The sequence below is a fragment of the Streptomyces sp. AC555_RSS877 genome, from assembly GCF_019049245.1.
Taxonomy (GTDB): Bacteria; Actinomycetota; Actinomycetes; order Streptomycetales; family Streptomycetaceae; genus Streptomyces.
The window spans coordinates 1-55,198 of sequence record NZ_JAGMUK010000088.1; the positions used below are offsets into that span (position 1 = coordinate 1).

Consider the following 55,198-nt stretch of genomic DNA (forward strand, 5'->3'; position numbering starts at 1 on the left):
CAGGCCACGACCCTCGCAACCGACCAACTCAACTCTCGCGCACGCCCCTGGGTTTGGGGCCGAACCGCACCACCAACCCGCTCTCTACGACGCCGATACGTGTACCTCCTTTGAGGAATCCAGCACTAAGTAGGCCTGATCAACGGCCGCTCTGTTTCAAGGCATCTCGGTCCCACAATCGAACAACCCACTCCGGCTACGGCCACCGGCCTGAGCTGTTGAACTTCCGGCGTCCGGTGGGGTCGTGGCAACGGTGACCTGAGCTGTCCAAGACCCGGGTTCCCGGGGCGGATCCCAGGTCACTTCGACGTCAGCTTCGTGGAAGTCGCGTGCAAGTCCCACCACCATGGCGGCCACGGCGGCCTGTGCCTCGGCTGGGTCGGTGTTGGCCGCCACGTCGGCAAGGCGTCCACAGAGCATCCCGCCTTCCCTGGTGAGAACACTGTGGCGCCAGCCTTCCGGCGTCGCCAGCAGGACGATGCTTCTCGGCATGCCGAAGGGAGGCCGTCTCTTCGTCACGCGCTCTCGTCGCACCACGGAGCTATCCAACCTCGTGGGGTTCCTGGAGGTCCGCGCGGGCGGAAGTTCAGGCGCCGCGGCGGTGATTTGATACATGAGAACGGGTTCTGGCTCACTTCCGTGAGGACACACGGTGAGTGACCGGGGCCCATGGCGCGGTCAGATTCGATTTCTTGGGTGCCGAGCGTTCCAGTAGCTGACAACTGATATGCGCTGGTCCTCGAGACTCACGACATCGCCGGGGAGCGCAGGGGCGAAGATATCGACTGTCGCAGGAGCTTCGTTCTGGGCGTCCGAGGGGAGCGCATAAGCCTGCCGCCCGTTAGTGAATTGCCGCAATTGCCCGGAAGGGTGGACATCGGGACGAGCCCCCTGGCAGCAGAGCAAACGGCCCTCACGTTCCATTTGCCTCCGGACCTGGATGAGGCAGTCGAGGTAGTCAGTCCCTCTGATTACGGTCCGGAAGTGATCGTCAAGAAGCTCGATCAGCGCTGCGGAGGGGTCGCTGATCTGGATGATGACGTCTTGCATGCCGCCGTCCCCGTCAACAGTCCGAAGGCACACCCTCTCAGCCCATTCCGGTTGAGGATCACTGCTACTGGGTGTCTTCCTTTGGGGCCGACTGCTCATAGCAGTCATGATCACTGCCGATCGTGATTCTGGGCAAGGTCTCATCACGCCAGCACGCGTTTGCGGAGAAAAGCGAAGCCGGCGCGGCCGAACATCTGACGTTTGAGCATCTTGATCCGGTTTACGTGTCCTTCGACGACGCCGGAGCCCAAGGGCAGGGTGAGGCCGGCGAAGGCGCTGACAATGCCGTAGCTGCCCTGGTAGCCGAGCAGGATGATCTCCTCCCAGAGCTGGTTGTAGTACACCGGCCGCACCACCACGCTGCCGCAGGCGACCGGGCGCGCCGTCGCCGGAATGCTGGCCCCTGCCGCGGATGAGCATCCGTGGACGGGCTGGACGTTCTCCGCCGGGTGGGGCACCAAGGGACACCTTGACCGTCACCCTGGTGCGCCCCGAGTTGGTGGTGGAAGTCGGCGTCGACGTCGCACGGGACAGCACCGGGCGAATGGCGCCATCCCGTCCGCTGGTACCGGGCCCGCCCGGATCTCTCCCCCGGCGACCTTGCCCACTTCGGCAACTCTGCGCAGTACGGGGCCAGTTTCCGTGGATGCGGCCGGAGAGTCTCCTGTGCGGCGACCGTCCGATACCGCGGTAGGCCGTGGAGCAGACGCGGGCCGAGGCCGGCGAGGACCCGGCCGCTCGCTCAAGGGCCGACGGGCTGGGCGCTCACGCCAGTCGCCATGCAGAACTTCCAGGCACCACGCAGTGTGGTGCTCAGTTTCCGCTGGGTCGCCCGGCTGTCGAGGCGCACGTCGAGGGCGCCTGGCAGTGTGCTGTGTGCCCGCAACCCCTCGGGCACCCGGGAGGCGTCGAGACCGTCACGCTCAGCGATGAGGGTGCCGAGCTCGTGACGGCGTCGGGCCCTGCGAGTTGGTGGATCCCGGACGCGTCGCACTCGGCCAGTTCCAGAAGAGCGGCGGCTAGGAGCGTGTCCCAGTAATCAACGCCGGGCCTGTCACTGTCATTGGGTGATCGCTCCACTCGTCCGGAACGCGATGTCGTATCTCCGCCAGCGTCCGCGTCTCACTCACGAGAGAGTCAGCGACGGTTCGTGTTCCTGATCGCGGACCTGTCCGTCTGGCACTCCGCGAAAGGCACAGCGCATGCACGTCGTCCCCGGGCTCAAGGTCCTGTACTTCGGAACTCCGGTGGTGCTGGTCAGCTCACTCAACGAGGACGGCACGGCGAACCTCGCGCCGATGTCCTCGGCGTGGTGGCTGGACCAGTCCTGCATGCTCGGTCTCGGCAACAACGCCCAAACCACCGCGAACCTGCTGCGTGAGGGCGAGTGCGTGCTCAACCTGCCCTCGTCAGCGATGGTCGATGCAGTCGACCGGATCGCGCTCACCACCGGAAAGTTGGCCATGCCGGACTACAAGGCAAAGCAGGGCTACCGGCACGAGCCGGACAAGTTCTCGGTCGCACGGCTGACCGAGCAGGCATCGGATCTGGTCCGGGCCCCCAGGGTTGTGGAATGTCCGGTCCAGCTGGAATGCCGGGTCGTCTCGGCCCATCCCTTCGGCGGTCCCGAACCGCATGCTACTGCCTTCGAGGTCGAGGTCCTTCGCGCTCATGTCGAGGAAGACCTGGTCATCCCGGGGACGCACTATGTGGACCCGCTCGGCTGGGATCCGCTGATCATGAAGTTCTGCGAGTTCTTCGGCGGGGGAGGCAACGTTCACCCGTCGAGACTCGCCGAGGGCTGGAACATGCCGCACCAGCTCCAGTCGACGACCGTCTGAGCAGGCAACCGGCGGCCCTCGCCTGCATCCCGTGACCATTCATACGAGATGATCACGGGATGCGTGATGGGGAGGGCCTGTTCGAGGTCGAGCCGATCGAGAAGAGTCGGCCGCAGACGCGTACGGCGGCAGCGGACAAGCGGTTCAGGGCGTTCGACCCGCATCAGGCCCTGCTGCTGCCGCCGTCTCTGGACGACTGGTTGCCCGAGGGACACCTGGCCCGGTTCGTCGCGGACCTGGTCGACGAGGTACTCGACCTGGGACCGGTCCTGGCCGACTACACCGAGAAGCGGGGCTACCCGCTCTACGACCCCAGACTGATGGTACGTCTGCTGATCTACGGCTACACCACCGGCGTCCGCTCCTCCCGGGCGATCCAGCGCAAGTGCGCCGACGACGTCGCGTTCCGGTTCCTGGCCGCCGACCAGGCACCGGACTTCCGCTCGATCGCCCGGTTCCGCCGCCGCCACCTGGAAGCTCTCGCAGACCTGTTCACCCAGTCCCTGCACCTCGCGCAGAAGCTGGGCATGGTCAAGATGGGCCGCGTAGCCCTGGACGGCACCAAACTCGAAGCGAACGCCTCCAAGCACAAGGCGATGAGCTACGGCCGCCTCATCGACAAGGAAGAGCACATCGAGGCCGAGATCGCCGCGCTGGAGGCGAAGGCCGCCGCCCTGCTCGCCGACGCCGAGGCCACCGACGAGGCCGAGGACGCCACGTTCGGCGTCGATGGCAAGGACACCGACCTGCCCGCCGAACTCGACCGCCGCGAGAAACGCCTCGCCAGGTTGCAGGCCGCCCGCGCCCAGATCGAGGCCGAAGCCGCCGACAAGGCCCGCCGCCACGCCGGGGACAAGGAGCGACGCCGCCGAACACGTGCGGGCAGCAGCGACGAGCAGGCCGTCACCGCCGCCGGCGAGGCCGCCGCCGCCAAGGCCCGGCCAAAGCCCAAGGCCCAGGCCAACTTCACCGACCCCGACTCGCGGATCATGAAGAACAGCGACGGCGCCTACATCCAGGCCTACAACGCTCAGGCCGTCGTGGACGAGGCCCACCAGGTCATCACTGCCGCCGACGTGACGACCAATGCCTCCGACGCGCTGAACTACACCACGATGCTCGACCAGTCCGCCGCCAACACCGCAACCCATCCCAAGCAGGCCCTCGTCGACGCCGGTACTGCTCCGAGACGAACCTTGAGGCCGCGCGAGATCGCCAACTCGCCTGCAGCACCGACACGTTAATGGCTACCGGCCGACTCGGACACGACGAACAGGTCCCGCCCACACCACGCGGACGTATCCCCAAGGACGCGACCCTGAAGGAGCGCATGGCCCGCAAGCTGCGGACCAAGCCCGGCAAGGCCGCCTACGCCCGCCGGAAAGCCATCGTCGAACCCGTCTTCGGACAGATCATGACCTGCCAGAACGGCCGCCAACTCCTCCTGCGCGGTGAGGAAGGCGCCCGAGGAGAGTGGCACCTGCTCGCCGCCTGCCACAACCTCCGCAAGATCTTCCGTCACGCCGGGACAGCAGGGATCGCCGCCCTGGCCGACTGACCAGCCGGGCCTCCCCGGCCACGTCGCGAGCCCTGCCGACCGAACACCCAGCGGGCAGACCCCACCGGAGCCCCAACAGGCCCCGACAGGGCCGCCGCGACCGATCCGCCGGCCACAGGAAGCCGAGCCGCCTGCTCGTTACTGACCCACGCTCCTAGGTCGGCGACGTGCACGGGGCAGCGGACGTCGTCGGTGAACAGGACGCCATCGCAGGTGTCGGCGACGAGTTCGTGCACGGCGCGCTCATGCACGGAGCGCCCGCCGCCGACGATCAGTGACCTGCGGGCGACAACGGCCTCCGGATACACCGCGAGGATCCCGGTCTCCGCCGCCGCCTTGACTGCTCCGTAGGGGGTGATGGGATCGGGGAGGCAGGTCTCGTCATAGGTGACTCGGGCGCCGGAGAACACCGCATCGCTGGACACCTGGACCAGGCGGCTTCCGTACTTCGCCGCCGCCATCGCGAGCCGGACGGGGCCCAGAACTGTGACCGCCCAGTCGTCCTTGACGCTCGATGTGTGGATGACGAGACGAGGGCGCACCTCGGCCATGACGGCGTCCACGCACCCCGCATCCCGCACCCCGCATCCCGCATCCCGCATCCCGCAAGTCGACGGGCTACCAAACGGTTTGGGAGGTGTCGTGGGGCTCGGTCGCGTAGTACGTCGCGGCCGTGGTGTGCCCGGCTGCTCTCGCCTGCCGGGTCAGCTTGACGCCCAGGAAGCCGCTGCCGCCGATGCTCAACGTTGTCATGGTGCGACACGGTAGACCGTGCCTCCGCTAGCACCAGCGGAGGCACGGTCGTCGTTATCTGCCTGAAGACACACGCCACGGCCCGTCCACTTCCGCAGGAAGTGGACGGGCCGTGGCGTGTGTGCGGGCGTCGGATCGACTCAGCACTCCTGCCAGATTCCGTCGGCGAATGTCGCGAACGCGTCCTTGGTCTTCGGTCCGGCGATCCCGGTGATGTCAAGGTCGATCCCGTTGCGGCCGTCCAGGAAGCGCTGCAGCGCCCTGATCGTGTTGGGTCCGACGACTCCGTCGACGGCGAGTGCGACATCGCCGTTATGGCCGTAATAGTTGAAAAACCTCTGGGCGGCCTTCCAGCTGTCGGTACCCAGCTGCCCGTCGATCGTGCCGGGGTTGAAATTCCAATAGCGCAGGTAGCACTGCCAGTTCTTCGCCTGCCGGGTGTTCAGCCCCAGGTTGTTCACCGCGAGCGTGCCGACCTCACCGGCCACCGCCTGCTGCTGGGCCGACGCGGGGGCCGCCATGGCCGTGCCCGCGGTGGCCAGGCCGCCGGCTGCGATCCCGACCGCGGTGGTGGCACTGACGAGTGCCTTCGTGAGAGCTCGCATGCTGTTTTTCCCTCCGTTGACGTGCGATGAACCGAACCGACCGCACCGGCCGGCTCCGCAACGAGACTGCGGCTTCGGCGCGATGTCCGGCCACAGTTGACGCAGAAGTGGCCTCATCCCGGGACGTCCCAGACGCTGACCTGCTGAAACGTTGCCTGCCGAGTCCCTACGGCGGGACGACCGCGAGCGGGCGGACGGCTGATTCTGCAGGAGGCCGGGACCCCCGTTCGCCGTGACGGCCGATGCAGAATGAGGCCGGGACATGGGGGTCCGGGCGGAACCTGCAGCCTGCGCGAAATGGCCCACATGTGACTCCGTCTTCTCTGGCCTCGCCCATTGACCTTTTCCGTAGGAGCATCGTGGGCTTCGGACTTCGTCATCCCTGCAGGGAACTTTGTCAGTAGTGCACCGCCTCAAGGTGACGCCGCATCAGGCGAGAGCGGTCCCTGCGGGTGCCCGCCGAAGCCGTGGTACAGCGAGATTGAATCCCGCCCCACTGATGTCGGGAACCGTCCGTGTCGAGGGGGACTTGTGGGGCAAGGGAGAAGTACATCTTTCGCAGCCGCTCGAGCAGGGGGACGGCGGCGTCGCGGTCCTGCACGCTCGCAGCGGTCACAGCCACGGCCAGGACCAGGCCGAGGCAGTCCACCACCAGGTGCCGCTTGCGGCCGCCCACCTTCTTCCCGCCGTCCTAGCCGGAGGTGGCGCGGGATGTTCGCCGCTGCCCGCACCGACTGCGAGTCCACGATGGCAGCCGTCGGATCCACCGCGCGGCCTTCCTTCTGACGGACCTTGTCGCGCAGCCGGTCGTGGAGCTCAGCGAGCAGACCCGTGACCTGCCAGCGGCGGGCGAACGCGTGCACCGCTGGTACGGCGGGAAGTCACAGGGCAGGTTGACTTCCACTTGACGCCGTTGTCGACGACATAGCGGACTGCGTCCAGCATCACGCGGTGGCAATTGCCCTCCGGCCGCCCGCCCCGTCCCTGAAGCCACGCGGGGACTGGCAGCAGCGGCCGGAGGACCGGCCACTCCGCCTCCGTCAGGTCGGAGCCGTAACACCGCACGCGGACGGGCCCGTCCGCCGCGTTGCCGAACCTGTGCGCGAGACAGTCATACGCAGGAGACGGCCCGTTGGACTCCACGGACGCAGGCGCGACAGACTGCGACAACAGGGCCTCCTGGTACTGCTCGGTTGGGATCGCAACCCCGAGCTACCAAGAGGCCCTGCCGCTATGCCCCGACCACCGAGAGATCACCCGAACAGGAACCCTGTTCGACTGATCAAGCCTGCCGAACGGTAAGCGGATGGCGTCTAAGGCGTGCTTGTCCTCCATGGACCAGCTTGAGATGAGGGCGGCCTGCGCCTGGAGGTCCTTCTCCGAGCCCTCCGCCGACTGCACTAGTTGATCTTTCGACGTCTCTAATTGGTAGTAGCCCGTCCAAGCGTGGCGAACAGCGCGCCGGCAACAGCGAAGGCAGCGATCACCGATGCGCGTGTCGCCCAGTCACGCCCCCTGGGGGCTGGAGTGGCAGATCGAACGGGCCCCACGGGCGGCTGCTGTGTCGTATCGCCTGGCTGCGCCGGAATGGCGGTTTGTCCCGACCCTTGACCTTGTCGCAATCGGGTTCTCCGTCAGTTGAGTTGTTCTCGACGAGGCGGGATCTTCCGAGAAACGTCAGCAGCCGATGGGCCCTTCACGGCATCTCCAACCCACACGGCATCCTCTGCCCGTCGGCGCGGCGGCCTGCGTACAGGGTGGCACCGGCCATGCCGTTGGCCATGTATGTGACGGCGAACCGGACTTCGGGGATGGCGTGGTACAGCTGCCAGGCCCGGGTCTGCCATCCGCTGTCGGTGGTGCCCTTGACGGATCGGACCTTCCGGTTGACGTACCGGGAGGCCGAGGCGGTCAGGTGTGGGAGTACCACCGGCGCGTGCTGATCGAGGCCCCGGCCGTGCTGCTGGACGGTCATGTCGAGCGGTCGCACGGGGCTTTCAACGTCGTCGTGCACCGGACGGAAGTCGTATCGGTGCCGGCAGCCGCCAGTCGGCACCGCAGGCGATGACCGTCATCAGCGGGCCTGGGTACGCCGCCTCGCCCTGCGGCCGAGGCGCTCCGTCCTGCGGCCGACGCCGTCAGACAACACGCGCATCAACACGGCCGGACCTGTCCAGGGCACCCCGCCTATCGACGCCTACGCCAACCACACCGTCGAACTGCAGGTCCGAGTGTTGGACGCCCTTGGGATCTTCACCGCTGAGCGGCTCTACCGCATCCACGAGCGCTTCGTACCCGACGAGGCCGACAATCACCGCCCTGGCCCACGACACTGTGCTGCCCAACCCTCGCGCCCGATCCCTCGCCTCTGCCTTCAGGTACTTCTGGTTGGGGGAGTTGGACGCGGCAGCGTGCGTCGCCCTGCCCCAGGTCGAGCAGATCCTCAGACAGCTCCTGCGCCCTCGAGTCCCGATCGTGTCCGTGGCCAAGGGCCAGACACCCGACACCGTCGACCAACTGGGCGGACTCATCCGCAGCATGCCGGCCGCCGGGTATCCCACGGATTGGAGCCGGGCCCTGGAGCTTCTCCTCGTCGACCCCGACCGCGTCCTGAACCTGCGCAACGACATCTGCCACGTCTTGATCGGCACACGACCCAGGCACCGCGTCGCGCTCATCCTCCAGGCCGGGCTGTACCTGCTCAGCTACGCCCACGGACATCGAACGCTCGCACCCCTCACCCAGCCCCCCTAAGTTCCAGCACGGCTGAACCTCTCGTGACAGCCTCCCCCAGATGGGACGACGCCCCCGAGACCCCGCCGCCGGGACACGGCGGCGAGGGGCGGGGGGGCGTCTTAGGTGAGGGGTGGAGAGTGGCCGGTGGGTGCCGGTGGGCGGGCGTGTTACTCGGTCTGCGCGGCGGCGGTCGTCACGTCCGTCACCTTCCAGCGCTGGTTGGTGCCGGAGTTCGCCAGCCATACGCCCACGCCGGCGCCCTCGTTCGTGGACTGGCCGTTGACGTCCGCGAGTCGGCCGGTGGCGGCATTGACGAGGGTCCAGGTGCCGTCGCCGGTGGTGGACATGATCCACTGGGCGGCGCTGTCGGGGCGGCCTTCGGCGGGCTCTGCCACCAGGGCGCCGTCCCGGACGGCGAGCCGCTTGTCCTCGGCGGCCTCGCTGAAGGTGTACCGCTTGCGGTTGTCGGTGCCGGTGATCCGCTCCAGGCGCCACTGCTGACCGCTGGGGTCGGTGGAGTCGGCGCTCTTGATGACGAGGCCGGTGCCGTTGTCGGCGATGGTGAGGTCCTTGCCGCTCTGGACGCCGGTCAGCCGGTAGGTGTGGCCCTTGCGCAGCTCGGCCGCGTCCTTGGCGACGCCGGAGACTCCCTTGACGAGGAAGGACGTCACCGACTGGGCGGGCACGGTGAGGGTCGCCTGCTTGCCGGTGACCCGGACGGGCCTCTGCTTCTCCAGCTTGCCGCCGGCGCTGGTCACCACCGGGGTAACGGTGGCGTGGGAGGAGATCCGGCCGAACTTCGACAGGTCGAGCGTGACATCGCGCGCCTCGGTGGTGCTGTTGACGTGGACGACCGTCGCCGCGTTGCCCTTCTTGGAGATGGCCGCGGTGCTGGAGGTGTCGTCCGTCTTGATCAGCCGGTCGCCGGGCTTGATGTAGTGGGTGAAGTTGCGGGCCGTGTCGAACTTCGTGTTCGTGTAGATCGGGCAGGTCTTGAGGGTGTCCGCGGACGTGCAGCTGAACGGGAGCTGGATCTCGCCCCAGTTGCCGCCCTTCGCGGACTCGCCCCCGGGCTTCATGTTGTCGTAGTCCTCGACGGGCTGCCAGAACACCCAGGCGCTGGGCTCCAGTTCACGCAGGTCGTCGACCATGCGCTGGGCCAGGCCCAGGCCGGGCCGCATGTCCGTGAAGCTCTGGCCGTCGCCCCAGTCGCCCTCGACCTCGCTCATCCACAGCGGCTTGTCCGCGGCCTTGGCCAGGTCGCGCACGGTGGTGCGCTGGCCGGTGCCGTAGGTGTGGACGTTCATCTGGCCGACGAGGTCGCGGACCTCCTGAGGGTAGGAGTTCCAGTTGGTGGCGAACAGGCCCGGGTTGGTCTCGTCCATCGCGGAGATCTCCGCTTTCGTCCTGGACGCCTCCAGGGTCGGGGCCAGCGCGCGGATCACCTTCTGCTGGAGCTCGGGGCCGATGTGGGCGCCCTCCTGCCGGCCGCCGACGGGCTCGCCGTCCGCACCGAGCTTGGTGCCCCAGTAGCTGGTGTTCGGCTCGTTGAACGGGTCGAGCGTGTCGACCTTGATGCCGTGCGCCTTCTCCAGGCGCTCGGTGGCCCCCACCAGGTACTTGGCGAAGTCCTCCACGGACTCGGTCTTCAGCTGGTCCTTGCCCGCGTCGAAGTTGCCGGAGACGTACCCGCTCTCGGTCATGAACCACGGCGGCGAGTTGCTGAACGTCTCCCAGTGGGTGATGTCCTTCTTGATGCGGTCGATCCACCAACGCTGCGTCTTGTCGGCCTTGTTGTTCCAGTCGGCGGGGTCGTCGGCGTCCCACCAGTCGACGTCCTCGCGGGTGGTGCCGGCCGGGGCCTTCCACCAGCCCTCGACCGCGCCGCCGGCGCGCAGGTAGTCCTTGACGTCCGGGGCGTTGCCGCCGCCGATGTTGTAGCGGGCGATGTTGAGGGCGAGGCCGTCGTCCCCGAAGAGGAGCTGGGCCAGCTTCTCGCGTACCGCGGGCGGGTAGTCGCCGGTGGCGTTGGCGAACCAGACCAGGCTCGTGCCCCAGCCCTCGAACCTCTCCTGTTGGTAGGAGGGGTCGGGCCGGACGGTGACCGAGGCGGTGGCGGTCGGCTCCGCGGGCGCGGCCGGCACCGAGGTGGCGGCCAGGACGGTCCCGGTGGCGAGGGCCGTGATGCCGATGCCCAGGAGCCTTCTCCTACGGGTGGGGTGTGCCATCTCGAGTACTCCAGCTCTTCTGTGCGCCGCGCGTCCCGGCGGGACACAGAGATCGGGGCCTGCGTGGTGGGGGTCGGGGAGGCGGTATGTTTACGTAAACATTCAGTAGGAGTGATGTCTACACGGTGCGGATCTCGGCGGTCAAGGCGTCTGCCGGGACCGAAAGTTGCTTAGACGGTGTTCTATGTGGTGATCGCTCGCTGGTCCGTCTATGGGGCGGGGTACGTGGAGTTGGATTGTTCCGGACGGCTTGTGGGAGCTTGCCAGGCCGTTGATTCCGCAGGACCGGGTGCGGGCGCAGGGCGGCGGGACCCAGAACACGCCTGATGAGACGCTGTTCGCGGCAGGCGGCGGACTCGCCGCCGCCCTCGCGCTGCTCGCCCATGACCGGGCCGAGATCCGCCCGGTCTTCCGGCTGCTCCTCTACCCCATGCTGGACGACCGCACGACCACGAGAGGCGACCTGGACACCCTCAAGGTGCGTGTCTGGACGCCCAAGAGCAACCGCTACGGCTGGTCGTCCTACCTCGGCGACGCCGTCGCCGGCCCAGGCGTCTCCCCCTACGCCGCCGCAGCCCGCCGCGAGGACCTCACCGGCCTGCCGCCGGCCTGGATCGGCGTCGGCACCCTCGACCTCTTCCACGACGAAGACGTCGAGTACGCGCGCCGGCTGAATGCCAGCGGCGTCCCCTGCCACCTCGACGTCATCCCCGGCGCCTTCCACGGCTTCGACCTCGTGTCCCCCAAGGCACGAGCGCTGAAGGCCGCACTGTGACACCGACCGAAACTGAAGGCAGCCGACGCCCAGATCGCGGGGAGGTGTTCGTCCTCACGGCGGCGGCAAGGGGACCGGGCGGCAAATGGTGCCCGGACGACGTCTGCGGAGTCGTCGAGGCCGTCGGCACGAAAGTCACCCCGTTCATTCCGGGTGACGAGCTCTTCGGCATGCTGTCACGAGCCTGAAGAGACCGGTCCTGCCCGTGGTCGTACGGCAGTTGTGCGCCGTCCGGCCCCGGTACCGCGGCCAAACATCAGTCGGCCCGGCGGGCGGTGACCAGCAGGTACTCCCACTCCATGACCGTCCCGTCCTGCCCCGCCGCCAGGTTCCCGTCGCGGGCCAGGGCCGCCAGGTCCCGGTCCAGGGCGGCGGCCCGGTCGGGCTCGCCCGCGATGTTCTTGTAGACGGAGATGGTCGGGCCGTAGCGCTCCTTGAAATAGTCGCGGAACGCCTCGGGCGTGGGGAAGAGGTCGATCCGGACCGTCCGGCGCTCGGCGCGCACGTCCGTGACCCGGTCGCCGAGGAGGCCGCGCACATGGTCCTCGTCACCCCACAGCGGGGGCGGCTGCGCACCCGGCGGGGGCGGCGGCGCGTAGGGCTTCATCGCGGCGAACATCCGGCCGATGAACCCCTGGGGCGTCCAGCTCAGCAGGCCGATAGTGCCGCCGGGGCGGCAGACCCGGACCATTTCAGCTGCGGCCTGCTGGTGGTGCGGGGCGAACATCACGCCGACGCAGGACAGCACGGTGTCGAAGTCCGCGTCGCCGAACGGCAGGGCCTCGGCGTCGGCCTCCTGCCAGGTGAGCTGCGCGCCCTGCTCGGCAGCCACGAGCCGGCCGGCCTCGAACAGTTCGGGGGTCAGGTCGGAGGCGACGACATCCGCGCCGGCGAGGGCCGCCGGGATCGCGGCGTTGCCGGAGCCGGCCCCGACGTCCAGGACCCGCTGGCCGGGGCGCACGTCGCACGCCTCGACCAGGACCGCCCCCAGTTCGGGGATGACCTCGGAGGCCACGGACGGGTAGTCCCCCTGGGCCCACATCGCGCGGTGCTTGGCCTTCAGGGCACGGTCGGCGTCGGCCGTGCTGTTCTGCGTCGTCATGGCTGCGCTCCTCACCGGTCGGACGGCGGTTTCGCGCCGACGGTCTCGAGCGAGCTCCGCCGCCTCCTTAAGAGCGTAGTGACGAGCCGGGGGAGTGTCTCGCCGTCTGATGCTGGGATTCGGCGTGCAGGGCGAGCGCGCTGAGGGCGTCACCGGTCAGAGTGAGTACCTGCACGAACTGCTCAGCGGGTCTCAGTCCGTCCAGGCCAGCGCGTGTCAGGGTGGCGTGCCAGTCCCTGTCGTCTGTGGCTGGCCACTCACGCGGAGCACTGGTGGCGGTGGCTCATCGGCGACCGGGCCCGGCCAGGTGAAGGCGAAACGGTGGGAGGGCCGGTCGTACGCCACACCCCCTGCTCAGGGGTGTCCCCACACCTGCTCGCGATTCCCCAGATGTGGAATGACCTGCCTGGGGCAGGGGCCTGTTTGTCCTCATCCGACTCGGGACTCCGAAACAGTGCCGCTCCGCCGACCTGATCTGCTGCAGCGTCATGGGTTTTCTCGTTACTCCACCGCGCGGCCGATGAGTTTGTGGCTCCCGGACAGTCCAAGCTCGTGACACGCTAGGAAAGGACACCGACATGTCGGAGCTTCTCGTCGACTTCATCACCTCCCTCGACGGCCACGCATCGGGCGAGGGATGGCCCGGGTTCTGGGGCCTTGAGGGCCCGGAGTACCTCGCATGGCTCGGCGCGCAGCCCGAGGCCACCTACCTCATGGGAGCGAACACCTACCGCCTGATGTCGGGCTTCGCCGCAGGCGAGGTCCCGAAGGGCCAAGACGAGTTCAGGCCCGAAGAAGAGGCGTCCGTCGACGAGCTCACGCAAGCGTCCAAGGTGGTGTTCTCCTCCTCACTCGAGGAACCACTGACGTGGGCCAACTCCACGCTTGTCCGCGACGATGCCGTCGAGGCGGTCCGCGCCATGAAGTCGAGTGGCTCGGGGCTCCTCAGCACGATCGGCAGCCTCAGCCTGTGCCGGTCCCTGCTGCGAGCCGGACTCGTCGACCGCTTCCGGGTCGTGATGTTCCCGGTGATCACCGGGGCCACGGGCGAAGAACGTATCTACGACGGCTATCCGGACGTTGCCCTCGAGATGATCGAGCACCTCACCTTCGACGGCCGCATCCAGCTGGTCGAGTACAAGCCCCGCGTGCTTGAGCACCCGCCGCTCGGCGTCCCTGCGTGACGTCGCCCCGTCCGCCGGTCTGGACGGCCGCCAGGCCGGCGTCGGCGGGTTCGGTCGCTGGGCCCTTACACGCGCTCTTCACTCCCCACTTCCGGCGATCCGGCAGACCGCCGAACGCGGGCCCACCGCCGACATCGTGGAACTGCCTGAGTGCGGACACTTCGACACGTTCTTGCGGACAGACCTCACCTGCCGGCCGTCCGGGTCGCGTTTCGCACGGTGGGGGAAGGACCACCGTTGGTGTGTCTGGCCGGTGGGCCGGGAGAGGACGTGCGAAGCCTGGGGAATCTGGCGGGGCTCGACCGTCATCGGACGCTCATCCTGATGGAGGCGCGGGCCGCAGGCGCTTCCGAGGTGCCGGCGAACCCAGCCAGCTGCGCGTACACCGAGCAGGCACACGACCTGGGGTACCTTCGCAGCCACCTGGGCGCCGACCGGATCGACGTGCTGGCGCACTCGGCCGGTGCCCTGACAGCACAGCACTACGCCGCTTCCCATCCGGACCGGGTCCGTCGACTGGTGCTGGTCACGCCCGCCGGGCGCATCGGTCGGGAGGTGGACCCGGACGAGGTCGCATCCTTGCGGTCCCTTCGCGCCGGTGAGCCGTGGTACCGCTCGGCCGCCGAGGCGGCTGAACGGCTCGCCGCGGGGGCCTCGGGCGACGACATCGAGCAGTGCTTGGCACGCTTCCGCTACGCCACATGGAACGACGAGACCCGCACGCACCACGGCGCCGACCGTGTTCGCCCTCCGGCGTGGCCGTTCGAAGCTTTTTACCGCGGAAACCCGGCCCCGAACGAAGTGGCGGAGCGGCTGCGGCTCCTGCGGTCGGTCTCCGTCCCGGCCTCGGTGCTAGCGGGCGCCGCTGACTGCGTCGCTGGCACCCGGGCGCCCGCGCTGGCGGCGTCGCTCTACCTGGCACGGTCGGTTGGAAGTCGTGCCCGGCGCGAGCCACTACCTGTGGCTGGACGCACCGAAGCGCTTCCGCGGACTCGTTGAGGGTTTCCTCGCGGACTGAGCTCGGCCTTCCTGGTGTCAGCTTCCTTCCTGACCCTGGCACCGGACGTTGCCGAGGTGCTGGACGAGCTTCAACGATCCGCAGGCCAGCAGTCCCTGTTCGCCCCCTTCGTAGCCGTATCCGCTCAACCCGCGTCCGCCCAGCGGCGCGTCGGGCGCCGCTCCGGGAGAGCAGTTGACGCTGACACTGCCCGCGTCGGGCCGGTGGCCCAGTTCGAGCGTATGAGGCGTCTCACCGTAGACGTATGCGGATAATCCGTACGCGGTGGGATCGGCATGGACAAGGCGTCCCGTCGGGGTGAGCTCGGCGTGGTCAGCGGCAGTGGTGACACAGCCGCTGAGGTGGTCGATGAGTTCGATGCCGCGCTGATGGGAGTTGGTGTCAGCGTCGGGACGAAGGAAGTAGCGGGCGAAGGAAGTAGCGGGCGGCCGCAGCCGCGAAATGCCGGCCAGCAGTACGCCCCTCACGACTTCCCTGACGTGCCGGACGGCAGGGTGAACTGTGTCAGCGAGCCGTCTACTTGAAGATCGCACAGTTCGGAGACGAAGGTCAGCCACACGTGGGCGTGCTCAAGGATGAGGGCTTCTTCCAACAGGCGGTCGTGGGCGAAAGCCCGGGTCCCTTGGCCCCTGCGGATACGACTGCTCGGCAAGCCTCAGGGACTCGGCGCGGTCAGGTACCGGTGGATCGTCGGTGCCAGCCATGCCACGATCTCCGCCCGTGCCAGTTCCACCGCCGGCGGCATCCGCAGCACGTACCGCGTGAGTGCCAGCCCCAGCAGTTGCGACGCCATGAGTGCGGCCCGTGCCGGGACCTGGTCGGGGTCGGGGCACACCTGTCGGGCGACCGGCATGAGCTGGTCCCGAAGGATGCCCTGCATGCGCTCCGCCCCGGCCTGGTTGGTCACGCCGACCCGCAGCAGGGCGGTGAGGACCTCGTTCTTTTCCCACATGTCGAGGAAGTGCTCGACGAGGATCCGCCCCGCGTCCTGCCGGCGGTCCGCCCCGCTCACGTCCGGCAGCCGCAGGTCGATGTCGACGGCCGCCGCGAAGAGGCCCTCCTTGTTGCGGTAGTACCGCATCACCATCGACGGATCGATGTTCGCGTCCTTGGCGATGGCGCGGATGGTGGCTCGCTCGTAGCCGTCGGTCGCGAAGCGCTCGCGGGCCGCCGCGAGGATCGCGCCGCGAGTGGCGTCGGAGCGGCGAGTGGCGCCGGACCCGGGAACCGTGGGGGTGCTGTCGCTGCCATGCATGCCGACAAGCGTAGGCCAACGGGCGTAGGTCAACAAATGTTCGCCAACAACCGTTGACACCCGCCTCAGCGCCTCACTACCGTGGTCAACGAGCGTTGGCCAACATATGTTGGCAACAGGCGAGGGCAAGCAAGCGTTGGCATCAGGAGGCCACCATGAACGGCACCGCCACCCACCGCACCGTGATCATCGTCGGCTCCGGCCCCACCGGCCTCCTCCTCGCCGGTGACCTCGCCACAGCCGGCGTTGCCGTGACCCTTGTCGAGAAGCGGCCGCGCAAGATCAGCAACCTCTCCCGCGCCTTCGGGGTGCACGCCCGCACCCTGGAGCAGCTCGACGCCCGCGGCCTCGCCGACGAACTCCTCACCACCGGCGAAACCATCACCGGCCTGCGGCTCTTCCGCCGCCTCTCCCTCAATCTGAGCACGCTGCCCTCGCGTTTCCCGTTCCTGCTCATCACCCCGCAGTACGAGGTCGAGCGGCTCCTGGAGCGGCGGGCCCGGGAGGCTGGGGTCGAATTCGCGTACGAGAGCGAGGTCGTGGGGCTGCGGCAGGACGACGAGGGGGTCGACCTCGACGTGCGCGGCGCGGACGGGGCGGTCGTCATCCGCCGGGCGGCCTATGTCGTCGGCGCCGACGGTCACCGGAGCGCCGTGCGGGAGGCGATCGGCCTGGACTTCCCCGGTGTCTCCATCATCAAGTCGCTGATCCTGGCCGATGTCCGGCTGGCCGAGAAGCCCGAGGGCGTCCTCACCGTCAACGGCCGCGGCGACGCCTTCGCGATGATCGCCTCCTTCGGCGACGGCTGGTACCGGGTCATGGGCTGGAACCGCCGCAACGAGGTCTCCGACGACGCCCCGCTCGACCTCGACGAGGTCAAGGAGATCACCCGCCGTGCCCTGGGCGCCGACTATGGCATGCACGACGCCCGCTGGCTCTCCCGTTTCCACAGTGACGAGCGCCAGGCACCGCACTACCGGGTCGGGCGGGTCTTCCTCGCCGGGGACGCCGCGCACATCCACTCCCCGGCCGGCGGGCAGGGCATGAACACCGGCCTCCAGGACGCCGCCAACCTGAGCTGGAAGCTGGCCGCGGCCGTCCAGGGCCGGGCCCCCGAAGGGCTCCTCGACAGCTACGAGGCCGAGCGCCACCCGGTCGGCAGGGCGGTGCTGCGCAGCAGTGGCGGACTGGTCCGGCTGGCCCGTGCGCGGAATCCGCTGCTGCGTGCCACCCGCGCCCTTGTCTCCGTGCTCGTCGACATGGCCCCGCCCGTCCAGCGCAAGGCCCTCGGTCAGATCACCGGGATCGGCTACGCCTACCCCGCCCCCCGCGGCGCCCACCGCCTCACCGGCACCCGCGTCCCCGATGTCGCCCTGAAGGACGGCCGGCTCTACGAGGCGCTGCGCGGCGGCCGGTTCGTGCTGATCACGCCCGGGACGTACGAAGGCCCCGGTGTCCGTGAGGGGTGGCTGGCGGTGGAGCGCTGGGCGGGCGACCGCCGGACGACCGTCCTGGTACGGCCCGACGGATACGTGGCTTGGGCGGCGGAGGGTGCGGACGCGACGGGGATCGGGGAGGCGGTGGCCCGGTATCTGGGCTAGCGCCTGTCCGATGGGGCAGACCCTGCGGCCTGCCCAACAGGGCTTCGGGCTTGCGCTTTCCGTTGCGGCAACTTCTACGGTCATGTGTGTGGCCGGAGAGACCGGCACGGCGAGGGAGGCACCGGCAATGGCCTGGTCGATCGCGGAGGTGGCGCGGATGTCCAAGGTGACATCGCGGACGCTGCGGCATTACGACGAGATCGGACTGCTGCCGCCCGCATGGATCGGGAGCAACGGGCACCGCTACTACGAGGAAGCCGATCTGCTGCGGTTGCAGCAGATCCTGCTGATGCGGGAGCTGGGCCTGGGGCTGCGCGAGATCCAGGCGGTCCTGGACAGCCAGCTCGACCAGGTGTCCGTGCTCCGTGAGCACCACCAACGGCTGCTCACGGAACGGGACCGGCTGGAGACGCTGGCCCGTACGGTCGGCCGCACCATCGCCGAACTGGAAGAAGGTGAAGGCAAGGACCATATGGCGAAGATCAACAAGCCGGAGAACCTGTTCGAGGGGTTCCAGGCCCCCTCCGAGGCCGAAGCCGAGGTACGGGAGCGGTGGCCGCAGGCGTGGGAGCAGTCCCGGCAGGCCGTCGAGGCGATGACCTCCGAGGACACGGAGCGCTGGCAGCGTGAGGTGACGGCGCAGATGATCCGTATGGCGGAGTTCATGGTGGCCGGCACGCCGGTGTCCGACCCCGCGGTACAGGCCGAGGTGGACGCCAACTACCAGAGCATCTGCCGGTTCTGGACCCCGACCGCAGCCGCGTACAAGGGAGTGGGCCAGACCTATGTCGACGACCCGCAGATGCGGGCCAACTTCGACAAGATCGCCGACGGTCTCGCCGCATACCAGCGCGATGCGATGACCGTGTACGCCGATGCCCGGCTGAGCTGACCGCACGCACCTCAGGCCGTTTCGTATGGATCATCGGACGGACCAGAGGAAGGTGCCTGCGATGTGGAGTCCGGCCAGGTAGCTCATGGCGGTCTTCACGTAGCGGGTGGCGATGCCGCGCCACTGTTTTGAGGCGGTTGATGCATCGCTCGACGGTGTTGAGCTGCTCAAGGCCCAAGGGTGAAGCGGCGTTTGCCCAGGCCGAGCCGGGTCAGGTGTCGGCTGGCAGTTCGCCGGTCGATCAAAAACCGATACTGACAAGTTCGCCGCTGATCCGTTGCGCGGACCACTTGAGCTCGCCGCGCCAGGACTCGATCTGCTCGATGACCCATGCTGGAGTCGCGTTCGGACTCCGGTGCGGACTCGACGGCCGGTCTTGCTATCCCGCATCACCGTGTAGCCGCCAGCGATTTACCCACTTGCTGGCGCATGCGCGAGAGATGCCCATCTCAGCGGCGACGTGGGCAATGGGACGTTGTCTGGCACCGCTTCACGAGCCGCCTACGGCCCTCGACGCTCAGGGGCGCATTAGCGTGGGGCACTCGTCGTCCTCTCGAAGTCAGACGACGGCAGGCGCGACACCCGTCGTGCGCGCCTGCCGCATTGCGGCCTTTCAGCCCTTCGGTGCGACGCGGATACGGTTCCCGTCAGGATCGGCTGCGAGGAAGGTCAGCCCGAACCCCGCATCATGCGGCTCGCGCAGGATCGTGACCCCGTTGGACTTCCACCGCTCAAAGGTCGCGTTGAGCTCGTCGGGGCGTCCACCGTCAATGGCCAGGCACACCTCACTCGTGCGCGGGACGTCCGGTGACAGATCCTCGAACTGGCCAGACCACAGACCGAGGTCAGCGCCTGGCCCGAGGTCGAAGGTGATGTATCCCGGAGTCTCGAACGAGGGGCTCATGCCGAGGAGGCCGCCGTAGAAACGAGCTGCGGCGGGAGCGTCGTTCACGTAGACGATGGACACGACGGATGTGGTCATGGTTGTTCCTTCTCACAGGTCGAGGTACGCATCCACCAGCCTGACCGGGTTATGCGCCGCATCCTGTCGCAATTCCTGAAAAAATTGGTGTGTGACCCCAGACCGCTTCTTCACCCTGATGCTGCTCCTCAATTCGAGGGATGCCGTGACCACACAGGAACTCGCCTCAGCGCTCGGGGTGTCCCTTCGCACCATCACCCGAGACCTGAACTGGCTCCGCGAGGCCGGTCTGCCGGTGACCGCACAACGGGGCCGCCTCGGAGGCGTGACCATGCTGCCCGGATCCGGACTCGACCTCACGCGACTCACACCGGACGAGCGTGATCATCTGTCGCTCACCGGGCTGGATGAGAAGCAACGTGCGGAGCTCAACGCATCGGTCGGAAGCCGGCGCGCGCTCTCCAAGATCGCCGCTACACAGCCACGTCGAGTTCATGAGCTCCTGCCGCTCACCGACGTAGTGCACGTGGACAGCCGTCCCTGGCGTCAGGCACGAGCTTCCGGCACGACTCCGGCTTCGCTGACCGGCGCAGTGCGGCGAGGCCGCCGGCTACGGATCGAGTACGACAGCCCACGCGAGTCATGCCCACGCGACCTGGTCGTGGATCCCTACGGGCTGTTCGCCAAGGCCGGCATCTGGTACCTCGTCGCCGATCGTGCCCGAGTGCCACGGATGTACCGACTCGAACGGATCACGACGTGGAAAGAAGTCGACCAGCCACGACGGCTTCGCGAGAGCCAGACCCTGGCCACCGTCGCTGCGGCGCTCATTGATCAGTGGGAACACAACCACGCGATAGAGGTCAGCGCCACCATCGACCAGACCCAGATCGAGCGAGCGCAACGGATCTTTGGCCTACGACTCGTCTGGGACGACCATGAAGAATCCGCCACCGGCCGCAAGGTAACAATCCGCTTCCTGCGTCTGGAGGACGTGCGAGCACTACTGCCGTTCGGGAGCGCCATCACTGTGCACGGCCCCACCGAAGCCAGGGTTCACCTTCGCGACCTCGCCACCGCTCTTGCCCACCACTACGCGCCGTCACCAACGTCCTGACCCGCAACAACTAGGTCACCACCCTGAACGTGCTCCGCCGGATGATCGCCAACCTCGGAGGCAAATAGCGACCTCCCGTAGCTGCTGATCGGCTGTGCCTATCCGTCGCTACCCAACCCACCACTCACCCCAGCTCCCATCCCGTCCGCCGTCGACCTGCACACCGTGGAGCGGGCGTGGTTCATGGCGTCCAGGTGGAGAGCGCCACCGTACGAACGACCTGGACGCCAGGGGCCGCGTCTGCTCGGCTCTGCCTGGGTCGACGGCAGATGGGATGGGAGCTCCCCGCGCACGCCACTCACGGTCGGCACTCACTAGCCCGAGCTCTCGCTCGGGCCGGTGCGGGGCAAGCGGGGCCGGCCAGACTTCGGATCCATGGGCCGGAGTGTGCCGACACTGTCTGTGCGTGAGCGGCCCGCGACGGGCGATCCTCAAGCCAGGCGAGCAGACCGGCGGGGGTGGCGACTCGCGCAATGGCGTCGGCGCGGGTCCAGGCGAAGTTCTCCGTGGTGCTCGAGTCGTCGTGCGGTGGAACCGGGCGAGATCATCCCAGTCGAACCGCGCCTGCTCGCCCGCTGGGACGTCGATGCCAGGCATTCCCCATCGCGGGCGGCAGCTACTAGTCCGCATCGGGGCGCCTGAAGTGCTGGGTGGCGAGGGCCCGGTAGGCGGTGGACCGGCCGCGACGGGTGTCGGAGCTGTCCACGATGTCGTCGTGGATCAGGGCGAAGGTGTGAAGCAGCTCCAGCGAGGCAGCGGCCCGCCAGGCCACCGGCCACCTGCTCAATTCAGGAGCATCACAAGCCCCGCGAGGAGTTGCAGGGCCAGCTCGGAGACAGGAACACGACGATGTCCGTCTCGCTGCCCGGCAGGGGGTCGGGCTCCTGCCACCCGATGCGGCGATAGAACGCAAGCGTGTCGTGCGCCTGCTCCCAGGCCAGCAGCCATGCCCGACCGCCGGGCGCGGTGGCGGTGAGGGCGGACAGCAGCAGCCGTCCCAGACCGGTGCTGCGAGCGTGTGAGCGTACTCCCAGTTCGTCGACCTCGAAGGCACCCACCAGCAGCTCGCTCACCCGCTCGGCGCCAAGCCGGCTGGCCACCTTCCCGTAAGCACGGTCGGTGCGGAACGGGGCCTGGGTGGTCCAGCCCGTGCCGAAGCCATCCACCGCGCCATCGTCCGACATCGCCAGCACGGCCCGGAAACCGGGACGGTGCGCATCCGCTTCCAGCCGCTCCAGGAAAGCCGCACGCGTTGCCTCGGCGTTCCGGTGCTCCCAGGGCGGGGCGGTGAAGATCTCGACGTACGCCTCGGTGAGCTCGTTGGCGACGGTGAGGATGTCCAGGCCGAAGTACCGCATGCCGAGAAACCTATCCCCTGTCCCCCTGCTCCATGTGCGAGTTCTGGGGCAGGTCCGCGCATCGATGAACGCCTGCCCTCCCAGAGCCGGGCGAGTTTGCTGCTTCGGCTCGTCGTGCGGTACTGGGGCCGGTGGACTCACGCTGCTGGTAGCAGTGGTACAGCGCGGGTCGATGCGGCCAAGCCATAGCGACCTGATGCGCAATTGCCTCGCGTATGAGCCGCCCCGCGATCTACCCTCGCGGCCGTGACGACACACGATGCGCCTGAAGGCTCCCGGATGGCTCCCGGTGGTGCCGGGCTGGTGATCCGGCAAGAGACCGCTGACGATCACCGAGATGTGCGCGAGGTTCATACGCGCGCCTTCGGTGACAGCGATCGGGTTCCCGGGCTCGTGGAGGCACTTCGCGTTGCGGAGGCTGCATTGGCGCCGATGTCCTTTGTCGCTGTCGTAGATGACCGGGTCGTCGGGCATGTCCTGCTGAGCGCGACGCGGTTGGATGCTCCGCGCCGGATCGTGGACGTTCTGTCGCTGTCACCGCTGGGCGTGGTCCCGGAGTTCCAGCGTCAGGGCATCGGTACGCAGCTCATCGCCCACGCCCTCGAGGCGGCCGACAGCCAGGGGGTGCCGTTGGTATTCCTGGAGGGTTCGCCGCGCTATTACGGCACGCGCGGCTTCGAGGGTGCCAGCGCGGTGGGCTTCCGTTCGCCGTCGCTGCGTATCCCTGAAGCCGCGTTCCAAGTTGCCCGGTTGTCCGCTCACGAGCCGTGGATGACGGGCGCCTTCGTCTACTCAGAGGTCTTTTGGGCCTTTGACTGCGTCGGCCTGCGCGACCCCGAGGACTGAGGAGCGACCCGACTCGACCTGATCTTCAGGACTGTCACAGTGGCGATGTCCAGCTCGTCGTCGGTTGCGTGCGATCAGCGAGGCGTCGGGCCGTAACGTGAACAGGGCCGTCGGGTTCATTGGATGTGTCGTCTCAATCGGTGCACCGTGACCAAGGCCATCGGAGAGATCAGGCCGCTGCTGGCCGCCCGCGGCTTCGCTACCCCCACCGGGTTCCGCTGCGTACCCTGGCCGACGTCTTCGCCTATGCCCAGGCCGAGTGGCGTGCGCCTGCGGTTGGACGGCACCGAAATCCAGGTCCGCCGACCCGCCGCCCACCGGCCCGGAAGGCGCCGGTTCGGCTCAGGCAAGCTGCGGCAGAACACCCACGAGTGCACCGTCGCTTCCGACAGCGAGGGCCGTCCGCTCCGTCGCGGGCCAAAGTTGCTCTGTCATCGAGCGGTGCACGGCCAAAACCACCGACGAACCCTCCGCCGTGCATGAACATCATGGCCGGCTGCGCCGGCCCATCCGTCATCCCCTTTTGATGACGCGGCATTCCATACGCATCCACCCAATTCGCAGGACAGAGCTGCGTATGACAAGGAGGCGCACCGTTCCAGGTACACAGCCGGCAGAGCCAGTGGCCGACTTTCTGCTCGGGCAGGAGTGAGGGTCACCTCCCCGCCCTGGCTTGCCCGCGTCGACGGCTCGAGGCTTGCCGGGTCAGGTGCGCAGGCGCGAGAACCAACCGTCGGCCTTCTGCGGCCCTTATGACCTGGCTCCACACATGATCCGAGAAACAGCGCCTACCTCCGGCCGCCCGAGGCGAGTTCCGTCGCTGCCGTGTCTTCACCCGACCGAGTGGCGGGCCGTCAGTGGCCGGGGCGCGGGCGCTTCCGGCGGGTCGCGCTAGGCCCGCGCGCCTGCATCGTGCCCGCCCACGGCGGCGCAGCGTGGCCCCGGCCCAGGCTCAAAACCGGCAAGCGCGCCGTCGTCGGTCCCCGGCAGCGACCGCCGCCCATCGGGTCCTCCGTCGCCGGCGACCGGTATCAACCGGTGGTGAGCAAGCCTTCACGCAGTCGGGCAAGGGTGCGGGACAGGAGCCGGGAGACGTGCATCTGGGAGACGCCCAGGCGTTCGCCGATCTGGGCCTGAGTGCATTCCTCGACGAACCGCATGTGGATGATCTGCCGGTCGCGCTCGCCGAGTTCGGCGATCAGCGGGGCGAGGGCGTGGAAGTCCTCGACGAGCTCCAGGTCCGTGTCCTGGGTGCCGATGAAGTCCTGCAGGGCGGCTTCGCCGTCTTCGCTGCCGCTGATCGTGGCGTCCAGGGAGGCGGAGTTGTAGCCGTTGGCGGCCAGGCGGGCCTCGCGAACCTCGTCTTCGGGCAGGCTCATCAGCTCCGACAGTTCCTTGACCGTCGGGGTGCGGCCCAGTCGGCTGCGCAGTTCTTCGGTGGCGCGGGCCAGCTGGACGCGGGCTTCCTGCAGCCGGCGAGGGACGTGCACGGCCCAGGTGGTGTCGCGGAAGAACCGCTTGATCTCGCCGACGATGTAGGGGATGGCGAAGGAGGTGAACTCCACCTCGCGGGACAGCTCGAAGCGGTCGATCGCCTTGATCAGGCCGATCATGCCGACCTGGACGATGTCCTCCATCTCCTCCGGCCCGCGGCTGCGGAACCGGCCGGCCGCGAAGCGGACCAGGGACATGTTCATCTCGATCAGCGTGTTCCGCGCGTACTGGTACTCCGGGGTGCCTTCCTCCAGCACGGCCAGCTGCTGGAAGAACAGCTTGGACAGTTCGCGGGCGTCCTTGGGTGCCACCCGGGACGGGTCAGCGACCTTGGGCAGCTCGGCCGTCCGGGTCTGTGCTGTCGCCATGCTCATGGGCGCCATGCTGTTCCCCTCCCAGGTCGTTCCCGCCACCGCGGCCGGCCGAAGCGGCCGACGACGCACCGCCTACCCCCGCATCCTGCCCTCACTCCCCCGTCATCTCGGTCGGCCACTGGCTGCAAGGGCATCCCCCGCCCGCGTCACCCCGCGCAGCCCGCCTCTTCACCGCAGGCCGCAGGAAAGACAGTGGGGCCAGAGGGAGACGCCGGCCACTACTGAGGGCGGCGTCCTGTGATGTCACCGCCCAGGTCGTCGGGCAGGGCGATGCGGGCAGTGATGCGTTTGCCGACCGGCTCCCGCTGCACTTCGAAGCCCTGCGCGACGGCCATGACAATCTCCAGGCCGTGCTGCCCAACCCGGCCCGCATCGGCGGCCCGGGCCACCGGCAGCACCGGATCGCTGTCCCACACGACCACTTCTACCAGCGAGCCGACGATCCGCAGCTCCATCAGGACCGGGCCGGGGGCGTACTTGCGGGCGTTGGTGACCAGCTCGCTGACCACCAGCTGGGTCAGGTCCATCACGCGTGCGGAGACCGGAAGGCCGTGCTCGGCCTGGACGCGGGCAAGGAAGTCCACCGCCCGGTGGCGTGCCTCGGCGATGCAGGATCCGTCACCGTCCAGGGCGATGGTGTCCTGTATCGGCTGGGCGCCGGGCATCACGCTCCCCTCGCCGTCGGGGACTGATTCCGTCGGACCCACCTTGCTCCACCCCCGTTCACACGTCTGCGCGTACCCGGCACTATGCCGCACATGTCCCACGAGGACTGGGCAATGGGCCGCACACGTGTTCGTCGCAGCATCGGGGACGGGGTTGGCGCACGATGGTGTCGGCGCCTTGAGCCCTCATCAGTGAGCGCAGTCGGCGAGGACATGTGACAGAAACCCATGGAGCAGCCTGGCGGCCCGGCCAGCTCTCGATCGGCCACACCGCCGTCGACCCTTTAGTCACCGGGCGCGGCGAGATCGACCACCCTGTCAAGGACATGCTCAGCCAGGCCCTGCTGTCTACAACGGCGCGACGCCGCCGCGGACCGTTATGGACCTCAGCAGCAACCTTCATGGACTCCAGCGGCATCGACGTCCTCATCGCCGCCCACAGGAGCATGAGAGACGCTCACGGGTGGCTGCGTCTCGCCGGCCCCAGGCATCAGTGCTGCGGCTGATTGAGCTCGTCGGCTTGGACCAGGCCATTTCCCTGCCATCCCACCGTCGCGCAGGCACTGACCGCCTGACCCACACCGCGCTACCCGGCTTCCGCCCCCGGGGCACCCTGCCGGCGGGAGCGCCGCCGCACGGCCGCATCCAGCTCCCGCCCCACCGGCTCCGGCAGCGGCTGCCCCAGCGCCCAGGCGATCATCGACTCGGCCACCGTGTGGAGTTTGATGTTGGTGTGCTGGGAGACCTCACGCAGCACCTCGAAGCCGGCGGCCGGCGCGAGCCGGTGGGTCGCGGTGAGAACACCAATGGCCTGGTCCACCGTCGCGTGAGAGTCGATAGCGTGCCGCAGCTGCGCGTTCTCCTGTTCCAGGCGGGCGTTGGTGGCGTCGTCACGGGTGCCGTCGGGCGAGGGCCGCGGCACGCGAGAGGTCGTCATGCTGGTCTCCATGCGGGGGCAAGGCTTTCCGTACGCCTGCCCCTACCGCGACGGCAAGACACCTTCTGGGCGACGTGAAGATCACACAGGACGAGAGGCTCTTCGCCGACCATGGGATGGCGAAGAGCCCAAGGGCTGTACGCCCAACCCTTGTTTGCCGGGTGGCCCCCGCCGTCCACACTCACACCCGACGGGCCGTACAGGCCAGGCTGGCAGCCAGGACGGTGCCGCAGCCGACTCGGGGATAACTGCGGCACCCGTCACGCGCAGCCCAGCGGCGCGGCAGGAAGAACACGCCCCCGGGGCCAACCGTGCCAGTGCCCCGCCCCCCGGCCACCAGGCTGCGCTGACCGGGTGGGGCGCAGCAGACCCGCGGGGTAGTCGATCGTGCGCCGGCGGAAGACTCCGAACATGTCACCTACCGCCGGTATTGGCGGCCACTCTGCGTGCAACTCGGTCCCGGCGGTTGATCGCGGTCATCGTGCTGGTCATCTGGCTGCTGGGCTTCATCATGCGCTCCGCGGACACGGGCGACCGCAAGGGCCGCTGGTATCGCTGGTAACCCACCACCCATTCGACACATCCCCCTCGCCATGCTCGCGCACGCATTCCTGGCTGCCACGGCTTGTCAGGCCGAGAAAAAGAGGGCGCAACCGTCGGGTAATCGAGCTCACAGTGGCGGAGGTTCGGCGACTCCTGGCAGCTTGTCGTCCCCGACCCCCGCACCTGCGCGGACATCGAGGACGACGTCACGCGCTGAGCTGGTCGAACTGGCGCCGCCAACGCCAGGCAATCGCCCGCCGCTGTCACTACCTGCGGCGTTGTCGCACGATCGAGGGGCGGTCTCCGTGAGACCGCCCCCCGCACGTTCGGAGCCCGCTAGCCTCCCGCCACCCGGCGAAAGGCCAGGTCAGACAGCGGGCTCCTGCTGGAGTACCAGAAGCGTCCGTGCCGTCCCGCGCCCTCACGCGGCCCGGCCAGGGCCCGGTCAGCCATGGCTTGCCGTGTTTTGCTGCGTGGGCGTACCGGTCGTGATCCACGCTGGCGGGCGCACCCTGAGAGGTGTTGACCAGCCGTGGTCGGGGGTGATCGCCGTGCGGCTCGTACGTCTGTTTGGTCGTAAGGGTGGGGGCTACTCGCCTCGGGAAGCCTGCCTCGCCGCTGAGAAGCCCATGGCGAGCGGCGGGAGTGCACCCCTCAGGCTCCCGTATCGGGAACTGCGGTGCGGGCGTGGACAGGGACCGCGCAGGCGGGATCCCCGAGACGGCAAGGGGCTGGTCGTGATGACCGTGGCAACGCAGCAGGGCGGTGGTGGAGGCTCCAGTGGCCTCTACGACGTCCTGGAGCTCGTCCTCGACCGGGGGCTGGTGATCGACGCGTTCGTGCGTGTCTCCCTGGTCGGCATCGAGATACTCAAGATCGACGTACGGGTCGTGGTGGCCAGCGTCGACACCTATCTGCGCTTCGCCGAGGCGTGCAACCGCCTCGACCTGGAAGCGGGCCCGCGCAAGCCGGCCGGCCTGACCGAACTCCCGGGCAAGCTCACCGAATCGGGCGCCAGCGGCAAAACCAAGGGAGCACTGTCCGGTGCCGCCGAGACGATCTCCGACGCCTTCCAGCAGGCCCGTGATGAGGGGCGCCAGAAGCAGGGCGCCCGGCCCGCGCGCCGCCGGGAGGAAGAGCGATGAGCGCCTACGTCTACGGGATCACTCACACCTCGCCCCCTTCTCTCCCCGACGATGTGGACGGCATTGGTGATTCGCCGCGTCCGGTGCGTGTCCTGCGTCAGGGCGAGCTGACCGCGATCGTCAGTGACGCCCCCGAGGAGCTGCGGCCCAAGCGGCGTGACCTGCTGGCCCACCAGCGGGTGCTGGACGCAGCCGGAGAAGGTGGCGTTGTCCTGCCGATACGGTTCGCAAGCATCTCGCCGGCTCGCCGAGCGTGCGGACCACCTGCTGGAGCGGCTGCGGGTGCTGGACGGCAAGACGGAGTACAACCTCAAGGCCAGCCACGAGGAGGAGGCCGTACTGCGCCTGGTGGTGGCGGACAACGATGAGATCCGGACCCTGGCGAAAGCGAACCGGGAAGTTGGTGGCGGCGCGCATGAGGACAAGGTCCATCTCGGGGAGATGGTCGCTGCCGCGCTTCGGGCGCGCGAAGCAGCAGACGCCGAGCTGCTCCAGCAGGAACTGGGGACGGCGGCTGAGGCGGTCAGCGCCGGACCGCCGAGCACCGGCTGGCTGGCCAGCCTCTCCTTCCTCATCGACCGCAGCTCAGCAGAACAGTTCTTGGCCACGGTCGATCAACTCCGCCGGCAGCACCCGCACCTGGAGCTCCGCGTCAACAGCCCGCTACCGCCCTACAGCTTCGTCGACACCCCGGGACAGCACGCCGAGGACAGCGCCGCGGAAGCATTCAAAGCCGCAGCCGATCAGCCCACGAACGGGTAAGCCTCGTCCCCTCGCGGCTGACGCTGCGGGACGGGCCTGGCGCCGGGCGCGCTCCACCTCGACCAGCGCCAGCGGCTCATCACCGACGGGAGGAAGAGCCACGACGGCCGGGTCACTGCTGCACCTCACGAGACAGAAAGACGATCATGACCGAGGCCATGTACCTACTCGGCAAACCCTGCGTCCGCTGCGAAGAGGACCTTCCACCCGGCGACATCGCATGCAACACCGGCACCGAGACGCGCCGCATGCTCTGCCCCGATCACTTCCACAATGCCGCTGCCGAACACTTCGCTCTCCGAGGCCACGCCGACCCCTCCCTGACCGCCGACGAGGCGCTTTCCCAGGGCCTGCACGCCGTGTCCCTCCCTGCAGATCACCTGAACGGAGACGCACGGACCGCTGACACCTCAGCGCCGGTGTGACACTGCCGACGCCGTAGAGAGTGGATCAGTGGCGTCGTCACGTGTGCTGTCAGGCGCAGGCCGCGGCACGCGGGAAGCTCCCGCCATATCTGGATCTTCCGGATCAACTCGGCCTGGCGCCTTTCACTGCGTTGAGAATGCCGCCCACTCGGTTCTGCCACCGGGTCAGCGGCACACGCTCCAGGCGGTGCTCCGTCACGGGCTGCTTCACACCGCCCATGCGGGCCTTGAACCGCTCCAGCGAAGCAACGCCTCCGGACTCACCCATTTCGAAGTAGCGGCAGCCCGCCTCGCAGGCCCGCTCGATGGAGTGCAGCATAAGAAGTTGGTTCGCCCTCAGCGGACCGGCCATCTCCTTGTCGCTGCAGCCGCGCCAATAGCACCAGACCGCACCATGCCGCAACGCGATCATCGCGGCCACCGGTCTCCCTCCGACGGTGGCGAGCAGGATGCGGCAGACGCCCGGAAGGGCGGCAGCGACCGCGTGGTACTTGGCGAGCGGCTCGGCGCGCTTGCCCCGGCTCCGCACCACGGCAGGGGGCAAATGCCGTTCCCGCGCCCGCTGCTCGAGCCACCGCAGGTAGAGGTCGTAATAGATCTCGACCAGCTCGGGCGAGTTCCCGCTCTCGATGACCAGCCCGGCCCGCTCGGCCCTGCGCTGAGCGCTGCGCATGTTGCCACGCACCCTCTTGGACCACCGTTGGGACCATACGGCGTCCATACCGCCATCGAGGTCGAGAACGTGCACGGTTCGCGGTATCGAGACGTACCCGGGCGCCGGGGCGCGCAACTCGTGTGCGGCGCCGAAGGAGGGACGGATACGCGTGCGCAGTGTCTGGTCGGCGGCGAGGTCGGTGAGAACCAGGCCGAACTCGTGGGCCCGCACCCCTCCGGGCGCCAGAATGCCTCCCGTGCCCCAGCCGGGGGGAAGCGACGCCCGCACGGCGAGCGGGTCCGGCCGCCCCGGCCGACGGACCATCGGCAGGAGGAGCTCCCGGCCCTCACCTGTCCGGTAGAGGCGACCGGCATCCTGCCAGCCGCCCACCTCGCAGACGCAGTCCACCCATTCCGGCCGGTGAAACGCCATGGCCCGGGGATCGGCGGCGAGCACCTGCGCCCATTTCTCACGCGGAACCGGACTCGTGACCCGCACCGGCCCCTCGCCCGTACGGACAACCCATTCCCGCGGTGCCTGCTGCTGTGTCTGCCGGTGACTCATGCTGCCCTCCTCCACGGTGTGGACTCCTCCGTCAGGGAGGACATGCATCGTCTGCGGCAACAAGCCAGGTCAAGGGCAACCACCGACTCCCGCATCCGGCCGCAGCCCGGCGGCTGCTTGACGTGTCTGACGGGCAACCGGACCCCTGCTTCCAGGGTCACCCGCAGGGAGGTACCGCGCACATTCAGACCAAGCACCTTCCGCGGCCGGCACACACCCCGCATCTGAGACGCGCACGCACATCCGCGCCCCTATGCAGTCTGTTCCGGATCCGCCGGGCGGTCACGGCCGTCACCATGGCCCCGGGCCGCACCAAGTCAAGGACAACGGCGTGCCCTCGCCCCGCACCGTCAACCCGCAGTGGGACGGCACTGTTGGACGGCCAGCGCGAGCGTCTGGCGCACAGCAGCCCGCGGACCGTGGTGGACCTCAGCGGCGTGGGAGCGTCGGGTTCACCCCAGGTCTCCGGCTTGGCAATGCCGAATTTCTTGCCGTATTTCGGCGGCCGTCCGCCCTGCGGCGGGGAGATCCAGGGCACCGGGACCGGCTTGCGCATCACCCGGTCCGTGCACATTCGTCCAAGGACCTCCACCGGCAGCCCGGCCCGGAGGTGCGCCACGCGGGGCGTTGTCGGCGTCGAAGACGACCAGGATGTCGCGGTCGCCGACGTGCCACCGGCCCATCTCGATCAGGTCCACGACCACCCGGCGGACCTGGTCGCGACGGGGTTCAGAAGGTATCGAGATGAGTTCTGGCGCCCCTTCGAGTGTCCGGTCAACAACGAGACGAGACGAGTCGTATTGCATCACTCCGGGGCATGCATCATGATGACGACGCAAGATGACGAGACGCCTCGTCTCGCTATCGAGTCGTGGATGTGGGGAGCGGTGCCATGAATCAGCGGTTTGTCCAGGTCGACCCGGCGGTGCGGCTGTGGTCCGAGGTGCGCGGCGCCCCTCAGGATTCCACCCTGTTACTGATCATGGGAGCCGGGGCGTCTGGGCTGGGCTGGCCGGAGGGACTGGTTGATGCGTTGGCCGTGCGCCACCGCGTCATCCGCTACGACCACCGGGACACCGGCCGCTCCAGCTTGAGTTTCGACACGCACCCGTACCGCATCGTCGACCTCGCCTCGGACGCGATCGCCGTCCTCGACGCGTACGAAGTGGAACGGGCGCACATCGTCGGTCACTCCCTGGGCGGCATGCTCACCCAACTGCTGATCGCCGATCATCCCGAACGGCTGCTCAGCGCGACGGTGATGGGCACCGGCGCTCTCAGCAGCACCCCACTGTCGCACCCGGACGGCTCCCGAACTCCCGTAGACGGACTCCCGCCCATCGACGCACGGGTGCTCGAACTGTGGTCCCACCCCCACGAGGACCGTGGCCTGGAGGGCGAGCTGGACCACCGCGTGGAGCACTGGCGGCTGCTCAACGGTGATCAGATCCCCTTCGACTCCGAAGAGTTCCGGGCCTCGGAGCGCCGCATCATCGAGCACGCCGGGCGCTACGAGGCGCCCATGACCCACGGGCGCGCGGACCACTCCGGCATGGACCGCACAGAGGAACTTGCGCGCACCGAGGTGCCGACCCTGGTTATCTCCGCCCCGGCCGAACCCGTCTTCCCACCGCCGCACCCCGACCATCTCGCCCAAGTAATCGCCGGAGCACGGCTGGTGGAGATACCGGGCATGGGGCACGCCCTGCCCCGCGCCGTCCACGCTCCTCTGGCCGCGGCCGTTCTCGACCACACCCTGGCCACGGACGCCCGCGCCCGACCAGGGGCGGGGACGTAACCTGGGCTAAGCGCGGCACCTGCCCCAGATCCGGACGCTGGAGTCGGTGCCAGTGGTGGCGAGCCAGGCGCCGTCCGGGCTGAACGCCACCGCGGCCACCGGCCCGGTGTGGCCGGTCAGGGTGCGTACCAGCTCAACGTCCTGTTCGCTTCGAAGTCGTCATCATCGGCGGCCTCGGCTCGCTGTGGGGCACCCTCGCCGGCGGCATGGTGCTGGGCATCGCGCAGTCCGTCGGCGCCCAGATCTCGCCCGACCTGCCGTTGCTCGCCGGGCATCTGGTGTTCCTGGCGATTCTGGTTTTCCGGCCGCAGGGCCTGTTCGGCAGGAGTGTGCTCGCATGACCGCCCAGACCACCGCCGTCGACTCCCCGCCGGCCCCGTCCGTGCCCCCCGCCGTCCGACGCGGCGGCCGCGCCGCCGCCCTCGGCCTGACCGGGACGTTCCTCGTCCTGGGGGTCATGGCGAGCCTGCCCTACGTCGTCGACAACGGCGTCACCACCCAACTGGTGAAGCTCTGCTACCTCATCGCCCTGGCCTCGATGTGGAACCTGCTCGCCGGATACGCCGGCATGGTCTCCATGGGCCAGCAGGCTTTCATCGGCCTCGGCGCGTACACGCTGTTCGTCGTCAACGACCACGGAATCAACGTCTACGCCGGCACGCTCGTCGTCTCGGCGGTCGTCGCTCTGATCGCGTGGCCGGTGTCCTACATCGCCTTCCGGCTGCGCGGCGGCTACTTCGCCGTCGGGACATGGGTGATCGCCGAGGTCGTTCGCCTCATCGTCGTCCGCTTCGACTCCCTCGGTGCCGCGAGCGGCCGCAGCATCACCACCATCACCGCCGAACCGGTGCTACGGCAGGCGTACACCTACTGGTTGGCCCTCGCCGTGATGGCGGCGGCGGTGCTCGGCACGCATCTGGCTCTGCGCAGCCGCCTCGGCCTGGACCTCCAGGCCATCCGAGACGACGAGACCGCGGCCGGCTCGCTCGGCGTGAACGTCACGCCTGGCAAGCGGATCATCTACATCGCGGCCGCCGGCGGCTGCGCCGCCGCCGGAGCGGTGATCTGCGTCAACAGCCTTGGGGTGGCCTCGCCTCCACAGATCTTCGGAGTGCAGTACACGGCCCTGATGATCTTCATGGTCGTCATCGGCGGCATCGGCACCGTCGAAGGCCCGGTCATCGGCGCACTCGTCTACTTCCTCCTCGACAAGTACTTCGCCCAGAGCGGCGTCTGGTACCTCGTCGTCATCGGCGCCGCCTCCATCGCAGTCTCCCTCCACCTTCCGCGGGGCCTGTGGGGAACCCTGGCCCACCGGACCGGTTTCGCGATCTTCCCCGTGACCCACAAAGTCCTGCAGACCGCGCGACGTGACGAGGCCTGACAGCCGCCCAGGCGCCCTGGCCGTGCCCACCGTCCAGGACGAGCCGCACCGAGTACGGAACGTCGGCTCAGGGCCACCCGGGCGACTCGCACGCCGCTCCAGGTGACGGGACGCTCCCCCGCGGGACAGACCGGGCAGGAGGCCTCAGAACGGGGGCTCGTCGTGTCGTCAGGTACCGTCCGACAGCTCGAGCGGGCGGGTGGTGTACCGCTGGAGGACGGCCAGGGCGTCCTCGACGCGGTCGACGTCGATGAGGTAGCCGGCCAGGTCATGACTGTTCGCATGGGCGTGCTGTTCGAGGACCGCGATCGCCTCCTCGGTGCGTCCGGCGCCAGCGAGCAACTCAGCGATGTGCGGCGCCGCGTACGAGGTGGCGCCGTCGGGATGGGAGCGGACCTGTGTGATCGCTTCGTCGACGCCGTCGCGGGCGGCGATCAGCGGCAGCCGTATCCAGTACAGGTCCCAGTCCTCCTCGCCCCCGCGGGCGGCGTCGAGGGCGTCGAGGTGTGCCAGGCCGTCCCCGGGGCGGCCCCGGTCGAGGCACAGGTCGGACAGAGTATGGAGAGTCCAGTCGTCCCCGTTGTGGGCGTCGGCCTGGACACGCATCACGTCGATCGCTTCGTTCCCCCGGCCGTGCCGGACGAGGAGCTGCGCGAGCTCGAAAGCCGAGTTGGGGTCGCGGGTCACGGGTCCGTTGGCCTGCCGGTATGCGGCGATCGCCCCTTCCACGTCGCCGCGCTCCTCCAGCAACCTCGCGAGCGCCTGTACGGCGTACCTCGAGTCATCAGTCGCGGCGGCTGCCCGAAGCTCGTCGAGCCGGCCGTGCCGTGCCAGCAGCCCGGCCAGTTGCTCACGGTTGTTGAGCAGCATGGTGCTGCCGGTGCGCAGCAGGGCGATCGCCTCGTCGGTGCGGCCCTGACGCTCGCGGATCCTGGCGAGGAGCCCGATCGCCGTGTCGCGATCGAGGCCTCGGCAGCACCACGGGAGGTCGGAACACCGGTGGTCGGCCCGGGCTTCGAGCAGCGCGGCGGCTTCCTCGTCGCGGCCGGCGGCGGCCGCGACGTCGACCAGTACCACCAGGAGGGACGGCTCGCCGACATGGGGGCGCAGCAGTGTGAATGCCTCCTTGGCGCGGCCGTGCCGGGCGAGCAGGCGCGTGTAGGACTCCAAAGCCAGTGGGTGTCCGGCCTCCATGCGGACCCGGATGATCTCGATCGCCGCGTCGACGCGGCCCCAGCCCTCCAGCAGCTCGGCCGCGGCTACGACGGCCGTCCACCAGCCGGTCGCCAGGTACGGAGCGAGCACCTCCAACGCCTCGGCCTGCCGGCCCTGCTCACCCAGCAGCCACGCCCACGCCAGCGCGCAAAACCACTCCCCGCGCCCGGCGTGCAGCTCCACCACGTCGACGTGGCCGCGTTCGAGCATCCGCGAGACCAGCTCCGGCGGAATGCAGCCGGACCGCGTCCGGACCCGATAGTCAAGATCAGTAGCGTCCACGGCCACGCACCATAGCGCTCGCTTCCGACACCTTGCCGACGCCCCCAACGCTCCCCGGTCCAAGTCCGGTCAGGACTCCCCCAACGAGCAGACAACCTCGCCGAACGCCTCGTCACATGCCCAGAGACCAGCCCCACACCGTCACCCTCGCCCGCTGAACTCCAACCTGGCCAGGTGCAGTTCGGGGCGAGGCAGCCGACGAGAAGCAGCTGAACAAGACCATCGCCCCGCTACGGCCGCGTCGATCTTTTGTGCATCGACGATCTCGGATATATGGAACTGGCCCGGCACGGCGCCGAGTTGCTGTTCCAGGTCCTGATCAAGCGCGAGGAGAAGAACAGCGTCGCCATCGCCTCCAATGAGTCGTTTGGTGGGTGGACGAAGACCTTCACGGCTACCGGCTCGTCGGCACCTGGGCCAAGGCAGAACAGGCTGTCACGGCCTCAGCAGCCGGGGAATGGCGCGGTCGCCGACGCTCCGCTGCCAGTCTCCGGATGGGCTCATCCGGCCATGCCGTGGGGAACGGCCAAGTGTTCCCGGGCGAACAGTCGAGTCAGAGTCAGCGGATCGTCTTGGGAGCAGGCATCGGCGACCTCGTCGATGAGTTCGTCGTAGTCGGGACCCGACTTGCCCTGATAGGCGTCGGTCATGCGGCCCCATTCGTCCCAGTTCAGCATTTCCTGCTTGCAGAGCGCCGCGAGGTCGCGGACGGCATTGCCGCTGATCTCGGCCGGTCCCCAAGCGAAATCGACACCGGCCACCCCGAACTTCTGGCCATCGACCAACCCTTGGCGGTACTGAACCCATGCCTCGCCGCCGGTCAGGAACTCGCCCGGGGCGAGATCCTCGGGACGCTCGACATAGTTCTTGCCGAGGTGTTCGGTGTCGACGCGCACCCAGCGCCGCTGGTCGGCGTTCCAGTACTCGGTGACCCAGTGGTCAACGCCGCAGCCTTCGAGGAAGTAGGTCCCGAAGCCGCACCGGGCCCGCGAGGGGATGCCCCTCGCTCGCAGGAATGCGCAGGCGATGGTGGCGAAGTGCCGGCAGGTGCCGATCACCCGTGTCTCGAGGGTGCGAGCCTGGTGCAGCGGGGACGAATCGAGGGCGATCAGAGCGGCGATCAGCCCGCTGACCGGCCGGATGTTCTTCTCCGCGAGCCGAGCCTCGCCGATCCCTACCGCGGTGGCGTCCGACGGCTGAATGACCAGGCCCTGCGCGGCGGCACAGATACCAACGGGGTCATCCGGCAGGCTCTCGACGAGCTGGAGTTGCGTCGCGTCCAGGCTCGTGAAAGGCCCGGGCTGAGAGTAGTTGAGCACGTCATCGGCCATAACCGGGCATGGTAAACGGCGGGTCTGACATCCGACCCGGTGCGGCCCAGCCGATCCACGGTGCTGCCCGAAACTCGCTGCCAGACGTTGTTGCTTCTCACCCGCCATCACGGGGCCCGAGCCGAAGAGCCCGCCAAGGCCGACTGACGCCTGCGGCTACGCACCCGACGGCCCGCAGTCCTGCGACGGCGAGGCGTCCCCCATGACTGACCTCACTTATTGAAGTGAACGAAGCCGGTGCGGGTCGCCGGCCGGATGATGAGGCGGCACGGTGACCAACCACGATGAGGCAGCGACTGTCCGACCGTTGACCCTGGCATGGGTGAGCCGGCGCCTGCAAGCCGGTGAATGCATCATCAGAACTCAGGCGCTGCGCGGTGGCCTCTCTGCCGAGATGCGGAAGCTGACCATCGGCACTCGAAGCAGAGGCACGCGGGACCTGGTGCTGCGGACCTACGTCAACGTGGAACACGCGGAGGACTGGTTGGACCGGGAGGCCGGCGCCCTGACCCAGCTTCCGGGAACCAGCGTGCCAGCTCCTGGACTGGTCGCGGTTGATCCGACTGCCACGCATTGCGAGTATCCGTCCCTCCTCATGGCACATCTGGCGGGCCGGACGGTCCTCGACGACGAGGGATTGGACAGGCGGCTCCCCCTGCTGGCCCGCCAGCTCGTTGCGATTCATGCGTTGCAGCCCACCAAGCGGCCGCGGGGGTATGTGACGTTGACGACCGCCGACACGGGTGGCTGACCTCCTGGGACGAGCAGGTACTGGCCGAGGGCGCCATGGACCACTCCGCGCCGGCCCGCCACATCCCCCACTGCTCGTCACGCTCCCCCACTTACAGAAATACCCCCTAGGGGTATATCGTTGTGGTGCGGGACATGGGATCGGGTCACACTGGACGGGAATGGGGATGACGGTCATGGACCACACCGCACACCACACCAGCACCGCACACCAGGCGGCCAGTGGGCACGGCGGCGCGTCCTGGGGAACGGCGGCGAAGGCGACGCTGCACTGCCTGACCGGATGCGCGATCGGCGAGATCCTCGGCATGGTCATCGGCACCGCCCTGCTGTGGGGCAACGTGCCCACGATGGTCCTGGCGATCACCCTGGCATTTGTCTTCGGCTACTCCTTCACCCTGTTCGCCCTCCGTAGGGCGGGCCTGGACTTCAAGAGCGCCGTCAAGGTGGCGCTGGCCGCGGACACCGTCTCTATCGCGATCATGGAACTCGTCGACAACGGCGTCATCGCCCTCAGCGGTGCGATGGACGCCCACCTGTCCGACACTCTGTTCTGGACCGCGCTGCTCGGCGGCTTCGCCGTCGCATTCGTGATCACGACCCCGGTCAACAAGTGGATGATCGGCCGGGGCAAGGGCCACGCCGTCGTCCACGCCTACCACTGACCTCCCACAGCGCGAACGCCGAGGTCAGATGGCGATGCCCGACGACCTGACCAAGTGCATCCGTCTCGACCTCGGGGCACAGGTTCAGTGCGGCAGGAAGTTCTGCTCGCGCCGGTGGCGGCGCCCGTGGCGGGTCAGGCCGCGCGGCTTGAAGACCGACAGGGCTGCCGCGGTGAGCAGGACCACCAGGGCGGCGGCCCCGTCTGCGATCAGCTGGATGCGCATGCCTTCCAGCTCGCCGCCCGAGAGTGCGGCCCGGGCCGCCGCATCGGCGAGGTGTCCGACCGGCTGCATGTGCACCAGCAGGAGCAGCGTGGCCGGCACGGTAATCAGCAGTTTTGCGATGACCCAGTAGTGGCGCAGCAGCCCCCAGACGGTGCCAAGTGACTGGAGAACGCCGGTCAGCAGCGAGGCGATGCTGAGGGGAACGATCACCGACCATCCCACCAGCTCCATCGCCACATAGGCGCCCTGCACCGTCTGAGGCGAACTGCTGGACAGCCCGGCGACGGCCAGCGCCAGGAAGGCGGCGACCGCCCCCAGCCAGCCGACCGAGGCGATGACATGGAGGGTGAGGGTCAGCTTGCGCAGCCGCGGCGGGAACGGTCTCACGGCGTATGCCCGTGCGTCCCACCGCCGGCCAGGTGCACGATCACGAACACCACGACCAGGACGACCGCGACCGCCGCGGACATCTTCACCCAGCGGGGCGCCCCGTCGTCGTCATCGGCATCCGAACGAGGCGGTGAGCCGGCCATGGCGTCCTCCACATGTTCGGTCCGGAGCGTCGGCGCCCCGGCCCCGTACTGTTTTACGAGACACAGTGTCTCCCTTGCGGCGGAGTGTATCTACTTCTGGACGTCCCTATCCTTTGGGGGTGCCCAAGCTGTGGAACGAGACGATCGACGCCCACCGTCACGCTGTGCGCGAGGCCATCCTGGACGCCACCGCCCAGCTGGTGGAGGCGGGCGGCCTGCGGTCGGTGACCATGTCACAAGTCGCCGAGCGGACCGGCATCGGGCGCGCGACGCTCTACAAGTACTTCTCCGACGTCGACGCGGTCCTCCTCGCCTGGCACGAACGCCAGATCACCGGACACCTCCAGCACCTGGCGGAAGTCCGCGACCGCGCCGGGACGGCCGGCGAGCGCCTCAAGGCCGTCCTGCGGTCGTACGCGGCCATCACCCGGCAACGCCACCGCGGCGAACTCGCCGCCCTCCTCCACCAGGGCGAGCACATCACTCACGCCGAACGGCACCTGACGCGCATCGTGGAAGACCTCATCGCCGAGGGCGCGCAAGCAGGCGACCTGCGGGCCGACGTCCCACCCGCCGAGCTCGCGCACTACTGCCTCCACGCCCTGACCGCCGCCGCCGGCCTGACCTCCCAAGCCGCCGTGACCCGCCTCGTCAACGTCACCCTGGACGCACTGCACCCCATTCCCTGACCTATGCAAGACGGGTGGGCATGACTGCACCGTGCCCGCCCCGATCTCTCCCCCCGCCGACGTCCCTCGCCCGACGTCGCCGCCGCGCTGAGGGCGGCCAGGCGCGGCGGCCCCGCCGACGCGCCACCGGTGAGCGCGCCCCGATCCCCGTCTGCGTCCGCGCCGCCCATCCCGCCCTCCCTCATCCTCAACTCCAGCCAGGGCATGGGCCAAGGAGTCGCAACGGGGATGGCAGCGGCCCGATCACACCCGTACGCCCATGGTGACCTGGGAGGACTCCAGGGCGCGGGGAAGGAACTCACTTGTGACGCGCTGCGGTCACCTTCTCAGCCGGTGGGCTCGTACTCCCCTCCGGCCGCTGGTAGAGCGCCGGGGGCCTCGTCGCCGTTGCGGATCGGAGACCGTGGCGAACCAGGACGTGGCCCAGACCGTGATCCGGTCCGACTCATGGATCGTCTCGAAGGGGTGGTCGTCCCAGTGTCCGTACGACGTGACCATGACGGCCTCGCCGGGGAGAAGCCAGTAGTCCTGGCCGAAAGGCTCCAGCCACAGCTCCAACAGCCCTTCGCCGTCGTTCTGCACGAGCATCGGCACAAAGCCTTGTGCTGCGCCGACGCGGCGACTGCCGGGGCTGGACGCAGGCCGACCCTCTGACGTAGTCATCACGCGAGCACTGTCACAACCAGCTGCGGTGCCCAGTCACACCATCGCCCGCGTCCAGCAGGTTAACCGGGCGTTGGACTGCTCACTGGAGACGGAGACCGAGCAGCTCTTCAACGAACTCCTCAACGGACCGGGTACGGGAACGTGCATCCGGGATCCGCGACTTCGCTCACCTTGCGGGCGATTCGGTGGCAGCGGACTGGCAAATCCGCTGTCCGGTTGACAACGGCTAGTTCACGGGCCTGATGCGGAGGGCTCCCGGACGGATTGCCGGAGCCTCTGCGATCCATCACCCGGCTGTTCGTTGAGCGGTCGTGCCGTCAGCCACCGCTCGGCTGGATTATCTTCCGGCCCGCGGTACTCCCGCCGTCTACGGCGACCGACGCACCCGTCATGTACGGGAAGTCGTCGCAGGCGAGTCCGAGCACCGCGCGCGCGATCTCCTCGGGCTCGGCCATCCGCTCGAGACCGTCGACGTTGAGCGGCCCCCACGCCCGCTTGTACTTCGCCCATTCCGCGTCCGGGATTCCCGGCGGGCGGACGAAGGGGGTGTCGGTGGTGCCGGGCAGCAGGGCGTTGAGCCTGATTCCCTTGGGCCCGTACGCGAGTGCCGCGGATTTCACTATGCCCTGCACGGCCCGTTTGCTCGCGGTGTAGGCGGCGCCGTTTGACCGCGCCTGCTCGGCCGCCGACGACGAGGTGCAGATGATGACGCCGCGCTGCGCCCGGAGCATGTGCGGGATCTCGTACTTGATCGCGAGGAACACGCCCCGGGCGTTGGTGGCCTGGACGTCGTCCCACTCCTCGACGCTCATCTCATGGGGCAGTTTGCCGCCGCCGATGCCGGCGTTGTTGAAGGCCACGTCGAGGGAGCCGTAACGGCTCGCGACCCGGTCCACGAAGCTTCGTACCTGAGAGGCTTCCCGGACGTCGGCCTGGATGTACGTGGCTTCGCCGCCCGCGTCCCGGATCTCCCGTTCCACCTGGCGCCCCAGCTCGGCGCGTCTGCCGCAGAATCCGACATGGGCGCCCTCTCCGGCGAACGCCTTCGCCGCCGCCCTGCCGATGCCGGATGTGGCACCCGTGATGAGCACCGACTTTCCCCGGAAGCGTCCGCCCTCGGTGCGGGAGCCGGCCTGAGCGCCGACCGCATGGGCGGGAGTGCCGAAGGCCGCACCGGCCAGGCCCAGGGCGGCCGCACCGCCAAGGAGGGACCGCCGCCCGGTGTCCGCGGATTTCGAGTTCGTGGCGGTACGCGTGGCGGTACTCGTGTTCATATTCATGTCCGCGTCCGCCTTCACGTTCGTATGCGCATTCACATTCATGACGATCACGCTCGCAGCCCGTCCCGGCCCCCGAATCCGTCCGCGGGCCGGACATCGCGGCCGGTGGGAGGAGGCGCCCTCCTCCCACGGCAGGACCCAGGCGGGCGGGCCTCCCGCCTATCGTGGGCGGCGTGAACCGACCTTGGATCGAGCTTGCGTTCGACAGGAGATTGGCCGTCATACGGGTCCTGGTGCTCGCCGGCGTCCTGATCGGCGATCTCCTGCTGCTGCATCGGCCGTCCGGGGCGCGGGACTGGGGCCTTGCCGCAGCCGGGCTCATGTTGTGCCTGGCAGCGGGCAAGTGGGCGTTCGGCGCGCTTCTGGCGCAGTCGGTGCTGCTCGTCGCCGCACACACACTGGGCGCGAGCACCGTTTCGTCGTTGAAGGTGCTGGCCGCGGTCACTCTCTTCGAGCTGGCAGTGCAGCGGTCCGGGCGCCGCCTCGCAGCCGGGACGACGGCACTGGCGCTCGCCGTCGCGGTGAACCGCCTTGATGACCTGCCCGGCGAACTCCTCCCGGTGCTCTACAAGATGGGCATCGTCGCCGGCCTGCCGCTGCTCATGGGCGCGTACGTGCGCGTGACCCGCGGCGCCGCGCTGCACGCCCGCGCGTACGCGCATCAGCAGGAACTCCGTGCCGAACAACAGCTGCTGGCGGCCCGCGCCGCGGAGCGCACCGCCATCGCGCGCGAGCTGCACGACCTCGTGGCCCACCACGTCTCCTCCATGGTGCTGCGCGTCGGTGTCGCCCGGCATGTCGTCGCCCCCGGCAGCACCGACCCGCGGATCACCGACGTCCTCGACGACCTGCACGCCAGTGGCAGCGCGGCACTGACCGATCTGCGGCGCCTGGTGGCCGTACTGCGCGCCCCGGACCATGCCGGTCCCGACACGGGTTCCCTGGTCACGCCCTGGGCGCTGCCGGCCGCGCTGGAGTCGGTGGTGGCCCACAGCCGCCGGACCGGCCTGGTCGTGACCGCTTCCGTGGATCCCCGTGTCGCGCGGCTCGACGCGGTACGCGGCCTCGCGGTCCTCCGCCTGGCCCAGGAGGGCCTGGCCAACGCGGCCAAGCACGGCGGGCCCGGCGCACACGCCGAGCTGGCCGTGCGGGTGGCCGATGGCGCCGTACACGTCACGATTCACGACGACGGGGCCGGACAGGCCCGACATCCGTCCCCGGGCCCGTCCGGACACGGGCTGATCGGCATGCGCGAACGCGTGGACCTGCTCGGCGGCCGGCTGGATGCGGGCCCCGCAGCTCGGGGCTGGCGGCTCACGGCCGAACTGCCCGCCTTCGCACCCGACATGGAGCCTCAACTGTGATCCGCGTCCTCGTCGTCGACGACCAGCAGCTTGTCCGCATGGGGCTGCGCATGCTCTTCGAACAGGCCCAGGACATCGAGATCCAGGGCGAGGCGGACAACGGCGCGGAGGCGGTGCGGCTGGCCGAACGCCTCACTCCCGACGTCGTCCTCATGGACCTGAGAATGCCCGGCATGGACGGCATCACGGCCACCCGCCGCATCCTGGCCGCGCGCCCGGCCACCCGGGTCGTCGCCCTCACCACGTTCGACGACGACGATCATCTGTATCCCGTGCTGGCGGCCGGAGCCTGCGGTTTCCTCGTCAAGGACACACCGCCGACCGAACTCCTGGACGCCGTACGCCGGGCCGCCGGCGGAGAGGCCCCCTTCAGCCGGGACGCCCTGGACCGCCTCGTCGCCCAGGCTCTCCACACCCGGTCCGTCTCCGACGCCCCCACGGACATCCCGGTGCCGGCCATCACCCCGCGCGAGCGGGAGGTACTCGGCCTGCTCGGCGTGGGACTGTCCAACAAGGAGATCGCCGACCGGCTGCATCTCGGGGTCACCACGGTGAAGACCCACGTGGCGAGCCTGATGACGAAGACCGGTCGGGACAACCGCATCCGTCTCGCCATCCTCGCCGTCCTCACCGGCATCACTCCGGACTGACCCGCCAGCTGCTCCGAGACGGCGCCGCGAGGGCCCTACCACGGTGTGGACCGACGGCCGCGTGTACTACCCGCTGCACTGCCCTTCTGTCGGGCTTCTCGAAGAACGAGCGGTAGGCGCCCTCACGGATGTCGTGGTCAGTGTCTCTGCCCTGGGCCGCTGCGGTGCACGACACGTGATGCGGACGGCGGCGGCTTGATGTGGAGACGTAGGCGCGGCCCAGCGGCCCTGCCTCAAAAAAACCGGTGGGTCCTTCGCCGTGGGCGAGGCACAATTCCCTGGGGATCGGGGCGAGGGGGAGCTTGTTTGGACGTGTTTGCGTGTGCCGGGTGTGGCACGGAGCTGACGGCGCCAGTGTCCCGAGTGGCCCTCCCGGTCCATACCCATCACGGGGGATGGGAGGAACTTCATCCTCCGCTGATGGAGCCCGCGACGTACGCCGTCGACCCCCGACCCACTGGACCGCCGTGGCGGTTGTGGGAGGAGGTCGGAGAGGACGCGGCTGCCCGGCAGGGCGTGTACGCACCGGTGTACTCCGTCTCCTTCGGCGCGCGGAACAGGATCGTCATCGCCCCCGGCGAATCCCGGTCCATGGCCCTGATACCCGAGAAGTGCGAGGGCTACTGCCAGGGGTTGGACGGCCGGGCCGGCCCCAACCTGGCGTGCGAGGGGTGCGGGCGGGCCGTGGCGACCCGCATGGACGACTGCGGACTGTGGCAGACGGTATGGCTGGAGCCCGGCACGGTCGTACGCCGCCCCTCAGGGCTCCCCGCCGGTCCGCCTCCCGACTGGGACGAGCTGGAGCGCGCCGAGCACCGCGTCCCTCCCGTCGAACCCGACGGGTCGTGGAGCCGTCGCTGGGAGGCGGCGGTCGGGGTCGCGCTGGCTCACCTCGTGGCGGCCACTGAGGACCGCCCCGTGACCCTTCCCGCCGGCCCCGTCACCGAGCTGCTCGGCCACGCCGTCGGCCGGTACCTGCCGGCCGGGCCCGATGCCCGTACCGTGGGGCTGGCCGGCCCCGGAATCCGCACGCCCCGGCCCCGTCCCGACGTCCTCCTCGTCCCCCGCCACCCCCTCACGGGCACACCCTGGCGCCCACCCGGCGACGACGCGGCCGTGGTGCCGCTGGACAGCGGGGTCTGGGCGTACCTCGCCCACCCGGGCGAGACCTCACCGATGCCCGCGAGGGGGGTGCTTCCGGACGGCGTCCTGCGCGACGACTATCCCCTGCCGCCGCGCCCCTGGCGCCCGCTGACGCCCCACCACCGGGCCTTCGAGTACACCCTGGTCGGGCTGCCCGCCGTACGCGCCCCCCGGCTGCGCAGGTACCACGACGCGTACCGGTCGTGAACGCCTGACCGGGCGTCTACGGCACCGCGATCGCAGCGGTCCGCTCATCCTTCGGTTCGGATCTCAGGTCTCTTTGATCCGCCAGGAACTTCCTGGTCTTTCCCGCAAGACGGGGGATGGGGTTCTTCGGTGAGCGTTGCCGCTCAGAGGGGTCGGTGTACGGGGACACGGAACCGGAAGAACTACTCCGGCAAGCACGTTGGACGCGGCGCCTACGCCGCGCTCGTCGCGGACCGGAACATCCTGCGTTTTTGCTCGGCCAGCCGGTTCAGGACCCGGCGATCACGAGGTCCTCGGCCGGGGATGGCCTGGCGACGGCCGTGCGATCCGCAGCCGCTCGTCCCACCCCAGCCCGACCAGGAGTCCTGCCGCACTCGCGAAAACGGCCGCTCGGCTTGGGCGTCCTTCCGCCCGCTGTCGGGCGGCGGTGCCAACGCTGCCTCACCGTTCATGACCGGACCTCCTCGACAAGCGATCCCACCCGGTCGACTGCGGCCCGCAGGCGCTGCGGCGACGGGTGTAATGGTGGGCTCGGGTATGGAACTCCCGGAATACCCCCCTCGACCCGTCGGGAAGCGGCGAGAGAGCCTCGCGTAGGTCTTCAAGCCGGCGGTAGTGGAGGGCGCTCATCCCGGCTTCGCGGGACGCAGTGACATGGGCTGCGGTGTCGCATCTGCTGGGCGCGGGAGTCCGGATCCCGCATGATGCATGCCGCTGGGCCAGTGTCAGCCCGCCTTCGCGGCAGCATCGGGGACCTCCGCCGTCGACGCCGCAGCGTTGGCAGGCGCGGGGGCCGGCCGGGGCTGCTTCTTCAGGCCGAGTCCGATGAAGGCACCGGCGAGCGTCCCCATGGCGGCGACCCACCCTGCCATCCTTAGCCCACCGACCAGCTCCTGGGGGCCGGGGTTGTGGCCTGCGTGGGAGTTCGCCACCGCGACCAGGGCCGCGAGGCCGAGGGCGCCGCCGATCTGGCGGCACGTGGAGGCGAGCGCCGAGGCGACCCCCTGCTGGGCCGGTTCGGCCCCCGAGGACGCCACCGCGACGAAGAGCGACGGGAAGGCGAAGCCGCCGCCGGCGCCCCAGATCGCGATCCCCGGGAGCAGCGCCCAGTAGGAGCCGTGCGTGGACATGCCGGCGATGATCGCGGCCAGACCGACGGCGGTACCGACCGTGCCGAGGAAGAGCGTCGTACGGACGCCGAGCCGACCCAGCACCCGGGCATTGAGCTTCATCGCCACCACCATGCAGATCAAGGTCGGCGGCAGGAACGCGACGCCGGCGGCGAGCGGGCCGTAGGTGAGCACCGTCTGCAGGTAGGTGGTGAGCAGGTAGTACGTACCGCCCAGGGAGGCCTGGAAGACGATCAACGCCAGCATGGGGACGGTCAGGCCCCGCAGGCGGAACAGCTTCAGCGGCACCAACGGGTCGGCGGAGCGCTTCTCGATCAGCACGAAGACTGCCAGCAGCAGCGCGCCGGCCGCCAGGGCACCGACGCCCTCGATCGAGCCCCAGCCCTTGGCCGGACCACTGACCAGGCCGAACACCAGCAGCGTCGAACCGATCGTGGCGACCACGGCCCCGCCGGCGTCGAAGCTGCGGCCGGTGCCGAGCGGGCGGTCGGGCGGCAGGATCCGGGTGGCGGCGAACGCCGTGATCAGTGCGAGCGGGACGTTGACGAAGAAGACCCAGCTCCAGCCCAAGGCACCGGTCAGCACGCCGCCGAGCAGCGAGCCCGCGGCCAGGCCCGCGCTGCCCATGGCGCCCCAGACGGACGTGGCCCGGTTGCGTTCGGGGCCCGGGGCGAAGGTGGTGAAGATGAGCATCAGCGTCGCCGGCGTCAGCAGGGCACCGCCCACGCCCTGGATCGCGCGAGCGGCCACCAGGAGTCCGGCGTTGTTCGCGAGTCCGCCGACGAGAGAGGAGAACGCGTAGATGACCAGACCGGTGACCAGCATGCGCCGCGGGCCGATCCGGTCGGCCGCACGGCCTCCGAACAACAGCAGCCCGCCGAGCGCGACCGCGTAGGCGCTGACGACCCACTGCAGCGACTGTGCGGAGAAGCCGAGCTGGCTGCCGATGTCCGGCAGCGCCACATAGACGATGTTGTAGTCGATGGTGACGATGAACTGGGTGAACGCCAGCAGGGCGAGCGTGTACCCGGCCCACCGTGGCGATCGGGAGTCTGAGGTGGCCATGGTGTGGCTTCTTCCTTCGGGGTGAGCGGGGCGGTGGCCGCCCGAGGGGGGTTCCGCGGCAAGAATAATACGTTCGTGAAGGTATGTAAATCCGGACGGAAGCAGAGATCGGTCAACTGCACACGGATGTCGTGCAGTTGAGTTCCGCCTCTGCGACTGCGGCGCGACGCAGCCGACCTCTCGACGATCACGCGGGCGCGTCGGCGCCCATGTGCAACTGAGGACCGTCCTCACTTGCACAACGGGCCACCACCCTTGTGGCACAGGCAACGCAGGCAGTGCCCACAAGCTCGACCCGCCCCGGTGATCGCTCACGGGCACCGCACTCTGCCGCAGTTACATACCTCTGCGAAGGTATGCGATTGTGGGCGGGAAGCCACTGGTGGCCCAGTGCGCCAGTGTCCGCTCCCGACGGTGGACACCTGCGTAACGCACTGCGCCTGGTACGGCGCGCCCCTCTTCCCCGGCCGGGCGAACTGCCGAGCACTCCCCCGGCCCCACTCGTCGGCCGGTGACCCGCACTCCCTACGGATCCCGAGCTTTCGAAGGAGCCTGCATGAAATTCGGAGACGATCTGCGGATCAAGACCGTGACCGCGTGGTTTCCACCAGACCGCGAGCACGTCGAGGACGCCGTGGCGGCGGGGAAGCTGACCGACTCGGACGCGGAGCGGCTCGGCGTCAGCCATCTGCCGTTCTCGGCCACCCTGTCCGCTCCCGAGATGGCGGCGGAGGCCGGCCGTGCCGCGATAAGCCGGGCGGGCTGGAGCCCGTCCGACATCGGCCTGGTCCTGCACACCTGGATCTACCACCAAGGCCATGACATGTGGTCGCCGCCGCACTACGTGGCCCACGCGGTGGGCGCCGGCAATGCCACGCCCTACGGCGTTCAACAGGGCTGCAACGCGGGCGCGTTGGCCCTGCAACTGGCCGCGATGCACTTGGACGCAGACGCCGGACTCGGTGCCGTGCTCGTCACGACGGGCGACCGATTCTGCCCGCCCGGTATGGACCGCTGGACCTCCGACTACGGGCTCGGCTTCGGTGACGCGGGGACCGCGGCCCTGGTGCACCGCGGCGGCGCGGGACCCGACGACTACGCCCTGCTGTCCCTGGCCACCGCGACCGACGCCCAGTTCGAGCTGATGATGCGGCACGGCAACGACTTCAGCCCTGCTCCCATGTGGCACGACGGGTTCATCGACCTGCGCACTCCCAAGAAGTCCTATCTGGCGGAGCACGGCAGGACGAAGTTCGAGACCATCGCCGGCCAGAACATCCGCAAGGTGATCGCGGACAGCCTGCACGACGCGGGGATGGCGACCGACGACCCGCGGATCAAGTACATCGCGCTGCCGCGGCTCGGGGCGAGCCTGCTGGACTCCATCTACGGCCCGGTGCTCGACGAGCTGCTCAAGGCCGAGGCCCTGCGGTTCGGCTCCGCCACCGGCCACCTGGGATGCGGGGACTTCCTGGCGAACCTGGCCGACATGCGGGACCGAGTGCCGCTCGAGCCTGGCGATGTCGCGTTGGTGATCAGCGGCGGGGCGGCCTGGACCTGGGCCTGCGCCGTCGTCCAGGTGCCGCAGGAGACACCGCGGGACGACGCTCCGGCGAAGGACGTGTGATGGGCTTCGGATTCCTCGGCCTCGGCGGCCACGTGCCGCCGCTGGTCATAGACAACACGCAGGTCGCCGAGTGGACGGGCGCGGAGGAGAGCTGGATCGTCGAGCGGACCGGCATCCTGGAGCGCAGGTACCGGGAGCCCGGCACCGTCACCTCCGATCTGGCGCTGCACGCCGCGCGCGAGGCGCTGGGCACACTGCCGGAGGCGGCGGCACGGCTCGGTGTGATGATCGTGGCCACCTCGACGCCGGACCAGCCGCAGCCCTCCACCGGGGCGATCCTTCAGAACAAGCTGGGCCTGTCCGGCGTCCCGGCGTTCGACGTCAATGCGGTGTGCTCGGGCTTCCTCTACGCGCTGGCGGTCGCCGACTCGATGCTCTCGGCGCGGCTGGCCTCAGGGGGCGGCGACCACGCCCTGGTGGTCGGCACCGACATGTACTCCTCGCTGATGAACCGCTCCGACCGGCGCACCGTCAGCCTCTTCGGCGACGGGGCCGGTGCGGTGCTGCTCGGCCCGGTGCCCGATGGATACGGCGTACTGGGCTGGCGGCTGGTCGCCCACGGCGAACACCGCGAGTTGGTCGAGGTGCCCGCCGGCGGCACCCGCACGCCGCTGGATGACCGCAGCCGGGAGGCAGGCGAGCACCTGTTCCGCATGCGGGGCCGCGAGGTGCGCGAGTACGCGCTGGGTGTGCTGCCCAAAGTCATCGGCGAGGCGCTCGACTCGGCCGGGATCCGGCTGGCGGACGTGGACCGCTTCATCCTGCACCAGGCCAACACCCGCCTGGTGGAGGCGTGTACGCGCGAACTCGGCGTCGACCCCGACCGGGTGCCCCTGACCGCACCGCGGTTCGGCAACACCGCCACGGCCTCCATCCCCCTCACCCTGCGCGCGGAGAACGAACTGCGGCCGTTCAGGCGGGGCGAGCGCCTGGTGCTGGCCGGAGTGGGCGGCGGCATGACGGCGGGGGCCGTGGTCGTCCGCTGGTACTGAGCCCTCCCCCGCGACACCGCTGCAAACCATGCAAGCGCTGCGAAAGGAACGAGACATGCCGACAGCGACAGCGGCGGGACTCCGCCGCTACGAACTGTGGGACCCGATGCCCGACGAGGTACGGGAGGGCGCAAGGCGGTTCGCCACCGTACAGGCCCTCAACGAGCTGGTGGGCGTGCTGCCGTTCGCCGAGTGGCTGGACCGCGCGCCCAGCTGCACCAGGCGGCAGATGCTGATGGCCAAGGTCCAGGACGAGGTGGGCCACGGACACGTGGCCGCTCGGGTCGCCGAGGACCTGGGGATGCCTCGCGAGCGAATCCTCCTGGACTACCTGGAGGGTCGCTCGAAGGTACACAACATCTTCCACTACTCCTTCGCGTCCTGGGAGGAGTTCGGCCCGGGGCTGCTCCTGATGAACTCGGCGGCGATCCTGCAGTTCCGGTCACTGATGAAGGGCGTGTACCTGCCCTACGCCCGGGCGCTGCGCAAGATCGAGCGCGAGGAGTCCTTCCACTACCAGCACGCCCTGGACCTGACCCACGAGGTGCTGACGCACGGAGACGCCGACCAGCGCCGCCGGGTGCAGGAAGGGTTCGAGATGTGGCTGCCGCGGGTGCTCGCGTACCTCGGGCCGCCGGACACCGAGACACTGCACGCCAATCGCATGCACCAGATCGGTCTGAAGCCCGACGGCAACGACGAGCTGCGCCAGGCCTGGCTCAGCAAGATCATTCCGGTCTTCCAGAAGGTCGGCGTGCACGTGGACCCCGCTCTGGCGCGTCAACTGCCCTCGGGCGAGTGGGAGTTCGCAATGCCCGACTGGGCAGAGGTGAAGAAGGTCATCGCGAACGGCGGCCCGGCGTCGCAGCGCCGGCTGGACTGGGTGCGCGGCGCGCTGGACCGCAACACGCGATACCGGCGCGCACTGCGGGGGGTGGCGTGATGCCGCACGTTCCCACCGACACCGACGTCTACGAGGTGTTCGCGCAGACCGGCAGCGGCTCGCCGCTCAACCACGTCGGCTCCCTCGTCGCACCGCGCCGGGACGCCGCCTGGCACCTGGCCAAGGAGACCTACGGGCGCCGCGACGACCTCTCCCGGCTCTGGGTGGTACGGCGCACCGACCTGATCGTCTCCAGCGCCGGTGACCGCGACCTGCTCGCCGCCAAGACCCGGATGCCGCACCGCCAGCCCGGCTTCCCCACCACGCGCCGCCGCGACCGCTCCGCCGCCCCGGACACCGCCGCCCCGCAGCAGCGCCCCGAGGGCTCCGCTTCCGAGCGCGCCGACACCGTACGCGAGGCCGCCGACTCGGCCCTGACCGGGCTGTGGCTGGCGCTCGCCGACGACCTGTTCGTCCTGGGCAACCGGCTGGGCGCACGCATCGTCGACTACATCGACCTGGAGGAGTCACTGGCGGTCGGCTCCATAGGGCAGGAGGCGCTGGCGCACGCCGAGACGGTCCTGGCGCTGCACGGATTCGACGAGTCGGCCGCCGACGCCCACTTCTTCGAACGGCCGCAGGAGCAGTGGCAGGTGTCCCGGGTCATCGGCCGCCTCGGCGACTGGCCGTCCACCGTGGTGTGCGGGCTGGTGATCGCCGCGGCGGTCACCGTGCTCGCCGAGGAGCGCGCCGCGAAGGACCCCGCGATCGCGGCCATCCGCGACGAGCAACGGGTCCATCTGGACCACTGGCGGCGGTGGGCGCGAGCGCTGGCCGCCTGGCCCGAGACAGGTGAGGAGTTCACGCAGGCGTACGCCGAGGTGACGCGGTGCGCAGGCGACCTGCTGGGCGCCGACCCGCACAACGCCGTGCCGGATGCGCTGCACGGGCGACTGGCCGCGCTGGTCGGCGACAGCGGCGGCCCCGGATCGCGCCTGCCGCACCTGCCGGTGCCGCGGGCCGCGGGGATGGGCGGCAGTGTCCTTGCCGACTGCCTCACGCGCGGCCGCCTCGTGCGCGAGCACTACGCCCCGGAGGTGTTCCTGTGAGCCCCGACCCGCTCACCAGCGTGGTCGCCGACGTGCGCGACCCGGAGATCGACGTGGGCCTGGGCGACCTCGGAGTGGTGCGCTCGGTGTCCAGGACCGACGACCGGATCGTGGTCCACCTCGCCCCCACCCGGCTCAGCTGCCCCGCCCGCGGCGAGATCGCCAGGCGGGTGCGGTCCGCGCTCAACGACGCCGCGCCGGGGCACGGAATCGAGATCGTGTGGGAGCGCGGCACGTGGCAGCCCGCAGCGGTGAATTCCGCCGGCCGCGACGCCCTGCGCACCGCCGGGTACCGCGTGGCGGGCGAAGCTCCCCGGTGCCCGTACTGCGCCGGCGACGACGTCGTGCGGGCCGGCCGCTTCGGCGGCGCGGTGTGCAAGGTGCCCTACGACTGCCGCGGCTGCGGCTCGCCCTTCGATGTGATCGGTACGGCCGGCTGCTCCGCCGTGCTCCCCGTACCCGACGTCAGGCAAGGAGGAGCACGATGAGGCTCGCCGGAAAGACAGCCGTGATCACCGGGGGCTCCCGGGGACTGGGCCGGGCGATCGCGGGACGCTACCTGCTGGAGGGCGCACGGGTGGTGTGCGCGGCGCGCAACCCCTACGACATCAAGGAGGTCCTCGACCTCTGGCCCGGCCGCGGCGCGTACGTCCCGGTCGACGTCACCAGCAACGACTCGGTCACCGCGCTGATGTCCGAGACCGCCGAGCGCTTCGGCGGCGTGGACATCCTGGTCGCCAACGCAGGCGTGAGCCGGGACGGCCGGGTGGACCGGCTACCGGTCGCCGACTGGCAGGACATGGTGGCCACCAACCTGACCGGGGTGTTCCTGTGCACCCAGGCGGCGATTCCCTACCTGGAACGCAGCTCGGCCCCCCGGATCGTCAACGTCTCCTCCAGCATGGCCACCCGGGTGGCCATCGGGGCGGCCGGCTACTGCGCCACCAAGGCCGCGGTGGAGATGTTCACCCGGGTCAGCGCCATCGAGCTCGGCCCCCGCGGCATCCTGGTCAATTCCCTGGCCCCGGGCATCCTCGACGAGGGGATGGGCCAGCAGCTCACCGAGAACGACAAAGTCTGGGCGCGCTACCGGACCAGGCTGGCGCTCGGCCGGCCCGGCGGTGCCGACGAGGCCGCCGACGCGGCGGTGTTCCTGGCCGGTCCCGAATCGAGCTACGTCAACGGCCACGTCCTCGAGGTCAACGGAGGCCTGCTGTGGTCATGACGACCGTACCTACGGTGGAACACCGCTCCGCGTGGCTGGACATCGACGGAGCGGTGGGCATCCTGCACCTGGACCGGCCGCCGCTGAACGTGCTCGACCGTGCGGCGCAGTCCGCGCTGCGCGCCGCGGCCGAGCAGGCCACGGCCGACGAGCGGGTCCGCGCAGTGGTCCTGCACGGCGGGCCCAGGGTCTTCTCGGCGGGCGGCGACATCAAGGAGATGGCCGCGATGACGCACGCCGCCATGGTGCGGCACGCCCCGGTGCTCCAGGGCGCCTTCGACGCGGTGGCCGCCATCCCCAAACCGGTGGTGGCAGCGATCAACGGGCCGGCTCTCGGCGGCGGTTGCGAGCTCGCGCTGACAGCCGACGCGCGCATCTGCGGAACCGAGGCACACCTCGGGCTGCCCGAGGTCCTGCTCGGCGTCATCCCGGGGGCCGGCGGCACCCAGCGGCTGCCGCGGCTGATCGGACCGGCCAAGGCCAAGGAGCTGATCTTCACCGGCCGCCAGGTCGGCGCGGACGAGGCGCTTCAGCTGGGCCTGGTGGACCAGGTCGTGCCGACCGGCCAGGTGCTGGACACCGCGCTGCGGTGGGCCCGGCGCTTCGAAAAGGGCCCCGCACTGGCACTGCACGCCGCCAAGACGGCCGTCGACCAGGGTCTGGCGACCGACCTGGCCGCCGGGCTGGCCATCGAACGGTCGGTGTTCGCCGCCCTGTTCGCCACCGAGGACCGGCTGACGGGCATGCGGGGATTCGCCGCCGACGGGCCCGGCCGCGCGACCTTCAACGGGAGGTAGCCGCCATGCGTACAGCGACCGGCGAGTTCCAGCGCGCCCGCGACCACCTGTTGTCCTCCTACGGGGACCTGCCGCGCGCCCGCGCCTTCCCCCGGCCCGACCTCGGCGAGACGTTCAGCTGGGTCGCGGACTGGTTCGACGTCATCTCCGACGGCAACGACGCCACCGCGCTGCGCGTGGTCGACCTGGACCGGCAGGGCGCGGTCCTCGCCGACACGGCACTGAGCTTCGCCGAGCTGGCCGAGCGATCCCGGCGGGTCGCCGGATGGCTGCGGTCAATCGGTGTCCAGCGCGGGGACCGCGTCCTGCTCATGCTCGGCAACCGGGTGGAACTGTGGGAGTGCGTACTGGCCGCGTTCCGGCTGGGCGCCGCAGTGATCCCCGCAGCCGTCCAGCTGACCCCCGACGACCTGGCCGAACGGCTGGAGCGCGGCAAGGTGCGGCACGTCATCGCACAGGCCGACCTCACCCCCAAGCTCGACGGCCTGCGCGGCCCTTGGACGCGCGTCGCCGTCGGGGACCGCATTGCGGGCTGGCAGCACTACCAGCGGGCCTACGCCGCCGTACCGCTGCGGGAGACGGTACGGACCCGGCCCGAGGAGCCCTCGCTCATCTACTTCACCTCGGGTACCACCGCCCGTCCCAAAATGGTCGGGCACACCGGGCTGAGCTATCCGGTCGGTCACCTGTCGACCATGTACTGGATCGGCCTGCGCCCCGGTGACGTGCACCTGAACATCTCCTCACCCGGGTGGGCGAAACACGCCTGGAGCTGTCTGTTCGCCCCCTGGAACGCACAGGCGACGGTCCTGGTCGTCAACCAGCCGCGGTTCGCGGCGCGTCCGCTGCTGGAGATGATGTCGCGCTGCGCGGCGACCTCGTTCTGCGCTCCGCCCACCGTGTGGCGCAGCCTCATCCAGGAGGACCTCACCCGGTGGCCGATGTCGCTGCGCGAGGCGGTGGCCGCCGGCGAACCGCTGAACGCGGAGGTCGTGCACCGCATCCGTGACGCCTGGGGCATCACCGTACGGGACGGCTACGGGCAGACCGAGACGACCGCCCAGATCGGGACCCCGCCGGGAATGCCGGTCGTGGAGGGCGCGTTGGGGTGGGCCCTGCCGGGCTACGACGTGGCGCTGCTGGACCCGCAGACCAACACCCCCGTAGCCGGCGGCTGCGCGGAAGGCGAGATCTGTCTGCCGCTGGCCGGTCGGCCGCTCGGTCTGATGAGCGGGTACCTCGGCGATCCCGAGGCGACCGCGCGCGCCCTGCACGGCGGCCACTACCACACCGGTGACTTCGCCACCCGCGACGCCGAGGGCCTCTTCCGCTTCCAGGGACGCGGGGACGACGTCTTCAAGGCGTCCGACTACCGCATCTCCCCCTTCGAGCTGGAGAGCGTGCTGCTGCGGCACGCGGCCGTCGCCGATGCCGCGGTGGTGCCCTCGCCCGAGCCACTGCGGCTGGCCGTACCCAAGGCCTACATCGCGCTCGCCACCGACTACCGGCCGGAGGCGCGGACCGCCCAGCAGATCCTCGCGCACGCCCGCGAACACCTCGCTCCCTACAAGCGGATCCGCCGGATCGAGTTCGCCGAACTGCCCAAGACCATCTCCGGCAAGACACAGCGGGCCGAGCTGCGCAGGCGCGAGGAGCAGCGGCTCACGCGCTCGGCACAGGAGTGGTGGGAGGAGGACTTCCCCAGCTAGCTCCCCGCTCCGCCGGGTGTGGCTGCCGACACGTCACCGACGCAGCCCGCTCGGCCGGCCCTCGGACCCACCAC

General features: G+C 69.4%; 55 protein-coding genes and 10 pseudogenes. 34 read left to right on the forward strand and 31 right to left on the reverse strand.

What is annotated here, in order from left to right:
• Positions 1-1,193: 1,193 nt before the first annotated feature.
• Together KUM49_RS34305 and KUM49_RS48935 are read right to left on the reverse strand one after the other, a co-directional pair.
• Positions 1,194-1,508 (reverse strand): hypothetical protein, encoded by a 315-nt coding sequence (locus KUM49_RS34305; RefSeq protein ID WP_217240974.1) that lies wholly within the window; start codon positions 1,506-1,508, stop codon positions 1,194-1,196.
• A 284-nt stretch (positions 1,509-1,792) separates the two neighbouring features.
• Positions 1,793-2,073 (reverse strand): annotated as a pseudogene (locus tag KUM49_RS48935) (dTDP-4-dehydrorhamnose reductase); the annotation flags it as partial.
• Positions 2,074-2,252: 179 nt separating this feature from the next.
• Between KUM49_RS48935 and KUM49_RS34310 the strand changes: the two are divergent.
• Positions 2,253-2,891: a flavin reductase family protein gene (locus KUM49_RS34310; protein WP_217240875.1), complete on the forward strand. Its 639-nt coding sequence runs from the start codon at positions 2,253-2,255 to the stop codon at positions 2,889-2,891.
• Between the two features lie 59 nt (positions 2,892-2,950).
• A pseudogene (locus KUM49_RS34315) lies at positions 2,951-4,449 on the forward strand (IS1182 family transposase).
• Here KUM49_RS34315 and KUM49_RS50395 read toward each other — a convergent pair.
• From KUM49_RS50395 to KUM49_RS34340, 6 genes are all read right to left on the reverse strand, one after another.
• On the reverse strand, positions 4,410-5,051 hold the full coding sequence (locus KUM49_RS50395; RefSeq protein ID WP_308406892.1) for a sugar nucleotide-binding protein: 642 nt from the start codon (positions 5,049-5,051) through the stop codon (positions 4,410-4,412). The pseudogene KUM49_RS34315 and the gene KUM49_RS50395 overlap by 40 nt on opposite strands.
• Positions 5,052-5,067: 16 nt before the next feature.
• Positions 5,068-5,202, reverse strand: a complete 135-nt coding sequence (locus tag KUM49_RS50400; RefSeq protein ID WP_308406893.1) for a hypothetical protein — start codon at positions 5,200-5,202, stop codon at positions 5,068-5,070.
• Positions 5,203-5,342: 140 nt separating this feature from the next.
• Positions 5,343-5,807 carry a peptidoglycan-binding protein gene (locus KUM49_RS34325; protein ID WP_217240876.1) on the reverse strand — a complete coding sequence of 155 codons (465 nt, stop codon included), beginning with the start codon at positions 5,805-5,807 and terminating at the stop codon, positions 5,343-5,345.
• Positions 5,808-6,204: 397 nt separating this feature from the next.
• A complete protein-coding gene (locus KUM49_RS34330; RefSeq protein ID WP_217240877.1) occupies positions 6,205-6,483 on the reverse strand; it encodes a transposase in 279 nt (92 codons plus the stop codon).
• A gap of 140 nt (positions 6,484-6,623) precedes the next feature.
• Entirely contained in the window at positions 6,624-6,950 is a 327-nt protein-coding gene (locus KUM49_RS48940) for a transposase (protein WP_308406894.1), read from the reverse strand.
• Between the two features lie 553 nt (positions 6,951-7,503).
• The gene (locus tag KUM49_RS34340) at positions 7,504-7,797 is read right to left on the reverse strand and encodes a hypothetical protein (RefSeq protein ID WP_217240878.1); all 294 of its coding nucleotides are present in this window, start codon (positions 7,795-7,797) and stop codon (positions 7,504-7,506) included.
• A gap of 398 nt (positions 7,798-8,195) precedes the next feature.
• Here KUM49_RS34340 and KUM49_RS34345 point away from each other — a divergent pair, with 398 nt between their 5' ends.
• Positions 8,196-8,561, forward strand: a complete 366-nt coding sequence (locus KUM49_RS34345; RefSeq protein ID WP_217240879.1) for a hypothetical protein — start codon at positions 8,196-8,198, stop codon at positions 8,559-8,561.
• Positions 8,562-8,710: 149 nt separating this feature from the next.
• Here KUM49_RS34345 and KUM49_RS34350 read toward each other — a convergent pair whose 3' ends face one another.
• Entirely contained in the window at positions 8,711-10,771 is a 2,061-nt protein-coding gene (locus KUM49_RS34350; protein WP_217240880.1) for a glycoside hydrolase, read from the reverse strand.
• Between the two features lie 250 nt (positions 10,772-11,021).
• Here KUM49_RS34350 and KUM49_RS34355 point away from each other — a divergent pair, with 250 nt between their 5' ends.
• Complete coding sequence (locus tag KUM49_RS34355; protein ID WP_217240881.1) at positions 11,022-11,546, forward strand: alpha/beta hydrolase fold domain-containing protein; 525 nt, start codon at positions 11,022-11,024, stop codon at positions 11,544-11,546.
• 256 nt (positions 11,547-11,802) lie between these two features.
• Here the strand turns inward: KUM49_RS34355 and KUM49_RS34360 are convergent, their stop codons facing one another.
• Positions 11,803-12,648, reverse strand: coding sequence for a class I SAM-dependent methyltransferase (locus KUM49_RS34360; RefSeq protein WP_217240882.1), 846 nt, complete (start codon positions 12,646-12,648; stop codon positions 11,803-11,805).
• Positions 12,649-13,226: 578 nt separating this feature from the next.
• On the opposite strand from KUM49_RS34360, the gene KUM49_RS34365 reads away from it, so the two are divergent.
• A complete protein-coding gene (locus tag KUM49_RS34365) occupies positions 13,227-13,832 on the forward strand; it encodes a dihydrofolate reductase family protein (protein WP_217240883.1) in 606 nt (201 codons plus the stop codon).
• Between the two features lie 240 nt (positions 13,833-14,072).
• Entirely contained in the window at positions 14,073-14,831 is a 759-nt protein-coding gene (locus tag KUM49_RS34370; RefSeq protein WP_308406902.1) for an alpha/beta hydrolase, read from the forward strand.
• 36 nt (positions 14,832-14,867) lie between these two features.
• Here the strand turns inward: KUM49_RS34370 and KUM49_RS34375 are convergent, their stop codons facing one another.
• The 3 genes from KUM49_RS34375 to KUM49_RS34380 all read right to left on the reverse strand — a co-directional run bounded on the left by KUM49_RS34375 (position 14,868) and on the right by KUM49_RS34380 (position 16,105).
• Positions 14,868-15,317: an aldehyde dehydrogenase family protein gene (locus tag KUM49_RS34375; RefSeq protein ID WP_308406895.1), complete on the reverse strand. Its 450-nt coding sequence runs from the start codon at positions 15,315-15,317 to the stop codon at positions 14,868-14,870.
• Positions 15,314-15,442, reverse strand: coding sequence for a hypothetical protein (locus tag KUM49_RS49965; RefSeq protein ID WP_302185527.1), 129 nt, complete (start codon positions 15,440-15,442; stop codon positions 15,314-15,316). Before KUM49_RS49965 ends, KUM49_RS34375 begins: the two co-directional genes overlap by 4 nt.
• Positions 15,443-15,505: 63 nt before the next feature.
• The gene (locus tag KUM49_RS34380; protein ID WP_217240886.1) at positions 15,506-16,105 is read right to left on the reverse strand and encodes a TetR/AcrR family transcriptional regulator; all 600 of its coding nucleotides are present in this window, start codon (positions 16,103-16,105) and stop codon (positions 15,506-15,508) included.
• Positions 16,106-16,260: 155 nt separating this feature from the next.
• Here KUM49_RS34380 and KUM49_RS34385 point away from each other — a divergent pair, with 155 nt between their 5' ends.
• Both KUM49_RS34385 and KUM49_RS34390 read left to right on the forward strand, forming a co-directional pair.
• A complete protein-coding gene (locus KUM49_RS34385) occupies positions 16,261-17,706 on the forward strand; it encodes an FAD-dependent monooxygenase (RefSeq protein ID WP_217240887.1) in 1,446 nt (481 codons plus the stop codon).
• A 127-nt stretch (positions 17,707-17,833) separates the two neighbouring features.
• The gene (locus KUM49_RS34390) at positions 17,834-18,598 is read left to right on the forward strand and encodes a MerR family transcriptional regulator (RefSeq protein WP_217240963.1); all 765 of its coding nucleotides are present in this window, start codon (positions 17,834-17,836) and stop codon (positions 18,596-18,598) included.
• 30 nt (positions 18,599-18,628) lie between these two features.
• On the opposite strand, the pseudogene KUM49_RS48945 reads toward KUM49_RS34390, so the two are convergent.
• From KUM49_RS48945 to KUM49_RS34400, 3 genes and pseudogenes are all read right to left on the reverse strand, one after another.
• Positions 18,629-18,767, reverse strand: a pseudogene (locus tag KUM49_RS48945) (IS5/IS1182 family transposase); the annotation flags it as partial.
• Positions 18,768-18,780: 13 nt separating this feature from the next.
• Positions 18,781-19,140, reverse strand: a pseudogene (locus tag KUM49_RS48950) (helix-turn-helix domain-containing protein); the annotation flags it as partial.
• A gap of 71 nt (positions 19,141-19,211) precedes the next feature.
• Positions 19,212-19,580: a VOC family protein gene (locus KUM49_RS34400; protein WP_217240888.1), complete on the reverse strand. Its 369-nt coding sequence runs from the start codon at positions 19,578-19,580 to the stop codon at positions 19,212-19,214.
• Positions 19,581-19,671: 91 nt separating this feature from the next.
• Here KUM49_RS34400 and KUM49_RS34405 point away from each other — a divergent pair, with 91 nt between their 5' ends.
• On the forward strand, positions 19,672-20,637 hold the full coding sequence (locus KUM49_RS34405; RefSeq protein ID WP_217240889.1) for a YafY family protein: 966 nt from the start codon (positions 19,672-19,674) through the stop codon (positions 20,635-20,637).
• 619 nt (positions 20,638-21,256) lie between these two features.
• On the opposite strand, the gene KUM49_RS48955 is transcribed toward KUM49_RS34405, so the two are convergent.
• Positions 21,257-21,424, reverse strand: coding sequence for a polyprenyl synthetase family protein (locus tag KUM49_RS48955; RefSeq protein WP_374200232.1), 168 nt, complete (start codon positions 21,422-21,424; stop codon positions 21,257-21,259).
• A 10-nt stretch (positions 21,425-21,434) separates the two neighbouring features.
• The gene (locus KUM49_RS34415) at positions 21,435-21,995 is read right to left on the reverse strand and encodes a GNAT family N-acetyltransferase (protein ID WP_217240891.1); all 561 of its coding nucleotides are present in this window, start codon (positions 21,993-21,995) and stop codon (positions 21,435-21,437) included.
• 303 nt (positions 21,996-22,298) lie between these two features.
• Here KUM49_RS34415 and KUM49_RS34420 point away from each other — a divergent pair, with 303 nt between their 5' ends.
• Both KUM49_RS34420 and KUM49_RS48960 read left to right on the forward strand, forming a co-directional pair.
• A complete protein-coding gene (locus KUM49_RS34420) occupies positions 22,299-22,841 on the forward strand; it encodes a GNAT family N-acetyltransferase (RefSeq protein WP_217240965.1) in 543 nt (180 codons plus the stop codon).
• A 132-nt stretch (positions 22,842-22,973) separates the two neighbouring features.
• Positions 22,974-23,249: pseudogene (locus tag KUM49_RS48960) on the forward strand (IS5/IS1182 family transposase); the annotation flags it as partial.
• Between the two features lie 623 nt (positions 23,250-23,872).
• Here the strand turns inward: KUM49_RS48960 and KUM49_RS34425 are convergent.
• Both KUM49_RS34425 and KUM49_RS34430 read right to left on the reverse strand, forming a co-directional pair.
• Positions 23,873-24,709, reverse strand: a complete 837-nt coding sequence (locus KUM49_RS34425; RefSeq protein WP_374200233.1) for an RNA polymerase sigma factor SigF — start codon at positions 24,707-24,709, stop codon at positions 23,873-23,875.
• Between the two features lie 218 nt (positions 24,710-24,927).
• Complete coding sequence (locus KUM49_RS34430; protein ID WP_217240893.1) at positions 24,928-25,374, reverse strand: ATP-binding protein; 447 nt, start codon at positions 25,372-25,374, stop codon at positions 24,928-24,930.
• Positions 25,375-25,589: 215 nt separating this feature from the next.
• Between KUM49_RS34430 and KUM49_RS50860 the strand changes: the two genes are divergently transcribed.
• Positions 25,590-25,880 (forward strand): STAS domain-containing protein, encoded by a 291-nt coding sequence (locus tag KUM49_RS50860; protein WP_374200234.1) that lies wholly within the window; start codon positions 25,590-25,592, stop codon positions 25,878-25,880.
• A gap of 80 nt (positions 25,881-25,960) precedes the next feature.
• Here KUM49_RS50860 and KUM49_RS34435 read toward each other — a convergent pair whose 3' ends face one another.
• A complete protein-coding gene (locus KUM49_RS34435) occupies positions 25,961-26,311 on the reverse strand; it encodes an ANTAR domain-containing protein (protein WP_217240894.1) in 351 nt (116 codons plus the stop codon).
• 469 nt (positions 26,312-26,780) lie between these two features.
• Here KUM49_RS34435 and KUM49_RS34440 point away from each other — a divergent pair.
• The 4 genes and pseudogenes from KUM49_RS34440 to KUM49_RS34455 all read left to right on the forward strand — a co-directional run.
• Positions 26,781-26,873 (forward strand): annotated as a pseudogene (locus tag KUM49_RS34440) (hydrophobic protein); the annotation flags it as partial.
• Between the two features lie 721 nt (positions 26,874-27,594).
• Positions 27,595-27,999: a gas vesicle structural protein GvpA gene (locus KUM49_RS34445; RefSeq protein WP_217240895.1), complete on the forward strand. Its 405-nt coding sequence runs from the start codon at positions 27,595-27,597 to the stop codon at positions 27,997-27,999.
• Positions 27,996-28,761, forward strand: a pseudogene (locus KUM49_RS34450) (GvpL/GvpF family gas vesicle protein). The gene KUM49_RS34445 and the pseudogene KUM49_RS34450 overlap by 4 nt, the downstream one beginning before the upstream one ends.
• Before the next feature lie 146 nt (positions 28,762-28,907).
• Positions 28,908-29,186 carry a hypothetical protein gene (locus KUM49_RS34455; RefSeq protein ID WP_217240896.1) on the forward strand — a complete coding sequence of 93 codons (279 nt, stop codon included), beginning with the start codon at positions 28,908-28,910 and terminating at the stop codon, positions 29,184-29,186.
• Between the two features lie 103 nt (positions 29,187-29,289).
• On the opposite strand, the gene KUM49_RS34460 is transcribed toward KUM49_RS34455, so the two are convergent.
• Together KUM49_RS34460 and KUM49_RS49970 are read right to left on the reverse strand one after the other, a co-directional pair.
• On the reverse strand, positions 29,290-30,405 hold the full coding sequence (locus KUM49_RS34460; protein WP_217240897.1) for a GNAT family N-acetyltransferase: 1,116 nt from the start codon (positions 30,403-30,405) through the stop codon (positions 29,290-29,292).
• Positions 30,406-30,841: 436 nt separating this feature from the next.
• Positions 30,842-31,121: pseudogene (locus KUM49_RS49970) on the reverse strand (transposase); the annotation flags it as partial.
• 176 nt (positions 31,122-31,297) lie between these two features.
• Between KUM49_RS49970 and KUM49_RS34470 the strand changes: the two are divergent.
• Positions 31,298-32,203 carry an alpha/beta fold hydrolase gene (locus KUM49_RS34470; RefSeq protein WP_217240899.1) on the forward strand — a complete coding sequence of 302 codons (906 nt, stop codon included), beginning with the start codon at positions 31,298-31,300 and terminating at the stop codon, positions 32,201-32,203.
• A gap of 6 nt (positions 32,204-32,209) precedes the next feature.
• On the opposite strand, the gene KUM49_RS34475 is transcribed toward KUM49_RS34470, so the two are convergent.
• Entirely contained in the window at positions 32,210-32,335 is a 126-nt protein-coding gene (locus KUM49_RS34475) for a WD40 repeat domain-containing protein (protein ID WP_217240966.1), read from the reverse strand.
• Between the two features lie 74 nt (positions 32,336-32,409).
• Here KUM49_RS34475 and KUM49_RS49975 point away from each other — a divergent pair, with 74 nt between their 5' ends.
• Both KUM49_RS49975 and KUM49_RS34480 read left to right on the forward strand, forming a co-directional pair.
• Positions 32,410-32,544: a hypothetical protein gene (locus tag KUM49_RS49975; RefSeq protein ID WP_302185528.1), complete on the forward strand. Its 135-nt coding sequence runs from the start codon at positions 32,410-32,412 to the stop codon at positions 32,542-32,544.
• Positions 32,541-33,587 (forward strand): branched-chain amino acid ABC transporter permease, encoded by a 1,047-nt coding sequence (locus KUM49_RS34480; protein WP_217240900.1) that lies wholly within the window; start codon positions 32,541-32,543, stop codon positions 33,585-33,587. Before KUM49_RS49975 ends, KUM49_RS34480 begins: the two co-directional genes overlap by 4 nt.
• 168 nt (positions 33,588-33,755) lie before the next feature.
• Here KUM49_RS34480 and KUM49_RS34485 read toward each other — a convergent pair whose 3' ends face one another.
• Positions 33,756-35,084 (reverse strand): lipopolysaccharide assembly protein LapB, encoded by a 1,329-nt coding sequence (locus KUM49_RS34485; RefSeq protein WP_217240901.1) that lies wholly within the window; start codon positions 35,082-35,084, stop codon positions 33,756-33,758.
• Positions 35,085-35,272: 188 nt separating this feature from the next.
• Between KUM49_RS34485 and KUM49_RS34490 the strand changes: the two are divergent.
• Positions 35,273-35,477: pseudogene (locus tag KUM49_RS34490) on the forward strand (ATP-binding protein); the annotation flags it as partial.
• Between the two features lie 107 nt (positions 35,478-35,584).
• Here the strand turns inward: KUM49_RS34490 and KUM49_RS34495 are convergent.
• Positions 35,585-36,415 carry a transglutaminase-like domain-containing protein gene (locus KUM49_RS34495; protein WP_217240902.1) on the reverse strand — a complete coding sequence of 277 codons (831 nt, stop codon included), beginning with the start codon at positions 36,413-36,415 and terminating at the stop codon, positions 35,585-35,587.
• A gap of 271 nt (positions 36,416-36,686) precedes the next feature.
• Between KUM49_RS34495 and KUM49_RS34500 the strand changes: the two are divergent.
• Positions 36,687-37,157, forward strand: a pseudogene (locus KUM49_RS34500) (phosphotransferase family protein); the annotation flags it as partial.
• Between the two features lie 184 nt (positions 37,158-37,341).
• The gene (locus KUM49_RS34505; protein WP_217240904.1) at positions 37,342-37,830 is read left to right on the forward strand and encodes a DUF4396 domain-containing protein; all 489 of its coding nucleotides are present in this window, start codon (positions 37,342-37,344) and stop codon (positions 37,828-37,830) included.
• A gap of 84 nt (positions 37,831-37,914) precedes the next feature.
• Here KUM49_RS34505 and KUM49_RS34510 read toward each other — a convergent pair whose 3' ends face one another.
• Positions 37,915-38,442, reverse strand: a complete 528-nt coding sequence (locus tag KUM49_RS34510; RefSeq protein ID WP_217240905.1) for a hypothetical protein — start codon at positions 38,440-38,442, stop codon at positions 37,915-37,917.
• Entirely contained in the window at positions 38,439-38,588 is a 150-nt protein-coding gene (locus KUM49_RS34515) for a hypothetical protein (protein ID WP_217240906.1), read from the reverse strand. The genes KUM49_RS34510 and KUM49_RS34515 overlap by 4 nt, the downstream gene beginning before the upstream one ends.
• 119 nt (positions 38,589-38,707) lie before the next feature.
• Between KUM49_RS34515 and KUM49_RS34520 the strand changes: the two genes are divergently transcribed.
• The gene (locus tag KUM49_RS34520; RefSeq protein WP_217240907.1) at positions 38,708-39,277 is read left to right on the forward strand and encodes a TetR/AcrR family transcriptional regulator; all 570 of its coding nucleotides are present in this window, start codon (positions 38,708-38,710) and stop codon (positions 39,275-39,277) included.
• Between the two features lie 318 nt (positions 39,278-39,595).
• Here KUM49_RS34520 and KUM49_RS34525 read toward each other — a convergent pair whose 3' ends face one another.
• On the reverse strand, positions 39,596-39,865 hold the full coding sequence (locus KUM49_RS34525; protein ID WP_217240908.1) for a hypothetical protein: 270 nt from the start codon (positions 39,863-39,865) through the stop codon (positions 39,596-39,598).
• Between the two features lie 395 nt (positions 39,866-40,260).
• Complete coding sequence (locus KUM49_RS34530) at positions 40,261-41,217, reverse strand: SDR family NAD(P)-dependent oxidoreductase (RefSeq protein ID WP_254402237.1); 957 nt, start codon at positions 41,215-41,217, stop codon at positions 40,261-40,263.
• Between the two features lie 179 nt (positions 41,218-41,396).
• On the opposite strand from KUM49_RS34530, the gene KUM49_RS34535 reads away from it, so the two are divergent.
• The 3 genes from KUM49_RS34535 to KUM49_RS34545 all read left to right on the forward strand — a co-directional run bounded on the left by KUM49_RS34535 (position 41,397) and on the right by KUM49_RS34545 (position 44,587).
• On the forward strand, positions 41,397-42,587 hold the full coding sequence (locus KUM49_RS34535) for a histidine kinase (RefSeq protein WP_308406896.1): 1,191 nt from the start codon (positions 41,397-41,399) through the stop codon (positions 42,585-42,587).
• Positions 42,584-43,237: a response regulator transcription factor gene (locus KUM49_RS34540; protein ID WP_217240910.1), complete on the forward strand. Its 654-nt coding sequence runs from the start codon at positions 42,584-42,586 to the stop codon at positions 43,235-43,237. The genes KUM49_RS34535 and KUM49_RS34540 overlap by 4 nt, the downstream gene beginning before the upstream one ends.
• A 420-nt stretch (positions 43,238-43,657) precedes the next feature.
• On the forward strand, positions 43,658-44,587 hold the full coding sequence (locus tag KUM49_RS34545) for a hypothetical protein (RefSeq protein WP_374200235.1): 930 nt from the start codon (positions 43,658-43,660) through the stop codon (positions 44,585-44,587).
• Between the two features lie 725 nt (positions 44,588-45,312).
• On the opposite strand, the gene KUM49_RS34550 is transcribed toward KUM49_RS34545, so the two are convergent.
• Positions 45,313-46,782 carry an MFS transporter gene (locus tag KUM49_RS34550; RefSeq protein ID WP_254402238.1) on the reverse strand — a complete coding sequence of 490 codons (1,470 nt, stop codon included), beginning with the start codon at positions 46,780-46,782 and terminating at the stop codon, positions 45,313-45,315.
• Between the two features lie 556 nt (positions 46,783-47,338).
• Between KUM49_RS34550 and KUM49_RS34555 the strand changes: the two genes are divergently transcribed.
• The 8 genes from KUM49_RS34555 to KUM49_RS34590 are packed head-to-tail and all read left to right on the forward strand — an operon-like array spanning position 47,339 to position 55,124.
• Positions 47,339-48,409 (forward strand): 3-oxoacyl-ACP synthase, encoded by a 1,071-nt coding sequence (locus tag KUM49_RS34555; protein ID WP_217240912.1) that lies wholly within the window; start codon positions 47,339-47,341, stop codon positions 48,407-48,409.
• Positions 48,409-49,401 (forward strand): 3-oxoacyl-ACP synthase III family protein, encoded by a 993-nt coding sequence (locus tag KUM49_RS34560; RefSeq protein ID WP_217240913.1) that lies wholly within the window; start codon positions 48,409-48,411, stop codon positions 49,399-49,401. The genes KUM49_RS34555 and KUM49_RS34560 overlap by 1 nt, the downstream gene beginning before the upstream one ends.
• Before the next feature lie 55 nt (positions 49,402-49,456).
• Positions 49,457-50,344 carry a Phenylacetic acid catabolic protein gene (locus KUM49_RS34565; protein ID WP_217240914.1) on the forward strand — a complete coding sequence of 296 codons (888 nt, stop codon included), beginning with the start codon at positions 49,457-49,459 and terminating at the stop codon, positions 50,342-50,344.
• Positions 50,344-51,393 carry a Phenylacetic acid catabolic protein gene (locus tag KUM49_RS34570; protein ID WP_217240915.1) on the forward strand — a complete coding sequence of 350 codons (1,050 nt, stop codon included), beginning with the start codon at positions 50,344-50,346 and terminating at the stop codon, positions 51,391-51,393. The genes KUM49_RS34565 and KUM49_RS34570 overlap by 1 nt, the downstream gene beginning before the upstream one ends.
• Positions 51,390-51,881, forward strand: a complete 492-nt coding sequence (locus KUM49_RS34575; RefSeq protein ID WP_217240916.1) for an iron-sulfur cluster assembly protein — start codon at positions 51,390-51,392, stop codon at positions 51,879-51,881. Before KUM49_RS34570 ends, KUM49_RS34575 begins: the two co-directional genes overlap by 4 nt.
• On the forward strand, positions 51,878-52,618 hold the full coding sequence (locus KUM49_RS34580; protein WP_217240917.1) for an SDR family NAD(P)-dependent oxidoreductase: 741 nt from the start codon (positions 51,878-51,880) through the stop codon (positions 52,616-52,618). Before KUM49_RS34575 ends, KUM49_RS34580 begins: the two co-directional genes overlap by 4 nt.
• The gene (locus tag KUM49_RS34585) at positions 52,615-53,415 is read left to right on the forward strand and encodes an enoyl-CoA hydratase/isomerase family protein (RefSeq protein WP_217240918.1); all 801 of its coding nucleotides are present in this window, start codon (positions 52,615-52,617) and stop codon (positions 53,413-53,415) included. The genes KUM49_RS34580 and KUM49_RS34585 overlap by 4 nt, the downstream gene beginning before the upstream one ends.
• 5 nt (positions 53,416-53,420) lie before the next feature.
• A complete protein-coding gene (locus KUM49_RS34590) occupies positions 53,421-55,124 on the forward strand; it encodes an AMP-binding protein (RefSeq protein WP_217240919.1) in 1,704 nt (567 codons plus the stop codon).
• Positions 55,125-55,198 lie beyond the last annotated feature (74 nt).

Bases quoted from the DNA above. Each gene is read 5' to 3' on its own strand.
- KUM49_RS34380 (WP_217240886.1), bottom strand. From the start codon at position 16,105: ATGCATGGCAGCGACAGCACCCCCACGGTTCCCGGGTCCGGCGCCACT.
- KUM49_RS34310 (WP_217240875.1), top strand. From the start codon at position 2,253: ATGCACGTCGTCCCCGGGCTCAAGGTCCTGTACTTCGGAACTCCGGTG.
- KUM49_RS34455 (WP_217240896.1), top strand. From the start codon at position 28,908: ATGACCGAGGCCATGTACCTACTCGGCAAACCCTGCGTCCGCTGCGAA.
- KUM49_RS34555 (WP_217240912.1), top strand. From the start codon at position 47,339: ATGAAATTCGGAGACGATCTGCGGATCAAGACCGTGACCGCGTGGTTT.
- KUM49_RS34550 (WP_254402238.1), bottom strand. From the start codon at position 46,782: ATGGCCACCTCAGACTCCCGATCGCCACGGTGGGCCGGGTACACGCTC.
- KUM49_RS34495 (WP_217240902.1), bottom strand. From the start codon at position 36,415: ATGGCCGATGACGTGCTCAACTACTCTCAGCCCGGGCCTTTCACGAGC.
- KUM49_RS34560 (WP_217240913.1), top strand. From the start codon at position 48,409: ATGGGCTTCGGATTCCTCGGCCTCGGCGGCCACGTGCCGCCGCTGGTC.
- KUM49_RS34570 (WP_217240915.1), top strand. From the start codon at position 50,344: ATGCCGCACGTTCCCACCGACACCGACGTCTACGAGGTGTTCGCGCAG.
- KUM49_RS34360 (WP_217240882.1), bottom strand. From the start codon at position 12,648: ATGACGACGCAGAACAGCACGGCCGACGCCGACCGTGCCCTGAAGGCC.
- KUM49_RS34425 (WP_374200233.1), bottom strand. From the start codon at position 24,709: ATGAGCATGGCGACAGCACAGACCCGGACGGCCGAGCTGCCCAAGGTC.
- KUM49_RS50395 (WP_308406892.1), bottom strand. From the start codon at position 5,051: ATGCGGGATGCGGGATGCGGGGTGCGGGATGCGGGGTGCGTGGACGCC.
- KUM49_RS34515 (WP_217240906.1), bottom strand. From the start codon at position 38,588: ATGGCCGGCTCACCGCCTCGTTCGGATGCCGATGACGACGACGGGGCG.
- KUM49_RS34415 (WP_217240891.1), bottom strand. From the start codon at position 21,995: ATGCGGTACTTCGGCCTGGACATCCTCACCGTCGCCAACGAGCTCACC.
- KUM49_RS34325 (WP_217240876.1), bottom strand. From the start codon at position 5,807: ATGCGAGCTCTCACGAAGGCACTCGTCAGTGCCACCACCGCGGTCGGG.
- KUM49_RS34435 (WP_217240894.1), bottom strand. From the start codon at position 26,311: ATGACGACCTCTCGCGTGCCGCGGCCCTCGCCCGACGGCACCCGTGAC.
- KUM49_RS34580 (WP_217240917.1), top strand. From the start codon at position 51,878: ATGAGGCTCGCCGGAAAGACAGCCGTGATCACCGGGGGCTCCCGGGGA.
- KUM49_RS34385 (WP_217240887.1), top strand. From the start codon at position 16,261: ATGAACGGCACCGCCACCCACCGCACCGTGATCATCGTCGGCTCCGGC.
- KUM49_RS34365 (WP_217240883.1), top strand. From the start codon at position 13,227: ATGTCGGAGCTTCTCGTCGACTTCATCACCTCCCTCGACGGCCACGCA.
- KUM49_RS49975 (WP_302185528.1), top strand. From the start codon at position 32,410: ATGGTGCTGGGCATCGCGCAGTCCGTCGGCGCCCAGATCTCGCCCGAC.
- KUM49_RS50400 (WP_308406893.1), bottom strand. From the start codon at position 5,202: ATGACAACGTTGAGCATCGGCGGCAGCGGCTTCCTGGGCGTCAAGCTG.
- KUM49_RS34445 (WP_217240895.1), top strand. From the start codon at position 27,595: ATGACCGTGGCAACGCAGCAGGGCGGTGGTGGAGGCTCCAGTGGCCTC.
- KUM49_RS34525 (WP_217240908.1), bottom strand. From the start codon at position 39,865: ATGCTCGTGCAGAACGACGGCGAAGGGCTGTTGGAGCTGTGGCTGGAG.
- KUM49_RS34430 (WP_217240893.1), bottom strand. From the start codon at position 25,374: ATGCCCGGCGCCCAGCCGATACAGGACACCATCGCCCTGGACGGTGAC.
- KUM49_RS34460 (WP_217240897.1), bottom strand. From the start codon at position 30,405: ATGAGTCACCGGCAGACACAGCAGCAGGCACCGCGGGAATGGGTTGTC.
- KUM49_RS34470 (WP_217240899.1), top strand. From the start codon at position 31,298: ATGAATCAGCGGTTTGTCCAGGTCGACCCGGCGGTGCGGCTGTGGTCC.
- KUM49_RS34400 (WP_217240888.1), bottom strand. From the start codon at position 19,580: ATGACCACATCCGTCGTGTCCATCGTCTACGTGAACGACGCTCCCGCC.
- KUM49_RS34590 (WP_217240919.1), top strand. From the start codon at position 53,421: ATGCGTACAGCGACCGGCGAGTTCCAGCGCGCCCGCGACCACCTGTTG.
- KUM49_RS34390 (WP_217240963.1), top strand. From the start codon at position 17,834: ATGGCCTGGTCGATCGCGGAGGTGGCGCGGATGTCCAAGGTGACATCG.
- KUM49_RS34530 (WP_254402237.1), bottom strand. From the start codon at position 41,217: ATGAACACGAGTACCGCCACGCGTACCGCCACGAACTCGAAATCCGCG.
- KUM49_RS34480 (WP_217240900.1), top strand. From the start codon at position 32,541: ATGACCGCCCAGACCACCGCCGTCGACTCCCCGCCGGCCCCGTCCGTG.
- KUM49_RS34585 (WP_217240918.1), top strand. From the start codon at position 52,615: ATGACGACCGTACCTACGGTGGAACACCGCTCCGCGTGGCTGGACATC.
- KUM49_RS34545 (WP_374200235.1), top strand. From the start codon at position 43,658: ATGGAGCCCGCGACGTACGCCGTCGACCCCCGACCCACTGGACCGCCG.
- KUM49_RS34565 (WP_217240914.1), top strand. From the start codon at position 49,457: ATGCCGACAGCGACAGCGGCGGGACTCCGCCGCTACGAACTGTGGGAC.
- KUM49_RS34350 (WP_217240880.1), bottom strand. From the start codon at position 10,771: ATGGCACACCCCACCCGTAGGAGAAGGCTCCTGGGCATCGGCATCACG.
- KUM49_RS34505 (WP_217240904.1), top strand. From the start codon at position 37,342: ATGGACCACACCGCACACCACACCAGCACCGCACACCAGGCGGCCAGT.